Origin of the sequence: Providencia sp. wls1943, from assembly GCF_009706275.1 — a bacterium.
In the GTDB taxonomy this organism is placed as follows: domain Bacteria; phylum Pseudomonadota; class Gammaproteobacteria; order Enterobacterales; family Enterobacteriaceae; genus Providencia; species Providencia zhijiangensis.
In genome coordinates this window covers 173,015-230,685 of sequence record NZ_WLTU01000007.1, presented here as the reverse complement: position 1 = coordinate 230,685, position 57,671 = coordinate 173,015, and the positions used below count along the sequence as shown (strand labels likewise).

Sequence of the window (57,671 nt, the reverse complement as noted above, 5' to 3'; positions counted from 1 at the left end):
TCCAATGATCCCGCCGATAGCCGCGCCGCCTACTGTGCCCAGTGCGCTTCCATCCGTTAATATTGCGCCTCCAACAGCACCGACAGTCGCTCCAATCGCTGTGTTTTTATTCTGTTTTGACATATTTGAACAAGCACTGAGACCCAGTGCCACCGTTGCGATAATGACAAAAGAGAGGATGCGTTTCATGATGTTTACTCCAACTTATTTTTTATAATGATAATTACGTATCAGCATATAGCCAAAATAAAATATCATGAAAAAAGAATAGGCGGATCGGAATAATCAGAAAGAAATGTCAAGAAATGTTAGATGTTTAACATTAAATGCTAACCTATTAATTTCGAATGTATTTTGACCATAAAAAAAGACCATTACTAGAGAGTAGTGGTCTTTTGGATACGAAATTGTGAATGACTATGCTGCCGGGCGAGCCACGATATTACGGGTTTCCATACGCACTTCGGCTATATTGACATCAATAATATCGTTTAATTGATAGGCTTTTTCGCCTTTGATCAGTACACTGCCAGTCTCTTGGCTGCACTGAATTTCATCACGAACACTGTGCAGGAATGGGGCAGGAATAAAGGCAACGGCGCCGTTATCCACTAAACGTACACGCACACCGCCACGAGTAATATCGATAATTTCCGCAGGGAACTTAGTATCAGTGCCTTCAAACGGTTTCAGATAACGGGAATATAACCAGTCACCCACATCACGTTCAGCCATACGGTTAGCACGGCGGCGCTCTGCCAGCTTAAGGGATAATTCTTCGCTTGGTTTTTCTGGCGTTGGAGTACCCGCAATAATCGATTTCAGTAAACGGTGGTTGACGATATCGGTGTATTTACGAATTGGCGATGTCCATGTGGCATACGCATCAAAACCTAAACCAAAGTGAGGGCCTGGATCCGCTTTGACTTCTGCAAAGGTTTGGAAGCGGCGAATACGGCTGTCTAAGAATTGAGTTGGCTGTGAATCCAAGAGGCGGCGTAATTGACGGAAGCCTTCAAGGGTTAATAGCTCTTCGCCTTTTGCTTCGATGCCATTATCTTTCAAGGTCTGAACCACTTGCTCGATTTGCAGTGGTTCAAAGCCCATATGGACGTTAAACACACCGAAACCTAATTTATTTTTTAGTACGTTAGCCGCACATAAATTAGCAGTGATCATCGCTTCTTCAACAATGCGGTTTGCGGTACGACGGCTTTCTGAGACGATATCCACCACGTTGCCATTTTCGTCTAAAACAAAGCGGTAATCCGGTCTGTCTTTGAAGACTAAGGCATTATTATGGCGCCATTGTAAGCGCTTATCTGCCATCTCTTTTAATAGCAGGATTTGCTGAGTGTCGGCGTCAGACTGTGGTTTCCAAGAACCGGTTTCTTCTAACCAATCAGAAACTTCGTCATAAACCAGCTTAGTTTTGGACTCGACCCACGCACTAAAGAATTCAATATTGCTATCAATTGAGCCGTCTCGCAGGATTTGCGTAACGCAAACCAGAGCAGGGCGACGAGCATTTGGACGCAGTGAACATAAATCATCAGACAACTGGCGTGGCAACATTGGAATGTTGAAGCCTGGCAGGTAGTTAGTGAATGAACGGGCTAATGCTAGTTTATCTAACTCACTGCCTTCTTTGATATAACTGGTTGGGTCGGCAATCGCGATATACAGTTTCAGGTTGTCTTCAGCCGTTTTCTCGATATACAGCGCATCATCCATATCTTCAGTGCTTGCACTGTCGATGGTGACAAAGTGAAGGTCAGTTAAATCAATACGTTCTAAGCCTTCATCATCACGCTCACTTTCCACCATTGCAGGCTCAGCGCGATCTAATTGGTGACGGCGTAACGTTACCCACCACGGTGCGAAATGGTCATCACCGAAGGTAATATATTCTGTAATTTCTGCGTAGAAACCTTTGTCACCTTTTAATGGATGGCGACGCATTTCTGCGACAACCCAGTCACCTTGCTTAAATTCATGAGTGATACCATTGATTGGGCGACAAGAAATGGCATCTTTTAGCAGTGGATGATCGGGAATAACGAACAGGCGATTGTCGTTATCTTTCTTCTGAATTTTACCAACAAAACGGTTAAGGAATGGCTCGATAAGCTCTTCAGGCTCAGCAAATTCACGGTCTTTATCCGTATGAACAGCAGCAGAAATTCTATCCCCGTGCATCACTTTTTTCATTTGCGGAGGTGGAATGAAATAGCTTTTTTGTCCATCGACTTCTAAAAAGCCAAAGCCTTTTTCAGTGCTTTTCACCAGACCTTCGACGCGAGGTGTTTTGGCGTGCAACGTTTGTTTGAGTTGCGCTAATAATGGGTTGTCTTGAAACATACTTACCGTTTATTTGATGTTGAGTTTGGCTCTATTGTTGCGTAAGACAAAGTCTTAGAGCAAGAAAAAAATGCGAATGACTTTATAACTGTGTGGAAATTCGCATCTTGGGCTAAGTTGATTAATTTTCAGGGTAAATTTTATCTTTAAACTCGCAAAGATCTTCAATGATGCAAGATCCACAGCGTGGTTTGCGGGCGATACATGTATAACGACCATGGAGAATAAACCAGTGGTGGCAGTCTACTTTAAATTCAGCAGGAACCACTTTTAATAGTTTTTCCTCGACTTCCACAACATCTTTGCCGGGAGCAAACTTGGTGCGATTACACACGCGGAAGATATGGGTATCGACGGCAATGGTCGGCCAGCCAAATGCGGTATTGAGTACAACGTTTGCCGTTTTACGCCCAACACCCGGCAAGGCTTCTAATGCCTCGCGGTTTTCAGGGACTTGGCTATGATGCTTTTCAATCAGAATCTGACAGGTTTTATAGACGCTTTCGGCTTTAGTATTAAATAACCCAATGGTTTTAATATACTCTTTGATGCCATCAACACCGAGGGCGACCATCTGCTCTGGCGTATTGGCGACCGGATAAAGTTTTGCCGTCGCTTTGTTGACGCTGACATCGGTGGCTTGTGCAGACAGCAGCACCGAAATGAGTAATTCAAAAGGGGAGCTAAATTCTAGCTCCGTTGTAGGATGAGGATTGTTATCGCGCAGGCGAGTGAGAATTTCGATTCGTTTAGTTTTATTCATTGCTCACAAAGCTTCAAATTTAAGAAATATGAGTGCCACAACCTTGTTCTTTTTGGTATTCACGAGCTGGTTGCTGACCTGATTTTAGCGCTGCGCGCTTTTTCATTTTTTCATCGATAAGGTATTTACCGGCTAGCATTAAGGCTAAGCCAATAAACGCGCCCGGTGGCAGCATAGCGAGTAAAAAAGGTGAGTCAAGGTGTAAGACTTCCACACGTAACGATTTTGCCCATGAACCTAACAGTAGGTCCGCGCCATTGAACAAAGTGCCATTACCGAGAATTTCACGCATTGCACCCAGTACAAACAGTGCAGCTGTTGCTCCCAATCCCATCGCCAAACCATCGACGGCAGATAAAGGAACGGGGTTGCGAGAGGCATAAGCTTCAGCGCGGCCAATCACGATACAGTTTGTGACAATCAGCGGAATAAAGATCCCCAGCGATTCATACAAACCAAACGCATAGGCGTTGATCAGCATTTGTACGGCACTTACAACAGAGGCAATAATCATCACGTAAATAGGAATACGGATTTCAGCAGGAACCCAGCGACGAAATGCGGATACCGCGACGTTAGTGCAGACGAGAACGAGGGTCGTTGCTAGCCCCAGACCTAATGCGTTAGTCGCTGTAGATGATACTGCTAATAATGGGCATAAACCCAGTAGTTGTACCAATGCAGAGTTATTTTTCCATAACCCTTGTGAAAATAATTCTTTAGTTTCGCTACTCATTATTCATCCCCACAAATTGGGTAATTTGCTAATTCTTCAGGCACCGTTTGAATAAACGCAGCGGTACGTTTTGTGGCATTGACAACCGCACGAGGCGTAATCGTGGCGCCTGTAAATTGGTCAAAATCACCACCATCTTTTTTCACAGCCCAATGAGGGTCTTGCGCAGACTCTAACTTTTTGCCTGTAAAATGGGTGATCCAATCGGAAATACGAGTTTCGATTTTATCCCCAAGCCCCGGTGTTTCATGGTGTTCAGTGACTCGTACACCCAAAACATTGCCTTTAAAATCCGCACCGACTAACAAGTGGATCGCGCCGGAATAACCATCGGGAGCCGTGCTTTCTAAAGCGGCAGCAACAGGTTGACCATCCTTACGGGCAATATACAGGTGTCTAGGGAGTTTATTTCCCAGTATAGCTTCATTGGTGACCAAATAGCACTCTTTGGCGAGTTCATTGTCATATAAGGATTCAGGTACCACTTGGTCGAGCAATTTTTTCTGCACAATGGCGGCTTGTTCCGCAATGATATCTTTCGTTAGCGTATATACAGCGGCGCTCAGTGCAGTTGTTCCCGCAGCAAACAGAGCCAAGATTGTGCCATGACGGCGCATTGTATTTAACATGCTGGCTCCTTACTTATGCCCATACGCACGAGGCTGCGTATAGTGGTCGATTAACGGTACAGTGATATTGGCAAGCAAGACAGCAAAGGCCACGGCATCAGGATACCCGCCATAAACGCGGATCACCCACACTAAGAAGCCGATTAACACACCAAAAATAATTCGTCCTTTTGGCGTTGTTGATGCAGTGACTGGGTCGGTTGCAATAAAGAATGCACCCAACATTGTCGCACCGGACAATAGTTGGATTAATGGCGGAGAATAGCGGCTATCGTCAATTAACCAGCTAACCACAGCGAGCAGGGCTAAGGTACCAATAAATACTACGGGAATATGCCAGCTAATAATGCGACGACTTAACATAATTAATCCGCCTGCTAGATAGGCAAGGTTCACCCACTGCCAACCGATACCGGCTAAAGAGCCTTGCAGGATTGGTTGCTGTAGTACATCGGAAATGGAATGTGTGAGTAAACCCGTTTTAAAGCTATCTAACGGAGTCGCTTGGCTCATACCATCAATACCGGTACGTAATTGATCCAGAGTTATCCCTGTCGAGGTATGTCCGCTAAAGATCACCATCAAGCTATCAAAGCCAGAAATATGCAGCTGTTGCAATTCTTGAGGTGGCAACCAGTTAGTCATTTGCACTGGGAATGAAATCAGCAACACTACATAACCGACCATGGCAGGGTTAAATGGATTCTGCCCCAAGCCGCCGTAGCATTGCTTAGCAATAATAATGGCAAATACAGTGCCCAACACAATCAGCCACCAAGGTGATAGTGGCGGTAAGCTCACACCCAGTAATAACGCAGTCACAATTGCGGAATTATCTTTCAAAACAGGCAGCACAGGCTGCTGGCGTAAGCGGATGGAGATGGCTTCCGTTACTGCAGCCGTGACCATCGCAATGGCGATTTGGTATAAGGTTCCGACGCCAAAAAAATAGGTTTGTACTGCAATACCGGGGATTGCGGCAAGCAGAACCCAAAACATGACCTGACTGGTACTTTGGTTATCATGAGTAAATGGGGCGCTAGCAATTTTTAAACGGCGTGCTTTGCTATCAAGCGGTCTAAATTTCATCTGTTTATCACTTACTCTGTGGTGGTTTGTTCATTTGATTGCGGTTCTGTAGATCGCTGAGCAGCGGCTTTCTTTGCCTTAACTCGGGCAATTGCCGCAGCAACGGCAGCTTTACGCGGATCAACGTCTTCAGCAGTTTCAATCGGAGCTTCAATAACAGGCTCAGCGGATTGTTGTTCTGCAGCTTGCTGTGCAGCCGCTTTCTTGGCTTTTGCACGAGCAATGGCAGCGGCAACGGCCGCTTTGCGCGGATCAACGTCTTCAGCGGATTCAATCGGAGCTTCAATAACAGGCTCAGCGGATTGTTGTTCTGCAGCTTGCTGTGCAGCCGCTTTCTTGGCTTTTGCGCGGGCAATGGCCGCAGCAACGGCCGCTTTGCGTGGATCAACGTCTTCAGCGGATTCAATCGGAGCTTCAATAACAGGCTCAGTGGATTGTTGTTCTGTAGCGTGCTGTGCAGCCGCTTTCTTGGCTTTTGCGCGGGCAATGGCCGCAGCAACGGCCGCTTTGCGTGGATCAACGTCTTCAGCAGTTTCAATCGGAGCTTCAATAACAGGCTCAGTGGATTGTTGTTCTGTAGCTTGCTGTGCAGCCGCTTTCTTGGCTTTCGCGCGGGCAATGGCCGCAGCAACGGCCGCTTTGCGCGGATCAACGTCTTCAGCAGTTTCAATCGGAGCTTCAATAACAGGCTCTGAAGCCTGTTGCGCAGCCGCTTTTTTGGCTTTTGCGCGGGCAATCGCCGCAGCAACGGCCGCTTTGCGCGGGTCATCTCCCTCTGCGCCGCCTGCAATCACTGGGGTGTCAGATTGGGCTTGCTCTGCAACTTTTTGCGCCTGTTTAGCACGAGCTTGGGCTTTACGCGCTTCTCTTGCTGCAATAACGGCACTATTATCCGGCAATTCGCCCGAAATAATTTTTATTGGTTCAGAGGTTGATGCTTTCTTCGCTTTAACGCGAGCCAGCGCCGCATTAACCGCATCTTTATCCGCAGTATCCACTTGAACCGCTGCTTTTTTATGGCGCTCTTCACGGGCAAGTTTTTCGCGTTCCATTCGCTGCTGTTTGGCTTCAAAACGTAGTTTCGCTTCTGCTGAACGACGTTCTTCTTGGTCTATCTCGCGAATTTCAGCTTTTTCTTGGCGATAATATTGCACCAACGGGATATTACTTGGGCAAACATAAGCGCAAGCGCCACACTCAATGCAGTCGAAGAGGTTATGTTTTTGCGCTTTTTCGTGTTCGTTGCCTTTACTAAACCAATATAATTGCTGGGGCAGTAATCCCGCAGGGCAGGCATCAACACATAAACCGCAACGAATACAGGCTTCTTCGATGGGCTTTTCACCCATTTCTTCTTGGGTAGGAACCAATAAACAGTTACAGATTTTCACCACCGGCACATTCAGATCCGGCAGCGTAAAGCCCATCAATGGGCCTCCCATAATCACCATTTGCTCATTTTCCGGTTCAAAACCGGATTGTTGAAGCAGATGCTTAACTGGAGTGCCTAAACGCGCCCAGAAGTTACCGGGTTGTTTAATCGCTTCGCCCGTCACTGTCACGACCCGCTCAATCAGTGGTTGACCATCAATCACCGCGCGTTTGATAGCAACGACGGTACCGACGTTCTGCATTAGCACGCCAATTTGGGAAGAACGTGCGCCAGAAGGGACTTCTTTTCCGGTTAAGATTTTTGTGAGCTGTTTTGCGCCACCCGATGGATATTTTGTTGGGATCACGCGCACAAAAATCTGTGTATCTATAGGCGTCAGCGCACGTTTTAATGCCTTGATAGCTTCAGGTTTATTATCTTCAATACCAATCAGAACTTGGTCTGGATTGAGTAAATGTTGTAAAACGCGGCAACCTTCGATGACCTCTTGGGCATGCTCTTGCATTAAACGGTCATCTGCGGTGATGTATGGCTCGCACTCAGCAGCATTGATAATCAATGTCTTAATGGCATCTTTACCGCCTGCTAGTTTAGAGGCCGTTGGGAAACCTGCGCCGCCTAAACCTGCGATCCCTGATTGCTCAATCTTATTGAGTAAATCGGCGCGTGAAAGTTGTTGGAAATTAGGTTCGGGCTGCAAAGGTGCCCAAGTATCTAAACCATCAGATTTAATTTTGACACACAGCTCTTTTAACCCAGAAGGGTGAGCGGTAACCATCGGCTCAATGGCAACAATGGTTCCTGATGTTGAGGCGTGGACGGGGACTGTGCGACCCGTACCTTTGGTGAGCGGCTGCCCTTTAAGTACAGTATCACCAACTTTAACAATCAGTTCACCTTCAGGCCCTAAATGCTGTTGCAGCGGAATAATCAATTCATCAGGGAGGGAAGCGACTCGCATAGGCGTTTGGCTGGATTGCAATTTCATCTCTGGCGGGTGAATACCGCCATCAAAGTCCCAAACATTATCTTTTTTCAACCACTTAAATAAATTAAGCATGGGAACCCTCTTTAGCTGAAGAAAGAGGTGCATCCGTAATGTTTTTAACGGGGATGGTGTTTAAATCCCATTTCCAGTTAGCGGTTGTGGTTTTAACCGGTACCATTTCAATACAATCCGTAGGGCAAGGAGCTACACACAGGTCACAGCCTGTACACAAATCTTCAATCACGGTATGCATAGCGCGAGTGGCGCCCACAATGGCATCCACAGGGCAAGCTTGAATACATTTGGTGCAACCAATACAGTTTTCTTCATCGATGACCGCCACTTTACGAACGGGGTTTTGTGCGTCTTCATCACCATCAATAGGTTGAGGATCCACGTTCATCAATTCGGCTATTTTGAGCATGACTTGCTCGCCACCAGGGGCGCATTTGTTAATCATCTCACCGTTATTGGCAACGGCTTCTGCGTAGGGACGGCATCCCGGATAACTGCATTGACCACACTGGCTTTGCGGTAAAATCGCATCCAGTTTTTCAACAATCGGGTCTTCTTCAACTTTAAAACGTAATGAGGCATAGCCTAAGATCAGACCAAAAATCAGCCCGAAAACGGCTAATATGCCAATCGCAATCCACAAAGACATCATTAGAATTTCACCAAACCACTAAAGCCCATAAATGCAAGGGACATTAACCCTGCCGTGATCAGGCCAATTGACGAACCTTTAAAAGGCGCTGGGACATTTGCGACAGCCAAACGCTCGCGAATCGCAGCGAAAAGCACCATCACAAAAGAGAATCCGACGGCGGCGCTAAAGCCATAGACCGCAGATTGCAAGAAATTATGGGATTGGTTGATGTTTAATAAAGCCACTCCAAGAACTGCGCAGTTAGTGGTGATCAGCGGTAAAAAGATCCCTAATAAGCGGTATAACGTTGGGCTGGTTTTTCTCACAACCATTTCGGTAAATTGCACAACGACAGCAATCACAAGGATAAAGCTCAGTGTACGCAAATAGACTAAATCTAGTGGGATTAAGATCAACGTATCGATTAGCCACGAACAAATAGAGGCGAGGGTCATAACGAACGTCGTCGCAAACCCCATCCCAATGGCAGTTTCTAGTTTTTTTGATACGCCCATAAATGGGCATAATCCCAAGAATTTAACGAGGACAAAGTTGTTGACTAACACTGTCCCAATAAAAAGTAGAAGATAGTCGGTCATTTCATAGCCTGAAGAGAGAAAAAAGCCCAAAAACTGACCGCAGTCAGTTTAACGGAGGCTATGATATCAAAGCTATTTTTGTGATGCTTATCGATCTTGTGTGAAAGTCATTTTCACGCGTTTAGAAACTTTCATATACGGTACGAAAAATGCAGCGCCTAAGAGTGGCCATGCAAGGATTTGCAAGGCTGCCTGGTCATCAATCGGGGAAAAGGCGAAGGTTTTTAGCCCAATTAACATTAATATTAATAGCCAGATAGTAAAACGACGGGGGAAGTCGCGAGAACGTTTAAACATCAATTGCGCTACATGCACGCTAAATAGTGACATAGCTAGGCTGATAGCGAATGACAAATACCACTGAGGAGTAATGAAACTACTCCAGCTTTCAATGGTGGTTACAATCTCATAGAACTTAATGCAGTACATCACGGTCATGCTGCAAGCAGCAAATAATGTCAGCAGTAAATAGCTAGCAGGGACTAATAGCCAGCCAGTAATGCGGTCTGCGTTATAAACAGAAGTCATAAATAAGGGATCCGTTATCACTAAATAATACAGATAAATAATAATCCTATCATAGATTTATTTGCTAATTGATTCATTCTGATGGTACTTTTTTAAAATAGCAAAATATGCCACTCATGTGAGGTCAATATGTCCAAACCAATTAAAGTCGGGATTGTTGGATATGGTTATGCCAGCAAAACATTTCATGCCCCATTTTTAGCCATGTTAAAGGAGTTTGAATTAACCACAATCTCCAGTAGCGATGCGAGCAAAGTCCATGCCGACCATCCTAATGTTAAGGTAGTGGGCACACCAGAAGAGCTGTTCGCAGATGCTGAAATTGAACTGGTGGTGATCCCAACCCCGAATGACACTCACTACCCATTAGCCTGTAAAGCGCTAGCAGCGGGTAAACATGTGGTGGTCGATAAACCCTTTACACTCGATGTCAAAGAAGCCGAAGACCTTCAACAACGTGCTGAAAAAGCAGGTAAATTGTTGTCGGTTTACCATAATCGCCGCTGGGACTCGGGTTATCGCACCGTGAAAAAAATCCTGCAAGATGGTTGTTTAGGTGAGATTAAATATTATGAATCTCATTTTGACCGTTTTCGTCCTGTGGTTAGACAACGCTGGCGCGAAGCCAATATTCCAGGGGCAGGAATTTGGTACGATTTAGGACCGCACGTTATTGACCAAGTCCTGCAATATTTTGGCAAGCCAAAAGCGATTACGGTGGATCTCGGTATTATTCGTCCAGGTGCAGAAGCGGTAGATTATTTCCATGCAATGCTGGATTACGCAGATAAAAAAGTGGTTCTACATTCAACGACGGTTGCTGCTGCGCCAATGCCAATCTATACCATTCATGGAATGAAGGGTAGTTATGTGAAATATGGTCTAGATACTCAAGAAGACGCGTTAAAAAGTGGCGCTATTCCTCAAGGAGAGCATTGGGGGGAAGATCCGAATAATGGTATTGTGACCCTGTCACTAGGTGATGAAATGGTGACGAAGCCGTGGAACAATGAAAAAGGTAACTATGGCGGCTATTATGAAGCCATTTATGATGCTATCCGACTCGGTAAGCCAAATCCTGTGACGCCAAGTGAAGCCATCGATATTATGAAACTGATTGAAGCCGGTATCGAATCAGCGAAAGAAAAACGTACCATCGAAAATATTTTCTAAGGTTCAACGTTGAAGATAAAGCCAGTTAACACTGGCTTTTTATTTGTGGAAAATCGAATGAATTTATTAGCAAAACTTAAAATAGACTCTTTTCTGTTGATCATGATTGGCGTGGTTGTCATCGCCAGTATTTTCCCTTGTGAAGGGGAAGTTAAAACTGTTTTTCAGCACTTAACCACAGCGGCAATCGCGCTACTGTTTTTTATGCATGGCGCTAAATTATCCAGAGAATCTATCGTTGCAGGGATGGGGCACTGGCGGCTTCATTTACTGGTATTTGCCAGTACTTTTATTCTCTTTCCTATTATCGGTATCGCGTTACGTTTCATGGTGCCTCATTGGATGTCACCGACGGTATATATGGGATTCCTCTATTTATGTGCATTGCCAGCAACCGTGCAGTCAGCGATTGCATTTACCTCGGTAGCAGGGGGCAACGTTGCCGCCGCGATTTGTAGCGCTTCGGCATCCAGCATTTTAGGGGTTTTTCTCTCACCCGTTTTGGTGGGGGTATTAATGGATACCGACGGCAGCCAAGCTATGGACACCCTGAATGCGATTGGCTCAATTATGTTGCAATTAATGGTGCCATTTATTGTTGGGCATCTATGTCGTCCGTTAATCGCCAACTGGATTAATCGTCATAAAAGGTTGGTTAATACCACTGACCGCTCATCGATTCTTCTGGTGGTTTACGTGGCGTTTAGTGAAGCGGTTGTGGAGGGGATTTGGCAAACTATCGATGCTTATTCATTGTTTATCATCACATTAGTTTCTTGCGTTGTGTTAGTGGTGGTGATGGTGATTAACGTGATGTCAGCGCGCCTTCTTGGATTTAGCAAGGAAGATGAAATTACCATCTTGTTCTGTGGCTCGAAAAAGAGTTTAGCGAACGGTGTGCCGATGGCGAACGTTTTATTCCCAGCGGCAACAGTGGGGATTATTTTGCTGCCATTAATGATTTTCCATCAAATTCAATTAATGGTGTGTGCGGTGATAGCCCAGAAATATGCCAAGCGATTAGAAAAACAATAAGTAGCATGATGAGGCAGCGATAGCTGCCTTTATCAATATGTCAATTTAGTTACAACATACTAATGGGTTTGATACTATAAATGAATTAGCAACAGAGATTACTTGAAATATCGAAGGGTTAAATAGGGCAGAGAAACGTCACTGCCCTAGGATTGGTTATAGGCGGTTATAACGGGGATTATCGGCTGGCTGCTTTACGCATTAACGCAACTTTTTCGCTCTCAGAAAGGAATGCTATGGTTAAACCATTACGTTGAGCCTGCTCAATTTCAGACTGTGTTAGGCCCGCTTGCGGTGCAGCCACATTATATTCGTATGGCAGCTCAATACCTTGAACAGCAGGGTCATCGGTATTAATGGATGCTAATACACCGTGGGATAAAAATGCTTTCAATGGGTGCTGAGCGAGTGAAGGAACGGTGCTGGTTTGAATGTTTGAAGTTAAGCAGCTTTCAATCCCAATATTATTCTTGGCTAAAAACTCAATCAGTTCAGGATCTTCAATGGCTTTTACGCCATGACCAATACGCTGAGCGCCTAAATGCTTGATCGCATGCCAAATACTGGCTGCGCCCGCGGCTTCACCAGCATGAACGGTAATATTGAGTCCAGTATTACGCGCTTTGGTAAAATGCTCTTCAAATAGGGCGCCTGGGAATCCTAACTCATCACCCGCTAAATCGAGAGCGCACAGTTTATCTCGATGAGCGAGAAGGCCGTCTAATTCAATAGCACAAGCTTGCTGTCCAAATGTACGGCTTAAAATACCAATCAGATTGACTTGGATATCATATTGGCGACAACCAGCGGCAATACCATCAATCACTGCGTCAACAACACCTTCAACAGGAAGCTGGTGCTTCATGGCCATATAGTAAGGGGAAAAACGCAATTCAGCATAATCGATGCCTGCGTTGAACGCATCTTCCACGTTTTCAAATGCGACGCGCTTACAAGCATCTAAATCCGCGAGGACAGCAACACCCCAGTCCAGTTTAGTCAAAAAGCCCACTAAATCGGCTTCTTGTCCCATAATTTGAACGTGAGGGCGTAATGCTTCAATTTCATCGGCTGGAAGCTGAATATGATGTTGTTGTGCAAGGGAAAGAATGGTTTCAGGGCGAATATTGCCATCAAGGTGGCGATGTAAATCCGTGAGTGGGAGTTGTTTGTTTATCACAATAAATGATCCTTATAGATATATTGCCTCCATTTTGTCTGTGATTGAGTAAAAATCAATGAAAAAGAGGGTGATGAAAAGAAAAACGCCAGTCTGTGTGACTGGCGTTTACCTGATTTATCTTAAGGATAAATTATCTTAAGAATCAATTACTGTGCAGCTGGCGCTTCTGCTGGTTGTTCTGCTTCAATTGCAGGTTCTGCAACTTCTGCACCATCAGCAGGTTGAGCTTCTTCTTCGTAACCCATTTCATCTTCTGCGCCTGGCATCATTTTCATCTTAGTTAAGAATTCAGCTAAGGTATATTTGTCGTCGTTGAAGGTCAGGTCGTTACCAGAGAATTTAACAGTCATGGTTAAATCGTTTTCGCTGTCGATCATCCAAGGGTGTTTTTTCTCTTTTGCTTTTTCTGCGCGTTGTTCATCAGTCATGAACATTTCTTCGAACGGGTTAGAGAACATATCTGCAGTCAGCATTTGTTGAACGCCTGCGAACTCTTCAGAAACTTGTTCTTGAACCGCTTTCTTATCTTCTGCTGATACTGCTACGCCGCCATCTAAGATCATCGCTTGAGTCATTGACTCAATGATCATTGGCTTGTTCAGTTTCATGCTGAAGTCAAAAGAAGTGATCAGTTGCTTGAACGCTTCATCCACTTTGTTTTGCATCGCTAACGCAGTGATTTCGTCTTGATTCCACTTGTTGAATGTGATGCTCAGGTCGATAGAACTTTGACCAGCGTCGTTTTTCCAGTAGAACGGGCTCATAGTGAATACAGGCTTGCTTTTCATCAGCTCAGGCAGAGTGGTGGTCATCATCTGCATTGCGATTTTTTCGCTAACTTCACCTGGGTTGCCTGTTGCTAAGCCATCAGCCAGTGCTTGGTTGTATTGCTCAACAAATTTGCCTAATGCTTTCGCATCTAATTTTTCGATAGCAACAGTCAGCTCACCAGAACCTAAGTTTTGCTCTAACGCTTTTACATCGCTGATTTTGTAAGAAATGCTACCTTTAACATCATCACCGTTGATAGAAGTATCACTTGAAACGTCTAAGTTTTTGAACGAGAACTTAGTCTCAGGGATGCTAACATCGGTATCTGCGATCACGAAAGATTGAGTACCAGTATAGAAGCCGTGCTGAGATTTCGTTACGTTAGAAACCAGCTTCAGGCCTTTCATAGTGAGAGAGCCTTCTTCCTTGGTGCTGCTAATGACTAAGCTATCAGTCACTAAAGATGCATCAACGGTGCTTAAGTCAGAACCGGTTGCGATATCAAATTTAGCACCACTGAAAGAGAACTTACCGTCATCTTTTGTGTATTCGAGAGGGATCAGCTCAATGCTAGAATCCACGTTTTTGCTGTAACCGATAACCGCAGAACCATGCATGAATGGCTTGCCTTTAGTCGCTTCAAACAGCTCTTTAGTTACTTTAGTGTTCGCTAATTCAACATTTACTGCACCCAATTTTGGCATCAGGTTGAATTTAGCCACTTGAGATAATGGCAGCGGGCCGTGTGAGATATCCGCTTTAAAGACGATGTTTTCGTCAGCAGAAGTGGTTGAAGTAATGACGATGTCAGCTTGAGAAGAGAACACACCACGTTTGTAGTTCTCTAATTTAAAGACAACATCAGCACTTGGATCGTTAGCGGTGATAAACGCATTGGAATTCGTAATCACTTTATTCAGTTCAGCTTCGACTTTTGAACCTGTGTACCATGATGCGCCAGTCCATACTGCGCCCAGAGCAACGATAACACCTACCGCAACTAATGACTTTTTCATTATCAACATCCATCCTTTCAGTACGTACAAAACGTACTTATGTAAAAATAATATAAGTTTTTATTACCCGTTTGGCTGTGTATACCAACGGCTAAATACAGAATACGACCTAAAAATTAAATACTCGGGCTAATTGACCATTTCCTTTAATAGAAATGTTATCCTCATAAGCAGGTAAGAATACAGATTCACCAGAATTCATGTTTATTTCTTGATTACCTGCTCGCAATACTAACTTACCTTCAATACAAAACAAAATTGAAGCAACATGGTTAGTTATGGATAACCCCGAGCAGTCAATAGAATATATATTAAATGAAAAATCTTCTACTGGGATCTTATATTTCCAGACATTTCCAGATTTTTCGGGGATATTGAACAAATCCTCAGCTTTAATTGATTTAAAATCAATATTATCAACCAGTTCTTGAACATCGATATGTTTACTGGTTAATCCCGCTCGTAAGACGTTATCTGAATTAGCCATGACTTCTAACCCAACACCTTCTAAATAGGCGTGAGGGGTTCTAGCGGCTAAAAACATGGCGTCACCTGGTTGTAATTCAACGATATTTAGCATTAAAGGTGTAAATAAACCATTATCGTCTGGATATAAGTTCACCATTTGTTTAATTGAATTCCAAGGCTCTCCTTGTTTGCTATTCAGTGCGGCTTTTAATACCCCTATAGCAAGATCTTTTTGCTCGCCTGTTAGATTAAGAATTTGTGCAAATAGTTTTTTTAGTCGTTCTTCACTTGGTGTTTGGATAAATAGTTGGATTTCAGGGTGAGCGGCAGCAATAAAGCTGAATAATTCGACAATTTCATCTATAGGACGAAATGCATTCATTGCTTTAAAAGACGTTAAGGCATAAATCAGCTCTGGTTTATGATTATCATCTTTATAATTACGGATAGGGGAATCTAACGGGATCCCTTGTGCATTTTCTTTTGCAAATCCTATTTCTGCATCATGTTTATTGGGATGAACCTGAACAGATAGCGGCTGCGCAGCACACAGCACTTTAAATAAATAAGGCAGGCGGCCAAAGTGCTCGGCAATATGTTTACTCAGTATTTTCTCTGGGTTTTCGTTAATGAATGCGTTTAACGAGATCTTCTGATGTGTTAAGGGGGATATGATCTCAGAACTGGCTTTGGGGTGAGCGCCCATCCAAAGTTCAGCCATCGGTAAATTATCCGGATTAGGGTACCCATACAGTTCATTGAGGGCCGTTTTACTTCCCCAATCATAGTGTTGGATTTGGTTAATCATTTTTAGCATATCAAATCTCTCTTTTTGCAAAAATCAACTAATTTCCTTTTTACTACAGCACAATAAGCTCGACCAAGTCTCATAATTGAAATTCAATTTGTGGCATTATACTGCTCGGTTATTTGCTTACCTGCAAGCAGATGATTCTATAATTAATTATTCTGAATATGTACCTAAGGAGCTAGTAATGGCAGCCACTCGCATTGAAAAAGACTCAATGGGACCAATTGAAGTACCTGCTGACCACTTGTGGGGCGCGCAAACGCAGCGTTCTTTAGAACATTTCCGTATCTCTGTAGAGAAAATGCCTGTTGCTCTGATCCACGCATTAGCCGTCACGAAAAAAGCGGCTGCAAGCGTGAACATGGATTTAGGTTTACTGCCAAAAGATCGCGGTGATGCGATTATCGCTGCGGCAGACGAAGTCCTTGCTGGCAAGCATCCAACAGAATTCCCTCTCGCTATCTGGCAAACCGGTTCTGGTACTCAAAGTAACATGAACATGAATGAGGTACTTGCTAACCGTGGTAGCGAAATCCTCGGCGGACAGCGCGGTAACGACCGTCTGATCCACCCAAATGACGATGTTAACAAGAGCCAAAGCTCTAACGACGTCTTCCCAACAGCAATGCACGTAGCGGCCGTTGTCGCGATGCGTGAGCATTTGCTGCCAGAACTGAAAGTTCTGCATAAAACCCTCGATGCGAAAGCAAAAGAATTCAAAGACATTGTTAAGATCGGTCGTACGCATTTACAAGATGCAACGCCATTAACATTGGGCCAGGAAATTTCAGGCTGGGCGGCGATGTTAGCCCACAATGAAAAACATATTGAAAATGTAGTGCCACATGTTTGTGAGCTTGCATTAGGTGGTACGGCTGTTGGTACAGGGCTGAATACTCACCCTGAATATGCGGTTCGTGTTGCAAAAAAAATCGCTGAATTAACCGGCCAACCGTTTGTGACGTCACCGAACAAATTTGAAGCATTAGCAACCTGTGATGCATTAGTTCACGCACATGGTGCATTAAAAGGCTTAGCGGCATCTTTAATGAAGATTGCTAACGATGTTAGATGGTTAGCATCGGGTCCTCGTTGTGGTATCGGCGAAATTTCGATTCCTGAAAACGAACCAGGCAGCTCAATCATGCCAGGCAAAGTTAACCCAACGCAGTGCGAAGCATTAACCATGTTGTGTGCTCAAGTTATGGGTAACGATGTTGCAGTTAACATTGGTGGTGCTTCAGGTAACTTTGAATTGAACGTATTCCGTCCAATGGTTATCGATAATTTCTTACAATCTATCCGTTTATTAGCTGATGGTATGCGTAGTTTCAACGAACACTGTGCGGAAGGTATCGAGCCAAACCGTGAGCGTATCGAGAAATTACTGTACGAATCTCTGATGCTGGTGACTGCACTAAATACCCATATCGGCTACGACAAAGCAGCTGAAATCGCGAAAAAAGCGCACAAAGAAGGCCTGACTCTGAAAGAATCTGCTCTGAAATTGAACTACTTAACTGAAGCTCAATTTGATGAATGGGTTCGTCCAGAAGATATGGTTGGCAGCATGAAATCGTAATAATCTTTATCTAAGATAAGGTTTTCAGCCCCTGAACTAGAAATAGAGCAGGGGCTTTTTTATCGCTCTATATACAGATTTAAGCGTGGTATCAGTAATTCAACTGGCTTAGCTTTTGGGCGATTACGCAGTGCGATACTGTCTTGATGATAATCCGCCAGCTCCCCCAGTTTTATGTCACTCAATGCTTTATCAACAGCAAAAACCAATATCGGCGTGGCACAAGAATATTGAGTCTGTTTCTGCGTTTCTTTGTCCCAAACTCGGGCGATAGGTTGAACTTTTACCGGGCGCTGTGTTTTTAGAATGCAATCATGGGGAAGGGAGCGAACTAACTGGATCTCAGTTTCTAACTGTAACTGCCAATGTTCGCGCTGTAAATGAGCTGGTGTTCTTCCACTTTCTAAACTGGCTTGCAAACGGTTGAGCATTTCTTCTTGAGTCACTTTATTGATCACTTTCTTATTTGCCCACCCAAAACGAATGGTATCGGGGTCGACAACAGAGGTGAGGGTTCGATAGGTATTCAGCGTAAGTAGTCCATGCAAGCTTTCTCTTATAAATTCAAAACGATGAACCTCATCAACATGGGTCACTATCTGCTTTATGTCTATTTTTAATTGGTTGATATCAGAAATTAACTGCTGAAATTGTTTATATTCAGCATAAGAGGGAGCCAAACAAATCGCACCCGGTAAACGTATCGCGGTTTTATTGCTAACTAACTCTGATTTTTTATGAATAAATAATAGCTTAAATAGTTCTGTTGTTTGGGTGATTGCGTCGTGTCCCGTATGTTTATCCACAAAGATAGAATTGACATCATTGTTTTCATCCCCTTTAAGGGTTTCCGGTAAACTAAATACGGCCGCATTGATATCTTTTTGCGCCTGAAGCAATTGGCATAGCCGATTAATATTCGACTCTAATAGATTGAATGAGCTAATTAACTGTTGTTTGGACATTTTGAGTATTCAATCCTATATTTAGTTACAACATTCTTTTTGTTATAAAACAAAAGTAACATTAACATCTGTGTTTATCAACTGGCATAAACAGGAAATTAAGGGATAGCGAGGTAGGGTATTATACTATCCCATCATGGAATTTTCTTACTGTTATTTTTTGTAATCTACTTCTATATCAATGACTTGATAAAATGCATTGGCTGTATCATCTATGGTCCAAACACTTAAAACAACATGATAACCTTGATAATTTTGAGGGAGCCTGCAATTGTGTTGCACTAAACTCGCCGGCATCTCCACTTTTTCGTATTTGCAAAATGGTGTTAATTCAAATTGCGCTCGAGTTAATGGCTCACTTGGGTTCCAATCTTTTCGCGTAATAAAATATTCCCATTTAGTTGTTTTGTGGATAGCAGTTAAGCGCCAGAAAAAATCAAAATCGGGCGTTTCTATTAACATTCGAGCCCAACGAAAAGGTTGCTGAACATCGAGAGGCGAAAAAGCCGCAATACCTGCACTGGCAATTTTGCCGTCAATCGGCCCTTTTTGAGGAAAACCTTTCAATCCTTCAACCGATTGAGGTTCATACTGGACAGCGCCACAGTTTTTATTGGTTTGTAATTTACACAGGTAGGCTCGGCTTGCGGGATACTCGATATAGCCATGAGGCAGGGCAAAGTAGCTATAGCAGAGTAATAAAGGAAATAATAATAATTTTTTCATTGAAGATCCTCATCATTGATTAATTTATATATTTTCTATTAACCATGATGAGGATGTGAATTCTAACCTTTAGCAGCAGTTAACTTATTGGATTATTCGGTAATTTATAAGGCACTAACATTTTGTTTTTAACTTATATGCGATACCTACGCCGGCCAGTAGAAGCGCTGCAATAAATAATGCGACGCCATTCCAGCCATATGCCGACCAGAAAAAACCGCCCAATGTACCGGCTATACTGGAACCCGCATAGTAGCTAAACAAATAGAGGGACGATGCTTGTCCTCTTGCCCGTTTAGCGCGACGTCCCACCCAGCTACTTGCAACGGAATGCCCGGCGAAGAATCCGGTGGTCAATACTGTCATGCCTAATAAAATGACCCAAATATTACTGTGTAACGTCAAAATTACGCCGATTAACATCATCGCAATGGCAGCAATTAAAATTCGCCCAAAACCATGTTTCTGGGTCAAGCTCCCTGTTTTCGTCGCACTGTAAGTTCCTGTTAAATAAATAACAGATAAGAATCCCACAACAGATTGACTAAAATTATAAGGTGATTCAAGTAAGCGGTATCCAATGTAGTTATACATGGTGACGAAACCGCCCATCAAGATAAAGCCCTCAACAAATAACCAGGGCAAACCCGTATCACGTAGATGTAAATGTAAGTTAACCCAAAGGTTTTTAAGTTTGAGAGAGCTTGCACGAAAGTGTTGGGATGGTGGTAATAAACGCCAGAATCCAATCGCCGCCAACAACGCCAATGAGCCTAAAATCACAACCGCGACTCGCCATGAATAAAAGTCGGCAATTACCCCTGTCATTAAACGTCCGCTCATTCCCCCAATAGAGTTACCACTGATATATAAGCCCATCGACAGTGCGACATAGCTCGGATGAATTTCTTCGCTCAAATAGGTCATGGCGACGGCCGCTACACCGCTAAGCGATAACCCCACTAATGCGCGGGCGATCAAAATCCCTTGCCAGCTTTCCATTATTGAGCTCATTAACGTAAAAAGCGCAGCACAAGTCAAGGAAATGACCATCACGTTTTTACGACCAATTGCATCGGAAATAGGGCCGGTGATCAGTAACCCCAATGCCATTAATCCCGTACTTAAGGAGAGTGATAAACTGGCAGTCGCCGGAGAAATATTAAAGTCCGCGGACAACATTGGCAGAATAGGTTGCACAAAGTACAGCAACGCAAATGTTGCAAAACCCACAGTAAAAAATGACAGCGTTACACGCAGATACAGTGCATCATCCCGTTGAATATAGTGTTTTTTCGGGGCTGCATTGGTCAAGGTTTTGGTTTGTTTTCCTTGGAGAGATTGGCTCGTTGAGAGGCTATTTGACTGCTGTTCCATGTAAATTCCTTGACGACTAGACGGACTTGATTTCGATCAAAGAATAGAAACTTTCTATTTTTTTGTCTAATATATTAATAATACATAATGATACATTTAAAATATCAATCAGATGAACATCGAATTACGCCACCTACGTTATTTTATTGCTGTTGCCGAAGAGCTACATTTTGGACGTGCGGCTGAGCGCTTGCACATGTCTCAGCCACCATTAAGCCAGCAGATCCAAGCTCTTGAAGAAATGGTGAATGCCAAATTATTAGAGCGCAATAATCGCAATGTTGCCTTAACGCCAGCCGGTGCCATGTTTCTCAAAGAAGCCTACCAAATTTTAGGGCAGGTCGATGCGGCAGCGACCAAAGCGGCTCGGATGGAAAAAGGGGAACTTGGCGAACTGTCTATTGGCTTTACGTCCACAACGCCGTTTATGCACAAAGTCACCATGAGCCTGCGCCAATACCGAGAAGCATACCCTGATGTTTCCATTCATATGCATCAAATGAATACGAAGCAGCAAATCCCGCCTTTAGTGACCGGGCGCATAGACATTGGCATCATGCGCAATACAATATTGCCTGAACAATTGGACTATCAATTATTATTCAGGGAGCCTTTCATGGTTGCGGTTTATGAAGGGCATCCTTTACTGGCTTTCGAAGAAAGTGGTGTCGATATTAAGCAGCTTGCGGCTTACCCGTTAGTTTTCTTTGAGCGGGAAGTGGGTACGGCGCTGTATGATGAGATCAACCAATTATTAGCCTCTGAAGGGGTGGTTCCTACTATTTCCCAAGAAGCGGGGGAAGCCATGACCATTCTAGGCTTAGTGTCTGCTGGAATGGGAATTTCTATCATCACTGAATCCTTTACACGAATGAAGATTGACGGCGTGAGATATCTAAAACTCGCGAATATTCAAGCTACTTCAGAGGTCTGGTTAGTCTACAATACACGACGAACGCCACCTGCTGCAGCTAAAAAACTGACTGAGTTACTGCTGCACAATATTGTGGGTATATAAGGCGTAGAATTTGAAATGATTAACGAGAGTTTTATCACGTTTTATATGTAAATATAGCCGAGTTTTCATTTATATCAGGCATAATCAATCATAATTTATAACGATTTCTGAGTGTTAAGATGATAAACCAAACGGGGAATACCGACCAAATAAAGCAATTAAATACTGGGCTTGTGTACCGAATTATTGCACAGCATGGTCCTATTTCCCGTATTGCGTTATCAAAACAGTCTCAATTGGCCCCAGCGAGTATCACCAAAATTACCCGTGAACTGATGGATGCTCACTTGATACAGGAACGTGAATTTCCAGTATTAGGGTTAAGAGGACGTCCAGCTGTTGGGTTAGTCATTGAAAGTGAAGGCTGGCAATTTTTAGCCATTCGAATTGAACAACAACACGCCATCATTTCGTTAAAAGAAATTAATGCTAAAACCCTCACAGAAAAAAGCTATCCTTTTGATGTAAAAGGCAATCAACAATTTAGTGATCGGTTATCGGAACTGATTGGTCTGTTTTTCGAAGAAAACGCATCTCACTTAGAAAGAGTCACGGCGATCAGTATCTTATTAGATGGCCTCTTAGACTCTTATTTAGGGGTTATTCATAGGTTGCCTGACTACCATGTTCACCAACTGGGTATTGGTGAATTGCTAACAGAAAAAACAGGTCTGCCCGTCTATCTTCACCCAACTGTTAATGCCCTGGCTATCGGCGATCACCTCAAATATTCAGAGTCTCGGCCACAAAAAAATATTATTTATCTACAAATTCAAGATGTGGTTAATATCGCGGTGCTGAATCACGGTTATTCTTTGGATTCAATAACACATCAGCCTATATTATTTGCGCATACTCAAACTGATTCAGAAAGACCACAATCTTGCTATTGTGGAGGAAAGGGCTGCTTAGAAACTAAGATAGCTATTCCTGCAATTATTCAGCAAGCAAGGGAATTACTTGCAGATTATCCCGCATCCATCTTGCATAAAGTGAGCATCGATATTAATACAATTAGTCGAGGTGCAATAGAAAATGATCCATTATGTATTTTATTACTCGATATAACAGCCAAGCGCCTTGCTTACCCATTAGCAATGATGATTAATTTATTTGGAACTGAATTGATTTTAGTTAATTCCCCTTTAACTGATGAGCAAAATTACTGGCTTACTCGTCTACAATATTTTATCTCTTTATATGGGAACCCTCTTTACAGTAATAAATTAACGCTTGATAAATCAATAATTTCAATTAAAGAAAGTGAAACGGCATTAATTCAGAATGCACTTTATGATGGCTCACTGTTGTTGCAATTACTGCAAGGCTAATACAATTTGATAAACTTCTCACTATCTTACACAAAATTGAGCTAACGCAAACTTATCATTTCCCCATTCCCATAAACTGAATTCATATCATTTTTATAGCATTTTGCTGACCTTAGTCTGTCACTTCAGGATAGAACAACCATGAACAATCTATTTATTACCGGGACAGATACAGATGTCGGGAAGACGGTATCGACACTAGCAATATTACAAGCACTTAATAATCAAGGTATTAAAGCCGTAGGGTACAAACCTATTGCAGATCAATGTATCGATACACCTGAAGGGAAGCGCAATAAGGATGCACTTCTTATTCATCGTGTTTCGCAAGATCTTGTCTCGTATGATGAAGTTAACCCTGTCAGACTTGGCGATAATTACAGCCATGAAAACAGTATCGATTTTAATAAAATCAACAAAGGGTTAGATCACCTTCATGAGCAAAGCGACATAGTCGTTATCGAAGGTAATGGCGGATGGCGTTATCTTCTTGATGATAATACTTTTTATGCCGATTGGCTGAAAAAACAATCTGTTGGCGTGATCTTAGTCGTTGGAATTCAGCATGGGTGTGTCAATCATGCATTATTGACAGCTGAAGCTATTCGAGCGGATGGTTTACCGTTAGTCGGTTGGTTAGCCAATAGAATCAACCCTGGCTTGGCGCATTACGCTCAAATTATCCAGCGTATGCAACAACATATTAATGCGCCATTATTGGGTGAAATTCCTTATTTATTGCGTCCTGAAGAAAAAGAATTGGGACATTATTTAGATGGTGAAAAACTGCAAGAGTTTGTTTCGGTTCCTGCATTTTAATCTTTATATAAATTTTAATTTAATATCTAAGCAAAAGGGCGCAAATAGCGCCCTTTGTTTTACCGATACAGTCTATTTTCAACTATATAGTCTATTTTCAACTATGGATTGATAATTGGACGACCTGAGTTAACATCAAGGCAACGTTGAGTATTTGGCTCCCAATACGCATTAAGATTCAAACTTTTCTCACATTTATCTTTCGCATCAAATGCGGCATCAATCTTATCAAACTCTTTTTCGGTGCGGCGGTTAACTTTAGAACGCAGCATTTTAGTCTCATCCCACTGTTCTTTATCTTGTCGCGCCTGTTCTTTATTCAACGGGTCATTACTACCATTACCGACAGAAACACAAGTGCTACCCGCAGCGCATGATGTATTAGCTGCTTGCGCCGCATTAACCCACATCAAAGGGAGGCAAAAGCAGATTGCAGCCAGACCATTTTTGATAAATTTTTGTGACGTGCTCATGTAATTTCCTTTCATTTCAATACTCGCTCTATACCCAGAGTATAACTAATAAACAATAATGCCGTCTTTATAGAATAGTACGAAAATTTATTATTGTTTATGTACGGTTAAGCCAGCAAATGTTTGGCACACTGGCATTAATTCCAGTGTATTAACGTTCATATGAGCCGGAAGTGTTGCCACCCAATAAACTGTTTCTGCAATATCGTCAGCAGTAAGGGCATCCGCGCCTTTATAGGTATTTGTGACTTTTTCATCATCACCTTTGAAACGGACATTTGAAAACTCAGTTCCACCGACTAATCCTGGCTCAATATCGGTCACACGAATTTTTTTGCCCACTAAATCTGCACGTAATCCTAAGGAAAATTGTTTTACAAACGCCTTGGTTGCGCCGTAAACGTTGCCGCCTTTATATGGCCAAGATGCGGCTGTAGAGCCAATATTGATAATGTGCCCGTGATTCTTTTCCACCATACCTTGCAGCACTTCATAAGTCATATTGACTAAGCCTTTGGTATTTGTGTTGATCATGGTTTCCCAGTCATCCGGATTTGCATCAAATGCGGGCTCTAATCCTAAAGCAAGCCCCGCATTATTCACTAAAAGATCGATGTTTTTTAAGTGGGAGGGCAAATTGGCGACAGCGTGTTGAATGGCTTTTCGGTCTTGTACATCCAGAGTTAATGGATAAAATTTATCACCCAATTCTTGATGTAATGCATTTAATCTTTCAGTTCTGCGTCCTGTCCCAATCACAGTGAAGTTATGCTGAATAAATTTGCGAGCAATAGCTTCACCAAATCCTGATGTTGCGCCGGTTACTAGAATAATCATTAGGTACCTCAGGTTGTTATCGTTGTTTGTTTTGAATCATTCTAACCTTATTATTAAGGGGCTTCCAAGCCCCTATTTAGTTCTTTTACACCGATAAAATAATTAACTTATTTAGCGAGTTATAATCCATTAATCTGCTTATTTTTAGGGTATTTCAGCGTATAACTTAACGGTAACTCGACGGTTTCTTGAGGTTTAAGCGTTAAATCCCATTCAATCTTATTCTCTGTTTCATCCAATTTTCCGCCTTTATATTCAGGGTTGAGTATTTTAATATCAGTATCTCTGCTCGTTGGGAGCTGGTCGTAAACAGATAGTTTAATGTCATTTTTCCGCGTATTACGCACCTTAATTAAGAAACTTTCTTTTTGCTCAACTGTGGAGCCCATAAAGGACGGTTTTTTACGCATAGCCGCATTATTCACACGAGAAATTTGAATGTTATCATCCACGCCGAATGGAATATCGAGAGTCTCAGTTAATTGCCCTGAATTTACGTAAAAATCACCGACATAACTGTTCATAAAGTAAATATTTGCAGGGCCATTCAGTAAATTCAGTGTATCCCAGTCATCAATTTGTGCTTGCAAATAGACTTCTTCAGCCATTTTTGGTGTTGATGTATAACGATATTTTGCATCAATATCCGCTTGCTTAATGGTAATAGATTTTGCTTTAGGGGTAGAAGCTAAGCTAAAAGGCAATTCGATGTTGTAGCTAAGATTCACGCCATTGGTATTGGTTGACACATAGTTTGCCATACCCGGGCTGCGTTTTTTTACTGTCGAGAGTTCCGCTACTGGCGCAGGTGCTGCTACTTCCATGTCCATGGTCGCGGACATTTTTCCATTCATGTAGCCTTGATTATATTGATCGTAAACTGACAATATCCATGGTGCTAAAAATGGTGGGGTGATATTGCGTGTTGGATTGGCAGAGGAAAGGGTGAGTTTAACTTTATCCCAGTCCAAGCCTGTATTTTGAATGACGTCAGCTTTATAGGTAATATTGACTGGTTTATCAATATCTTTAGCGCGAATATCATAACTTGGAGACCAACCGGCATCGGGGGTAACATACGAGATCTGCATGTTGGCACTCAAATTTTTAGGCGTATCAACCGTCAACACAATTTGCGTCTGCTCACCCATATTATCGGGAAGAATTCCTTCAAATTTTGCCTGCAATAACGCTTGTTTCTCTGTCAATTCATCAATCTGCTGCTGATACCCTAAGTTCTCACTTAATATCGCAGACATTTGCTTGCGAATAAACTCCAATTTAGATGCAGACTGCTCAAGGGATAATGTCGTTGTTTCACCAAAAAAACGCTGATCTTTCAGTAAAGCGAGTTGGTCATCACCCACTTTTATTTTGATATTAAGCGCTGAAATTTGCTTAGTGACCTCGTCTATTTGTGCTTTTAAACTTGCCGCTTCACCTGTGTAAACGGGTTCTACCGCCACGGTTTGCACGTCAATTGAGCGAATCAAAACATCTTCATTATCTAAGCTAATAGAAAGGCTTTTTTGATCAAGGTGATCAGCAACATTGGTAAAAACCAGTTTACTTTCGCCTTGCGGTAAATTAACAGTGGCGCTATTCGTTAACTCAGCGCCGCGTAAAAAAATCGTGGCTTGATTGAGCTTAAGAGAGTGCAAAAGCGGCGCTGATTCAGCAAATGCTTGCCATGACGCTAATGCCGATACAAATAAAATTCCTTTGGTGAATTTGCTAGTGACAAACATATTGATACTCCATTAGCTGGATAAATTAGTTTTCTTGATAGTTTTTAATCATATTGAAATTTAATCAGTTGAGATAACAGAATAAGCTTAAAGTAAGATTCTATTCATAAAGAACAATCAGAATGGTTGGCTGATCTACCATAATTTATTCCGCCTAAATCCTGTTCCAGTGCATAGTCTGCAAAACTGCTCAGCAGATCGCGTCCGGTCGGACCTCGAAAGCCGACAGAATAGTTCATGGTATCTTCGAAGGTAAAACCATCGTGAGGGAATCCCGGCGGAATATACAGAATATCTCCCGGCGCCATTTCTACATCAATAATCGGCTCAAACGGATCGACATGCAATAATGCGGGATGTGCGCAAAATTGACGCATGGGAAGGGCGTCACCGACTCGCCAGCGGCGGCGTCCCATTCCTTGGATGATGAAAACATCATAGTTATCAATATGTGGCCCAACACCACCGCCAGGCACCGAATAGGAGATCATCAAGTCATCAAGACGCCATTCAGGCAGTACGCGGAACGGTTTCACCAGTTCAGCGGCAGGCATATGCCAATGGTTGACGGCTTGCACCAGCAGCGACCATCCTTTTTCGCCTAATTCGCTGTAGTCCTCAAATGGGCCATGGCTTGCTTCCCATTTGTTATCAATAAAACTGACTAGACGGCTGTCAACTTCCGGCTCCATCGCCAAACCAGCCAGTTCATCGGGAGTGATAGGGTCGACAAAATCAGGAAATGCATTTTTCAATACAACGGGTTTTTTCTGCCAGTATTTTTCTAAAAATTCAGGCCAGTTAAGGTTCAGTTTGTTAGCCATGTGACCACATCTATATGAGTAAGTAAGCCAGTCATTATAGAAGTAATGCAGCGGCATATTTTTGTTTGGCGTCAAACTTAGTATTTTGGATGTTCCATTTGCTATTAAATAAAGTATTAACATATTCATAATGCATTGAGGTGTTCTGTCATTTAAAAGCGCCGATGACAAAATGGGTAAGGAAGTTCAATCGTCAAAGTTAACAACGTCAAATTGATCCCCGAGCTCACATTAAATCTCACGGAACTTTAACTGACGGACATGAAGCAACGACTAAAAGCTTAACTGGTCATAGATAAAAGGCAGTTTAAGCGATAAACGAATCAACACGATTAACCAGCCAAAATGCTGGATTTCATTATTTCATACTTAGATTCGCATAATGCATATTATGTTAAATAAGATATATGAACTGATACTATCTCTCTCTACTGCTTATCGGGGTTCTTCCATTGAACCCCAACCTACAGATACTGGAAAATATTAGATAAATTAGCCCCTGCTGTAATACTCCCAGCTTTGTGGGTATTTACAAATAACCGTAAATCAACCATATCAAAACGCATAGTCGCTCCGAAAATGTTTATAACCCATACTTAAGGCTAAGTTTTAGCATCATAGCTCATCAGCAAGTCGTGATATCCGCGAATTAGCCTCATCGATGTGACCGCGTAACGTTTTTAAGCATAACGCAAAGTTTTCAGAAAAACAGTCACAATCATTGGCTAAAGCAAAAAACGTCTCAGCTAACTCCAACGCTTCCCGCCAAGTTTCTCCACCGATCCCCTCACGTAATGTTACTGGCCTAAGGGTATTAACGATGTTTGATTCAACCGATTGGCCGAAAAGGTTTAACTCGGTTGTATGCCCCTGAAGTTATTACTCATCTTTCCCTTATTATTCTTGCTAAACAGGCTCAATTTTCACTGGATGAAATAGCAAACATGCTAAAACGCCTGCCAGAAAATGGAATTGAACGCCCTATTTCACGCAACATAAAACACTATTTTCTGCAGATGTTCCGTAAGCGCGTACATATTCAAAACTCTACTCCCAGCCATTACTTATTTTAATCGTTTTCGTTAGCGCAATAAGCTATGCATTAGTAGTTTATATGGTTGGAGCATTTCCATTGGCAATGAAAGCTCAAGAATTTACATTCACTTCCATCGCCTTTGTTTTCCAATGCCATATTTTGGGTATGTTTGCCCCCTCCCTTTTTACTGGGAATTTAATCAGCCGTTTTGGGGTAAAGCCTTTCTTGTGGTTGGGAGTTGTTGCGACGTATACCTTAGATTTCGGCTTAACCCCTTCAATTGGTTATAACCAATCTAAAGGGAAAGATCTTGGCGAATATGGCAGCAAAGACTTAGTGAAATATGTGGCTGTTGGCGCAGCTTATGAGTTCAACAACAACATGTCCGCTGTCGTTGATTACAAAATTAACTTATTGAATAAAAATGAGTTCACTCGTGCTCACAATATCAATACGGATAATGTCTTAGGTCTGGGCTTAGTCTACCAGTTCTAGTCTATATCTCGAAAGTGGCGCTATCTTCAGTATTCAAGATAGCGCCATTTCTTTGCTTTTATTCTTATTTTTACTGACTTTGCTTCAGATAGTCATCGTCTTCAAGCACCCAAAGCGGTTCTATATCGCTGTCCTTCTTAATGACTAAAGAAGGATCAGAACGTAAACATGCGCCGCCATAATGCCCACCCACCGTAAATGTACAGACCTGAATATAACGTTCTGCCACTTTCGGTAAACACCATAATTGCTGATAAACATTCTCTTGATGGGCAAATTGCCCACAAGTTTCATCCAGAATATCGTCTTGATGATCAACCAGCCCAATGTTATTACCACAACGCCCTGCGATAGGCTTCACGGCATACCCTGTTTGGCGTAGCTCATCATTAATCTCAAAATCCGTATCCAATAAATATGGATGATGCGGAAATAGTGACCATAGAATAGGTAGGATTGATTTATTCCCAGGGATCACCGTCCATAACGGTTCAAAAACACGAATTTCTGGACGCAACAGCACATCAATCAGCCGGACATCATTATGATGTGGGTGACCGGTTAAAATAGGTAGACCAGAAAGGTCACTTTCGCTCTCTTGGCGTAACTGCTCCAGAGCGGTTTCCCATGCCCATGTTTTCCATACACATTGAAGTACTCGCCCTTCACCATCCACCACTTGACCCGTTTCATTCCAAACCAACTCATCCAAACCATGGATGATTTTGCATTCAAAACCTGCTGCCGTGATGGATTGAGCCATAAATAGCGCGTGATAATCCTCTTCACTATCTTTATCTTGCATGATGTGAATAAACGGTTTTGCAGTGGTGTGTTTCCATGTATCCGTAAGTAACTCTTGCAGTCGTTCACCTGGATTCCAGCCCGCGGTGATATCGCCTACTTTTGACCATTTATTAATAATTAACCCGGTTTCAGTATGACAAGAAGCTGAATCTGCATTGTATTCATAAACTTTCAATCCACGATGGTCCATGCAAAAATCAAGGCGACCCGTCACCATATCATGACGGCGGTTTTGCCATGATAAACGCAAACGTGGCCAGAGAATTTCGGGGATATTGAAAAGTTTCAGTAAGTTGTCGTCTTTAAGGACTTTTTCAGTCGCATGCAAATACATCAAGTGAACTTCATTTGTTGCCTGCATTAGCTGATTTTCAGCCGTGCTGGAAATCGTGAAATATTCGTGAGGGTTGGCATTCAGTTTATGCCCATGGTTAGCCTTTATATAAGCTAATTCAATCGGGTTAGATTCATCTAACCAGCTTTGATTGAAGTTGATTTGGCTACCCAACTGAGCCGCGTGCAGCTCCATTAATTGTGGATTAATTTCAGGTTCTTTATAAGCATACTGGTTATTATCCGTTTGTATCATCCAACCGAGGATCGTCGTATCGGTGAATGTATCAGACAATGTATAACTTCCATTATCGACGCTTAGAGGGAGTTCTCGGGTCCACTGCTGTCCGGCAGGGAGTTTATGGTGTAAAACATTTTGCTCAACAATTCGTACTTTATTATCAATAACTTGAGTAATAATCGCTACATGCCCTGTATGCTCAAATTCACCGCCTTCCGCCCAAATCAGTAAACTTCCTGCAGTGGGTTTCATTTGGCTGCCATTTTGATACGCACGCAATGGCAATATGCCGTCATCCACCACATGACGTAAGAAACGTAATGCAAAAATCTCATATGCCATGCCAACATCGGTGAATACCACACCATAATTGAGATAGAGAAAACGACGAGCGAATTCAACGCATTGCCATTTATATCCCATATATTCATTATTGATATAACTGCGAAACGAGATATCGTCCCGCTCACCCAAATCGGGAATGGAACTGTAATCGGAAGAGTAAATTGCAACACCACCGGGGGCGTAGCCAAGTAAAGTGCCAAACGGTTCGTGTTCTTCTGTCATGACCAGACTCCTATTACAGCTCACTGATATTATTTAAATCGCAATTATAAGGATGCTAATAATCAGTATACGCCTGTCATAATCAAAACACTGCGTTTTTTCATGGCATAAAAAAAGCACCTACTTAATAGGTGCTCAGACTGCTGACAAACCGGCTAGGTTTGGTGGCAGGTTGAATAGGTTTTGAAAATAATTAGGAAAATCAATTCATTGATTTTCGGCTGATAACACAAAGCAGGAAAAACGACGCTTTTATCCTGCTTTGTCAACAACCTCAGCACCTACTTAATAGGTGCTTTGTGGTGTTGATGTTGAATTTACGACAAAAAACTTGTTAGCGATAACCGCGAGTATGGTTATTAGATGACCAGTTGTAGGTCGCATTGCTTCCAGTTACGCGCTCTTTTTTCTTCTGGGTTCTTAAGGCTTTGGCTTCTTTTTCAACTTCAGCCGAGATTTCGGTAATGATCAATTTTTTGACTTTGCTTTCTTCTGAATTGGTCAACTCGCGCCCTAAACTTTTACGCTCTTGAGCCAGTCGTTGCCTCACCCGCATTCTTTGCGTTTCAGTCATCTCTTGCAGTGTTAGGGTTTTCATGTCATTACTCCTTCGAAAGTTGAAAGACGACTTCCAATATAGCACTTCGTTCTCTTTTCGTCCTAGATAAGGTGCCATCATCCCTATTTAGGAGTATAGTAGCCTTTATCGAAATCCGAATTGATATGAATCATTTTATTTATTATGGAATTAGCGCTCTCCACACCCGAAATTCGCCAGATCCTTGCTTCTGACACCCCAATCATCGATGTTCGCGCCCCCGTTGAATTTCAACAAGGTGCCATGCCATCGGCACTCAATTTACCCTTAATGAATGACGATGAACGCACCGCCGTCGGGATCTGTTATAAACAAAAAGGCTCCGACAAAGCGGTCGAGTTGGGTCATCAATTAGTCTCTGGTGAATTACGTGAAAATCGAATTAATGCGTGGAAAACGGCGTGTCAACAACACCCTGAAGGTTATCTCTGCTGCGCTCGTGGCGGAATGCGCTCCCATATTGCGCAGCAATGGTTAAAAGAAGCCGGTATTGAATACCCACTTATCAATGGTGGCTATAAAAACTTACGCCAAACGACTATTGATGCAATCGACGAATTAGCTCAGCGTCCAGTCATATTAATTGGTGGTTGTACTGGAAATGGCAAAACGCTATTAGTTCAAGGGCTTGAAGATAGTATTGACCTAGAAGGTATTGCCCATCATCGAGGCTCTTCCTTTGGTCGTACTTTAGAAGCCCAATTTTCACAGGCTACGTTTGAAAACCATTTAGCGGTTTCTATGTTAAAAAAAGCCCCCAATCACAACCGGTGGGTACTTGAAGATGAAGGACGAGCCATTGGGGTGAACAGCCTTCCTGATTCACTACGCCAAGCAATGGAAGCAGCAACAATTGCAGTGGTTGAAGACCCTATTGAGCGTCGAATGGAAAGGTTAAAAGAGGAATATTTTGACCGAATGACCCACGATTTTCTTGCCGCATTTGGTGAAGAACAAGGTTGGAATGCCTACAGTGAATACCTACACCATGGTCTACATGCCATCCGTAAACGTTTAGGTTCCCAGCGAGCGATTGAGCTAACTAAACTACTTGATGATGCGCTGATTGCTCAACGTAAAACAGAAAAAACAGACGTTCATTTCTCATGGCTTACACCACTACTTCATGAATATTATGATCCGATGTACCGCTATCAGTTGAGCAAAAAACAGGATCGAATTGTTTTCAAAGGGACATTTGAAGAAGTCACTGAGTGGGTAAAATCCACCGCTCAGTAATGCTACACATATTCTTCAATATCAAAGTAAGGTGACACTGTCACCTTACTGACCACTTCAAGCCTGTTTAACGTACTCCTGTTTAGCGTAACAGTGCACCCACTAAAAACAGTGAACCTAATATCAAACAGAAGCCCGAACTGACATACCAAAATAGGTCGCTATTACCTTTAAAGCGGCTTTTGATCAGTGGAAATATTGCCGCTCTAATTAAAAATACAGCAGCAATGGCAATGAGAATGGGTTGAGTAAAGGGTAAAGAAAAAGAACCTTGAGCTGCACTGAATGCGTACACCCCCCAAATGGTTAATACCGTTCCGACAAAAATCGCTGTAAATGGTGGGTACCAGTGCCCTTCTTGAGATTGTTTAACGATCCGTTCCCCTGCTCCGAGCCATTTAAATCCAGCTGCGCCCCAAACCAGACACGCAAAATGCAATAGTGCAACAATCCATGTCAACACAGCAGCTAAATACAATGCAGTTATTCCCATTTATAACCCTTTCAGTGAAGCTTATTTTTTAAAGGCAATCTCAGTAATACCTTGGTAAATTAATTTAGAAGCTAACCCGCCTAAAATCAATCCGACCACTTTGCCTATCACTTTATGGATACGGGAATACGTTCGTCTTACAGAAGAGAGTGAAAATGTCTGGCATAAGATAATACGCCAAATTAAAGAAGCCACCACAATTCCTAACCAAATCACAAGCTTAGTCCACAATGGTGTCGAAGGTGAAATCGTAGTAGAGAAAATACTCATGAAAAATAGAACGGTTTGAGGGTTAGATAAATCAGCAATTAACCCTCGACGAAAATAAACGCCCGTTGGAAAATTTTCTGTATTTTTTTCGGTAGCAAGAGACAGTTGCGTTTTATTTCGAAAGACACTGATCGCGTAATATAATAAATATAATCCACCCAAAATCTTAATCAGAGAAAATAACGACTCAAACTGCGTCATTAATGCCACCAGCCCAAATAGCCCTAATCCTGAATAAATCGCATCCCCCAGAACAACCCCATAACCACAAGTTAATCCGGCTTTTTACCTGAACTTAATGTCGTTTGAACTACCGTAAATAAGTTGGCACCAGGGTTAAAAAAGGTCAAAACAAACAAAAACAAGGTGATCAGAATACTGTGTAGTGGATCCATCATGGTGTCTCACATTAGCGGGGGATTTTTTATTATAGACAGGGATAACCCTTCGGGATGCAACCTACGTCAGGTTATTGAAAATCCACCGTATGTGAACGAACGAAAAAACTATCCCAACGATTTTCGACGTTGCAGCAACCACTTGTCTAACTCATTAGCAAATTGCTGGCGATCTCGTTGGTTTAAGCTAGCGGGTCCACCGGTTTGCACACCGCTAGCACGCATCGTATCCATAAAGTCTCTAATGGTCAGACGTTCACGGATCGTGGCTTCACTGTAACGTTCACCTCGGGGGTTCAACGCCACTGCGCCCTTTTCCATCACTTCCGCCGCCAATGGAATATCAGCTGTAATCACTAAATCACCAGCCTGTACACGTAAAACAATTTCATTATCTGCGACATCAAACCCTGCTGGAACTTGCAGTGTCTTTAAAAATAAAGAAGGAGGAACCGACAAACGCTGGTTCGCCACAAATGTAATTTGCACTTTTTCTCTATCGGCCGCGCGATATAACACTTCTTTAATCACTTTCGGACACGCATCCGCATCCACCCAAATCACCATATTGACGTTAACCTATCGATTTTATTTCTAGGAATGAATTGCTGCACATCATAGCATGTCATCAATCCCTTAGGAGGAACAAACTGCCGTTTCTTGGCGGTTGTCGAACAAATAGATGCTGAAATGAACCAACGTTTACAGACAATCACGGACCACAGTGATGACCTGTGGTCAAGCTTTCAACGACGCTGTCATGCCTATTTAGAAATGGCGCTCGAGCCTGAATATCAGCAAGTGATTTTACGGGATGCTAAAGCGGTGTTAGGGGAAGCCATCGCAAAATCTAACTTACAGTGCGCGGATGCCATTGAAAAGATCATCACCAAACTGGTGGAGGATAAAATCATTGCCAACGTAGAGCCTCGCGCCCTCGCAGCATTACTCAATGGAGGCTTGTCCGAAGCAGCGTATTGGATAGCACAAGATAAGAGTGAAACGCGGCTAAAACAGAGTATTGCCAGTATCGATATACTACTGAACGGATTAAAAAAACCAGCAGAATAATAACAAAAGTAAGCCCGCTATATGGGCTTACCCGTTATTGACTCAAGATTAACGCAGTGATTTAAATACGCGAATAAATTTCTCGACATCCTCTTCGCTTGTGGACCATGACGTACACAAACGCACGCAGGTTTTACCCGCTTCTGGTGCTGGCATACTGCTTAAAATATAATGTTCCAGCAATTTCTTCGCTAAATCATCCGGTAGCACCACAAACACTTGGTTTGATTCAACTGGCGCTAAGAACTCAAAACCTTGTTGAGTAAAGAATGCCGCTAAGTGCATCGCCATCTCATTGAGATGCTTACCCAGTTTGAAATAAAGGTCATCTTTAAACAGCGCGTTAAATTGAGCCGCTAATAACCAACCTTTCGCCTGCAATCCCCCTTTTTGCTTGATACTAAAGCGGAAATCAGATTTCAAGCTTGGGTTTAAAATCACTAGGATTTCACCGGTCAGTGCACCAATCTTAGTACCACCGATATAAAAAACATCCGTCAATTGAGCGATATCTTCAATCGTCACGTCGCTCGCATGGGACATTAAGCCGGAGGCTAAACGTGCGCCATCCATAAACAGCCATAAACCATGCTCATCACACACTTTACGCAGCGCAACCAGCTCATCTTTACGGTACACAGTACCAATTTCTGTGGAGTTACTGATATACACCAATTTTGGCTGTACACAATGCTCATCGGTATGATGTGCCAAAACTTGCTCAACCAGCGCTGGGGTTAACTTACCCGATGCTGAAGGAACAGTGAAAACTTTATGCCCTGTGGCTTCAATTGCCCCCGTCTCATGCACCGCAATATGCCCTGAATCTACCGCGATAGCCGCCTGATGAGGTCTTAATACATGGGAGATGGTAGTTAAATTGGTGATCGTGCCACCATTAAAGAAATGGATATCTGCATCTGGGCGCCCAATGCGCTGTTTCACTTGCTCAGCTACACTGGCACATAACGTGTCGGTACCATACCCTTCAAAACGCTTCCCCGCTAAGTTATTAAGTTCTTCCATCACTGCTGGGTGCGCTATTTCATTATAATCATTAATAAAGCTGTACATTGGCAACCTACCGTTAACTCATGTTCTATTAAAAATAAGCCAACAGTTATATGCGTATATCATTCAATGTTCAATGATATTTTTTAGATGATTACCCTCGCATTATATTACTGGTTGCGAGCGACGAAATGTCAGATTAAAGCGGTAAGCCCCAAGTTGAGGATGAACGCCTGATTTGATTTGGCGTACCCCGTGATAATTGAGCCGTGATCGTCCGCCCCACACTAAAACATCCCCATGCTCTAATGGGATAGCTTGACGCGGATGTTCTCGCGTCTCTCCACCAAAATCAAAGATAGTGGGCAACCCTAATGAAAAAGAGACTATCGGCTGGGAAAAATCCGCTTCATCCTTATCTTGATGCAGTGACATTTTAGCCCCCACACCATAGCGGTTAACTAGGCAGGCATCTGGAGCAAAATGAGAAAAGCCGACTTTTTCAGCGGCATTTATCGCCAACTGTTTAAATAATGCGGGCATCATGGGCCATGGCTGCTGAGTTATCGGATCGGCAAAGGAATATCGGTAGCCTTTATTATCCGTAACCCAGCCCCAATCACCGCAATTGGTCATTGCCACAGACATGGCGTACCCGCCAGGGGTTTCCATATGACGCAAAGGTGCTTGAGCAATCACTTCATTCAATGCAGCTAATAACGGCTCTCCTCGCCCAAGCAAAAAACCTTTAAGGAGATAAGCATCGGGCGCAATCTCAATCGTATTCTCTTCATCAGGAAATAACATAGTCACCACACATATAGTCACCACTCAGTAAAATGGGTGTCTACCTATATAAATAAGACACCTTGACCATTTAAGCGGCTTGTTGCTGCCTTTTCAAGGCCAATTTACGCTCTGCTTTTTGGCTACCCCAGACGCTGAATAAAATCACCAACATGCCGAGAAACTGTAATGGGCTTAATTGTTTATTGAACGCAGCCGCCCTTGCTGAATAGCGGTTCCCATTAAGAAAGCCCCTAATTGGCAAATCCCCTCACCTTCAATACTGGCATCCAAAATTGCCTGTGTGTCATTCAATGTCAGGCGCATATATATTCTTTCCAATGAGTGTAAGGATGGCATGGTCCACTATGGTGCTTTGGGGAATTGCTTATGGTGGCGTATCTGTCACTTTAATGACTTGGATGATGCGTTACAGCGCCCATAATATTGAAGCCACAAGCTCCCTGTATATTGCCTTTTTTAATAGCGGAATCGCCTTAGGCTCTGCGCTTGGCGGTGTTTTCGTCTCACTGTATGGGTTAATTGGCAATTTACATGTCGCGGTATTGTCATTTGTGGCTGCGCTTACGCTGTTAGGGATCAATTATTACCAGAAAAAAGCTCGCTAAGTTCTCTAACAAAGTCGATTTATTATTAATAACTAAAGTAAATGGCGTTTAAATTAGTAACGATTGTTTTTTTTAGCGCTAGCCTTTCTTGCTGAGTTATTGCATAAATAGCTATCACCAAAAATAGGGAAATAAAATGACAAAAACAGCACCATTAACACTGTATTACGATACCTTTGGTCAGCCAGAACACCCAGCAGTCGTACTTATTGCAGGGTTAGGTGGGCATAACATTAGTTGGACATCAGAATTTTGCCAACAAATTGCCGATGCAGGTTTTTATATTATTCGTCCCGATAACCGTGATGTGGGTTTATCGCCACATTTAGATAATTACCCGCCACTAAATATTGGGGAAATGGCTGAGCGCTTACAAAACGGCGAGCATGTCGATGTTCCCTACACCTTATTTGAAATGGCCGATGATATTATCGCCTTGCTAGATAGCTTATCCATTGAGAAAGCCCATATTGTAGGGCGTTCAATGGGGGGCATGATAGCGCAAGTGGTTGCATCAAAAGTTCCGAACCGCACTCTTTCACTTTGCCCAATTATGTCATCAACGGGCAATCCTCAATTGCCGCAAAGCGAGCCGGATGTCATGAAAATGCTAATGTCTCCTAGCGTAGATCCTAAACAAGATTTTGACGGCTATGTTGCTGGGCAACTCGCATTTTACCGTCGTATTGGTTCAACGTGCGTGCCGTTCGATGAAGAAAATTGCCGTGACTATATTACACAAGCATTCCAGCGTAATTACTCCCCTGAAGGAACTAAACGTCAGTTAGCTGCCGTTGCAGTAACGGGTGATTTAAGACCTCTCCTCGGTGCCATCACTGCCCCAACGCTGGTGATCCACGGTTCTATTGACCCATTATTCCCCGTCACTTCAGGTCAAGATATTTTTGATAATATTGAAACGGCAAAATTAGAAGTAATTGAAGGTATGGGGCACGATACGCCAGCCGCATTAAACCCTCAAATTGCTGAAATGATTATTGAGAATATGCGAGAAAGTGAAGTGAATTAATAACGTTAAGTTTGTAAATAAGCGCCTGAATAAAGGCGCTTATTTTATACATTAAATTGTGTATTTATAACCAGCCTTGCTGCTTATGTTGTGCGCAAATTGGGCACAGAGTTTCTTCCGCAGTCCATGCCGAAAAAGGTAATTGGCATTTTTGGCATGCCCCATCGAAATAATGGAAATGCTGTGGTTCGCTATTTTTTGCAACATGAGGATGAACTTGAATTGATTTTGGGAAACAGACCACTTGGCAACTCATACAGCCAGTACAACGCTTATCGTCTAAACTAAATTGATGGTCTTCAAGCTCTATCGCCTGCTCATCGCACACTTTCGCGCACGCGCCACATAAAATGCAGCTCCCCGTATCTAATGCAATATGGAACCAGCTATCTTCAGGATAAAACTGTTTTCTGGCATTCAATCCCGTTTTGACCTTGCCACTGTCTAATGGCTGACTATCTAATTTTTGACGAAAAAGCATTCTACGACGCCCACTGTCCACTTCAGCAGGTTTGGTGATGGTCAAACTCCAAATAGGCTCTTGTAATGCTTCCAATTTTAAATTTAATGCAGCTAAGGCAGGCAACCATTTGTCGACCAGCGGTTCAGGAATTTGCATACCTCGAATGGCATATTGACGATGCCAAACAATCAGTTCTTCAGGGCTGGCGAGAGGTTCATCATGGCTGATAACCAAAAAACCATTTTGGTAGGTTCGTTCATGGGGGGCAATATTCTCAATCGCATCGACTGGACAGGTAAACAGGCAGTTACCGCATTGATAACACAGTTCATTATCAATTTTCGCATCCATAAAACCAAAAGAAATCGCGCCCACTGGACAACTGCTCGCACAGTTGTCACAAACACTATTTTTCAAGCGCTTATGGACACACTTTTCATTAATAACAGGTTCTGGAGGAAGATCTAGTTGAATGAACCGCCGCATAATTTATTCGTTTACCTTTAATGTCTACCCTTGATAATTAAGCTTAATCGCTTTCTATCATCTTAATGCAACGGCTTAAAATTAACATGACATAAATTAAAAATTAACGAGATATGATGGCATTACACGCAAAGATACTCACTTGCTCTAGGATTTTATCCAATAAATCTTTATCAATATTTTTTTGATTCAAGCGTTTTAAGAGTGATTTTTTCGCAATCACAAATCCCAAAATTTGCCCAATTAAAGCATGTGCTGAAATAATCGCCGTCGCCTGATCTTCATTCGTAATAAATTGGATAAGTGACGTTAATCGAGAATGAAAAGGCTCAATAAACTCTTTAAAAATAATCTCGGTGTTTTCGGTAGGCTCCAACTGCTCTCTTAGGATTAATATGGAATAATATTCATGCCCCGGCGACAACAACGCTAATCCCAGCCCTTTTATTAATAACCGGAGTAATGATTCAACCTCGGCTACCTCATGGTTTGCCCGTGATTTTAACTGCTCAAACTGCACATCAAATACGCTCACATTGCTCATTTGGGCAAGATCTGCCGCAATTTTATGGATAACAGCTGCATAGACCCCCATCTTTCCACCCATATGATAAGGGATGGCAGATTGGTTAACTCCCGCACTTTCAGCCAGTTGACGAGTTCTTACGCCATTAATACCATAAAGAGCAAACTGTTTGATGCCTTCATTGATTAATTTTTCTTTCGTCAACTCTGAAGAGAGTGTGTTCTTATTTATTTCTGTCATATGCAGCTGAAACCCTAATTACATTAAATGAGACATATTATACGTCGGCACGCATTAAATGCGTCGAATTATTATTTAATTCTATCCTCTTGTCTTTCCCCACAATCACGGTACCGCCTAAATTACATAAATGATAATCAAAGGCACAATTAGGTTCAAACGCAAATGTCATTCCTGCTTTTAAGGCTAATTCACGCCCAGGATTCGGTAACCGGCTTATATACCCATATTTTTGTGCTAATGGTAATATTTCAATTCCGGGAGCCATACCAAAGCCAATTGGTCCATAAGGATTAATGCTATGAATAAGCGGATGAACATGCCAACCTTTTGCCTTTAATAATGGTTGTTCCATCTTGTCCACCAACTCCCCAAAGGTAATGCCTTCTTTGAGATTCTCTACACCTATCTCATAACATTCTCGCGAAACTTGTGCTGCTCGCTCAATATTAGGGTGTATTTGGCGAGCCAAATTCCATCGTCTATCGCGCTCTTGTAAGGTAAATGCAGCGGGTATCATTGAATTCATCATAATTTCCTCGTTTATATTATATTTAATTCATTCGAATGAATTAAATATTGATCGCAATGATACTGAAATCAAATTAATCATGAGCATTAAGTGCTATCTATTGAAAATTACTTGCCAGAAAACGGATAACGAGTTGAAAATACAGCGATATATAAACCAAGTTCCAATCAAACTTTTTGATCATCATTTGAATAGTTTCGAGTGTATACTAGTGCAATCTCAACGTTTTTAACCCTAACCGATGCCAAATGACATCCCCTACCATTCCCAACCAAAGGTTTGTATATGAATAATTTTGAGTTTTACAACCCAACGCGCATTGTTTTTGGTGAAGGTAAAATCAGTGAATTGGACCGATTGGTTCCCACGAATGCAAAAGTCCTTGTGCTATTTGGCGGTGAAAGTGCTCGCAAGAATGGCACCCTCGATGAAGTTGCTAGCGCATTGAAAAATCGCCAAATTGGCTATTTTGGTGGGATTGAAGCTAACCCTCGCTATGAAACTTTAATCAAAGCTGTCGCGCAGATTGAACGCGAAGGTTATGATTTTTTACTGGCCGTTGGCGGTGGATCCGTCATTGATGGCACTAAATTTATCGCTGCAGCAGTCAATTACGCTGGCGATAAATGGGAAGTAGTGACCAGCGGTGGCGCCACTATTGCACACGCATTACCTTTTGGTACAGTGTTGACCCTCCCTGCAACTGGCTCTGAAATGAACAAAGGCTCTGTGATCACCCGTGAGGAATTACATGCAAAATTAGCCTTTATGAGTGACAAAGTTTTCCCACAATTTTCTATTTTAGACCCCGTTAAAACCTACACATTACCGCCTCGCCAAATCAGTAATGGGGTTGTGGATGCGTTTGTACACGTTATCGAGCAGTATCTCACCTACCCTGTGAATGCCAATGTTCAAGATGCATTTGCTGAAGGTTTACTGAGAACCTTGATCGATATTGGTCCGAAAGCCTTAGAAAATCCAACCAATTACGATGTTCGCGCCAATTTAATGTGGACAGCAACATTAGCGTTAAATGGTTTAATTGGTGTTGGCGTACCGCAAGACTGGGCTACCCACATGTTAGGTCATGAAATCACCGTTCTCTACGGTTTAGATCATGCCCAAACCTTAGCCATCATCCTACCGTCCTTAATGGAAGAAAAACTGCCTCAGAAACAAGCGAAAATGGCACAGTATGCGGAACGTGTCTGGGATATCCGTGACGGTAGCGAAAAAGAAAAAGCACTCAAAGCCATTGAATTAACAAGAGACTTTTTCGAATCAATGCAAGTGAAAACACGCTTTAAAGATTATCAGCTCAACCAAGAAATCGTAGAGCCTTTAGTCGAAAGCCTTGTGGCGCATAGCATGGTGACTCTCGGAGAGCATCGTGATATTACCCCTGAAGTGAGCCGCCGAATTTATCTCGCTTCATTATAATGACCGCATTTTATTGAAAGGTTGAAGGTTCGAAAGAGCGCATTCCCTTGCGCTCTTTTTTTAATGATTCAACAAGGTTTAAAGTTCGCTTTCGTAACCAACCATTTCAGCAACAACGCAGCACATATCGCCATTACCACATTGAAACCCAAGCTTAAACATGTTGCTTGACGTAAAGTTTCCAGAGAATTTCCATCTTCGAAATGAATCAATCCATACTGTAAGATCACCGAAGCGACCGTCGCACCAACGGCTGCGCCTACTTGCTGTAATGTAGCCGTCAAACCTGATGCCATTCCCGTTTCCCTGTGAGACACTTTGGAAAGAACCAAATTAAGCATCGGTGTCATGATCATGCCTTGAGTAAAGCCAATCGTACATAAAATGGGGGATAACGCCCAAACTCCGGTACCAAGTTGGCCACCACTTAACGCGACGATTAACAAAAGATAGCTTGCCCCATACAGGATAGCTCCCCATAACAGGGTGTTATCTCCCCAACGGTAAACCCATTTGGGTGTCAAAAAAGACGATACAACGAATCCAATGCTGGAAGGAACAAACACCAATCCGGCAATAAGTGGCGTTAAGCCAAACCCATTTTGCAGCAGAATAGAGAGTAACAAAGGAAATGCTGATGATGTTGCATACACGCTCATGACGACCATTAGCCCAATAATAAAAGGTATATTGAGCAAAATTCGCATACTGAATAAAGGTGTTAATTGGCGTTTTTCTCGCTCAATTTCGTAATAAACAAAGCCGCCTAAAACCAAACAACCCACAGCGAATAACCCGCTACTCATCATATTCCAGCCCCATACTGGCAACATTAAAAACGGCAATAATCCACAACCAATGCCAACACTGGATAACAGCACACCTAACCAATCAAGATTAACTTGCAGTTTATCCCCTTCGAGTAAATAACGGGAAAACTCTAATGCAATAACGCCAATCGGTAAGTTAACCAGAAAAATAGTTCGCCATCCTAGCCCAAAAAGATCAAGCGTAATTAACCAACCACCCAATGCCTGCCCCGCAATTGCAGCTAAACCTAATGTCATGCCTAAATAACCAAACGCTTTTTTAGCTTGGTATTCTGTAAAGTTAATCCGAATGCTGGAATACACCTGCGGGAAAAGTAGCGCGGCAGATAATCCTTGAATAAGACGAGCGACAACGAGCAATGTGGCAGTCGGTGCAAGCGCACATAATAATGATGAAAATACAAACCAAAACATTCCAACCCGATATAGCGTTCGCTTACCAAAAACATCTCCCAGTCGTCCCCCTGTGATCAGCAATAAACCGAAAGCTAGCTCATAACCGACAATAATTAGCGTTAATTCTGTCAAATTAGCATTTAACGATTTCTCGATACTCACGATGGCGACATTCACCACAAACAGGTCAAATATGGTGACAAACCCGGCCAATAATAAAACACCTAATGCCGCTTTTTGTTGTTGATTCATAGTACACTCATTAACCAATACAGATGAATAAATGAGGACTATAATCAACCTATTATCCTGTTACAATTTAACCATTTATACTATTACTAAAAGTATTAGGCTATGAAAAATAGACAACGAACTCGCCCTGAACTTGCCAATTTTTTAAAAAACAAACGTGAAAGCGTATCGCCAGAACAGGTAGGTTTGCCCTGCTCCACGCGCCGCCGTACTCCAGGATTACGCCGAGAAGAAGTCGCTGCATTAGCGGGAGTTGGGCTAACTTGGTATACGTGGCTAGAACAAGGGCGTGAAATTGGCGTTTCTAATCAATTTTTAGACAGCCTTTCTCAGGCATTACGTTTGAATAGCGCAGAACGCCAGCATTTGTATCTGCTTACTCAAAACCGTGAACCAAGAGCTTCAGCGAATACTGAGCATACGGTTCCTTCTGCAATTTCACGATTAATTGCAGATTTTCCGAGTCACTATTTATGCTATGTGCTCAATCTGCACTGGGATGTATTGGCCTATAACTCACAAGCAGACGAACATTTCCATTTCTCAGAAGCCGAACCTTACTACCGTAATTTTTTGTATTTATTGTTTATGGATCCGCGTTATCAAGAGCGATTTGCAAACTGGTCACAGGTCGCACAGCAACTATTAGCCAGTTTCCGCCGAGATTATGCACGCACCAAACACGATCCTAATATTAAAAAACTCATTGAAACGTTAAGTACAGAATCATCGACATTCTATGATTTATGGCATCGCCATGAGATTTACCAGCCGTGTACTGGAGTCCGAGATATTATTTATCAAGGTCGCGCTCAGCAATATGATTACACCTCGCTGACTTTTGATATTGAGAAAGGCAACCGACTCTTGGTTTATATGCCAATTAAATCGGATGATGAGTCAATAATTAATTGATTTTTTATGCAGTTAAGCTGATAGCAGATAACTCTACTATCTGTTCCGTCGCTATCTTTAGCCAGATAATTGGTTGGCAATGGCACAATAGCATGATCAAAATATTGTTTTGATTTCCCTCCCTAATAACCCGTTTCTTGGTGCCGTAATTTTATGTATTTTATATAACAAAATTACATAAAACATTTTTATAACAATCGTTTTTATAGCTATCGTTTTTATAACAACCATTTTTATAACAACAATGTACTCCTAGGTCGTGAGCCATGTTTTCTAAGTCCAATATCTCGAATACTGCCCTGCTCGCGTCTTCGCTGCTATTAACCATCGGGCGCGGTGCCACATTACCATTTATGGCGATCTATCTGACACGCCAATACCATATGGCGATCGATATCGTCGGTGTTGCTATGACTATCGCCTTAACGGTCGGTGTGTTATTCAGTATGGGATTTGGCATGTTGGCGGATAAAGTCGACAAAAAACGCTGCATGCTTATTGCCGTGATCGCCTTCATTTGTGGATTTATCGCAATTCCGCTCATGAACAATGCACTATTGGTGATTATATTTTTCTCACTAATTAACTGCTCTTATTCGGTTTTTTCGACTGTTTTAAAAGGCTATTTTGCAGATACGTTGTCATTATCCTTAAAGACTAAAGTATTTTCGCTCAATTACACCTTTATTAATATCGGTTGGACGGTCGGGCCACCAATGGGCACATGGTTATTAATGTACAGCATTAATTTACCTTTTTGGCTAGCAGCAGTTTCCGCCGCCGCCCCAATCTTTTTTATCCAGCGGTTTGTTCAAAGCACCAAACCTGCTAGCCATGTTGATGGTCAACCTCGAGTGTGGAACCCCAAAGCAATGCTCCACGACCGTGCATTGGCTTGGTTTATTCTCTCCACTTTTCTTGGTTCACTTGTATTTGGCTCTTTTACCACGTGGATCTCCCAATATGTGATCACTGTAGCTAACAGTGATTTTGCACAAGCGGTGATTGGCGTGATTTTACCCGTCAACACCGTCGTCGTTGTCACATTGCAATACACGGTTGGCAAACGCATTACGCAGGATAATTTAAGACGCTTAATGACCATTGGTAGCATATTCTTTTTAGGGGGATTAGCGGTCTTTATGGGATCTGGAGATAACCTCTACTTATGGGCGCTAGGCTCATTTATCTTCACTTTGGGTGAACTGATTTACGCGCCAGGCGAATATATGTTAATTGACAGCATTGCCCCAGAAGGCATGAAATCCAGCTATTTTTCTGCTCAAGCGTTGGGGTTACTTGGCGGGGCATTTAACCCAATGATGACGGGTTTCGTTCTGACTGAACTTCCTCCGTATTTTATCTTTATTATCTTAATGGTGGTGACAGTGCTGGCATGGTTAAGTATGCTTAACGGCATGCGAATTAAAAATAAACAAACTCTCGCATTATAAATAATCATTGCGATAAACGTGACCTGCAGTCCAAGTGATCTTCCTTATGTTTAATTGCCCGCTAATGCCTAACATTAGCGGGTTTCTTTTTTTTATTTCCGCCCTATTTCAGCATGCTCATTTTTAAAGTTTCCCCGAGAATTTTTATCGCGTTGCGCCGTCTTGGGATCAGTTCTAAAGCATAGTTAATACGCAGATGGTTTGGGTAACAATCGCCTGTAGCAAAGTGGGCACCCGTCAATACCGTCACTTTATTGCGATGCAAAATCTCCATCAATTTCGACGTATCTGTGGCAGGATGCTCGACCCATAATGAAAATCCACCTTGAGGGCGAGAAATTCGAGTATTAGCAGGAAAATGTGTTTCAACTAATTCGCGATATTGGCACTGTAATTCACGATATTGCTGACGCATTCGGCGTAAATGCAAAAAATAGTGCCCTTCTTTTAAGAAATTACTCATCACTTGCTGCATAAAAACTTCGCCAGAACAATGCGATAAGTATTTTAAGTGCATAACTTTCTCTTTGTATTTACCGGGGATGATCCACCCCGTCCGTGTTCCCGGTGCAACGGTTTTAGAAAATGAACTGCACAGAATCACATGACCTTCGGTATCCAGAGATTGGATCGTTGACGGTCGCGGATAGGCATAAGCAAGAGGTGCTAGGCAATCATTCTCGATAACTGTACCTTGATATCGATTAGTCATCTCGAGCAACCTTTGCTTATTCTTTTCCGGCATAATACTGCCCATCGGGTTATTGCACGTCGGCGTGACCACCACCGCTTTGACCTGCCAACATTGGAAAGCTTCTTCTAACCTATCCAAGTTAATCCCTGTTTGGGGATCAACGGGAATTTCGATGATTTTACGGCCCAGCCCATAAAGCGTTTGCAATAATCCAGGAAACGTCGGTGATTCAACAGCAACCACATCATTAGCTTGTGTACATGCTTGAATTGCAATAGAAAGTGATTGATGGGCACTGGTAGTTGTCACGATATCATCGGGGGTAAATGACTGACGATAATCGGACACATGATAGATTTGCTCCCTGAGTGCTGCTAACCCTTGTAAGCTATCATACTCAAGTGTTAGCGGATTACGACGTCGTGCCACCATGTTCATTTCTTGCCATAGCGGTTCTAAGGTTTTATCTGCAATATTAGGTACTGCACACGATAATGATGTGACTCCTGCACGCTCTTCAACACGCAGGAAGTCCATCGTCGGGTTCCATTTATCAATATGAACAGGCTTTTGAATATAGTTAGCCACTTTAGGCAATGGTGCTGTGGCCTTTTCAGGGATCACAAAATAACCCGATTTCGGTACTGCATAAATGAGCTGACACCGTTCCAGTTCACGATAAGCCAGTTGAGCCGTGGTGATGCTCACATCATGGCAGCGACTAATATCACGTACCGACGGCATTTTCTCCCCACCAAGAAATTCCCCTCGATGGATTTTGCTCTGCAGCATTTGGGCTATTTGTTTATAGAGCATCGCACTCATTTCCTTAAGATCGAATCCCGTATCTGTAATGTAATACAGATTTCGCCGAGATGATCTGTATTTTACAAAAAAGTCAATCTGTCACTTTTTTAAGTCAATTACTCATGCGAAGCTAAATAAACAAAATACAGCAATAGGATTTTATTTATGGAATATGAAAAAAACATAAAGGGCAAACCATACCCGAAATTTATATTAGTTCAACCCATCACCTTCATATTTCGGTGGATAACATCATTATTTATAAGGAAAAAATATGAAAGATATAAAAACCAAAAAATCTAAGGGTATATTTAAAAAAACCAAAACGATTTTAATTAAATTAATTTTTGAAGGATATAAAACAGAAACTGCACACTATAATAAATAGCAAAAGATAATTTCACTTCAAAATAAACTATCTAATTAGAGAATATATATGCTTTTTATATTAAAAATTGCTGCGACAATAGCAATCTTGGCGCAGCTTTATTCTTTTTCAAAACAGGCTTTATTATTTTTTCGCTGATTCTTTTAGCAATAATGCGCGCTTGCGATCGATCCCCCAGCGATATCCCGATAATCCACCATCCGTTCTCACCACTCGATGGCATGGGATTGCCACCGCTAGCATATTCGCACCACATGCATTCGCCACAGCTCTAAACGATTTAGGTGCCCCCATCTTTTCTGCAATTTCACGATAGCTCACCGTTTTCCCTGCAGGAATGTTTCTTAACACTTGCCACACTCGTTGCTGAAATGCAGTTCCTCGAATATCCAAAGGAAGGTCAAAACCTATTTCCGGAGCTTCAATAAACCCAATGACTTTAGAAACCACTTGATCGAATGCTTTATTTCCACCAATTAACTGAGCATGGGGAAATTTATCTTGTAAGTTATTTAGTAATTGCTCAGGGTCATCGCCGAATAAAATTGCACAAATGCCTATCGGACTTTGTGCAACAAGTACATTTCCAAGCGAACAGACCGCCAGCGCAAAATAGATTTGGCTCCCTTCACCACCGGATTTCCATGCCGTCGGCGTCATGCCCAATCGCGAATTTGCCGTTTCATAAAAACGACTGTTCGAATGAAAACCCGCATCATAAATGGCATCAGTGATCCGCTCATTTTCCTGTAATTGTGCTTTTACTTTCTGATGAAGATAAGCATCACGATAGGCTTTAGGCGTTAACCCAGTTTGTAATTTAAATAATCGATGAAAATGAAACGGGCTTATTCCGACATAATCAGCTAACTCAGCCAATGTATATTTCTGGGTGTTTTGCTCAATATACCGACAAGCAAGCTCAATTTTTTCTTGATAAAACTGAGCTTGCTGTGACATTTCATGACGACGACGTTTTCCCGAATGAAACCCCTGTTTTATCGCTTGCTCTTCATTATCAAAAAACAGCACATTATCTCTCTTCGGTAATCGTCCCGCAGCGGATGGATGGTTATAAAGTTTCGATGTTTTCACACCATACACAAAATAACCATCTGCGGCTTTATCTCGTAGTTTCAGCGCATTCCAGCGCTGCTCATCTGTGACCCATTGATTTTTCGTCGACATATATTTAACCCTTTACTGATTTCACCGTGATCAGTATCTCTGGTTATTATATGCCGAACACTCTAAACCTTGCTTTTTAATTCGCGTTACAAACCATTTCCTGCGTTTGTGTTTCACTGTTTTTTCGACGTACGATCAGTAGAATTACCATAAACCCGATTATCGCCAATAATGCCCCCATAAAACTCATCGTCGTGTAGCTGTAACCATGAGATAAAATCGCCGCACCGACAGCCGCCCCAATGGCATTTCCCAAATTAAATGCGCCAATATTCACAGAAGATGCTAGCGCTTGTGCGCCAACGGCCGCATTCATCACTAAAATTTGAATGGGTGGAACAAGTGCAAAACTAACAATACTCCAGAATAATAAACCCACGGTAGCCCCAGCGATATTTGTCGCAATGATCGGGAACATCACCATGCTTATTGCCGATAATACAAACAAAGTTAATAAAGTTGGATATAAGTTTTTATCCGCAAAATAACCACCAAGATAATTACCGATACTAAAACCAACACCAATGACCATTAACATCATTGTAATTGTCTGGTCTGATGCCTGAATGAAACTCATCAACATTGGTGTTATAAACGTATATAAGGTAAACATTGCACTTGCTCCGAGTACCGTCGATAACATACCTAACATCACTAATGGGCGTCTTAAAATACGCAATTCATTTTTAACGTTAACCTGGCTACCTTGTAAATGTGCAGGAATAGCAAAAATTAAACTGGCGATCGTGAGCAAGCCAATACCCGAAATTAAATAGAATGCCTCACGCCAGCCGATTAATTGCGTTATTTTAGTGACTAATGGCACTCCACCAATACCCGCAATGGTCAACCCCATAAACATCGCTGCAATCGCACTCGCTTGTTTACCTGCTGGAACTACGCTGGCCGCCACAATGGCACCTAAACCAAAAAATGCACCGTGGTTTAGGCTAGTCATCAACCTTGAAAGTGACAGCGTCACCAAGTTAGGCGCTAAACCCGATAATAAATTCCCCACGGTGAAAATAGCCATTAAAAAAACCAACGCAACCTTTGGACGCTTACTCACTAATAATAACGTCATGATCGGTGCTCCAATCATCACCCCCAGCGCATAAATCACGACAATCGCGCCAACAGAAGGAATACTTTCGTTAAGATTTTCAGCGATATAGGGAAGCATTCCCATCGGAGAAAACTCAGTAATACCAATGGCGAATGCCCCAACAGATAACGCGAGCAATGCAGTATTTATTCTCATTTTTATACCTTATAAACCAATCTCAATTGACCGGCGGCAATTCTTCCATATTGAAAGAGGTTGAAAAACCCATTATGGTGAGAATAACTTTTGCGAGAAATGCAATAATGAAAATTACACTAGAAGAGCTCCAGACATTTATCAGCGTGGTCGATTACGGCTCCATTACAGCGGCAGCCGACCAGCAATGTATGACGATATCCACCGTTAGTCGTGCATTATTGCGTTTAGAAGAGAAAGTGAAAACCACACTACTTTACCGAACCACTCGCGCCATCAAACTCAGTGATGAAGGTGCTGCATTTTTGCAAAAAGCGCGAGAAATAGTTCGACTAGCTCAAGAGGCCGAGGATTTGCTATCCGCTCGCCAATCGATTCCATCAGGTAAGCTACGCATCGATGCATCTACCCCATTTTTAACCCATGTTATCGCTCCGCTGATCCCACTATTTTATGAACGGTACCCCCAAGTTGAGTTAGAAATAAATAACTATGAAGGTGTGACAAACCTATTAGAGAAAAAAACGGATGTGGCGTTTAGAATTGGCACATTAAAGGATTCTTCACTCAGTGCAACACTATTGGGTTATACCCAGAAAAGGCTAGTTGCTAGCCCCGCTTACTTAGAAAAATATGGAATACCGGAAACGATAGAAGATCTCCATAAGCATTGCTTACTCGGTTTCACAACACCTGAGTCATTAAATTATTGGCCACTCGAAAACGCCGATGGCAGTTTACTCAAAATTACCCCCCATATCGCCTGTACCAGCGGCGAAGTCCTGCATCATTTAGCGCTACAAGGAACGGGTATTCTCTCTTCTTCCGATTTTGTAAGCTTAGATGCTTTTGCCAATGGCGGGCTTGTGAAGGTGCTAGAACAAAAAACGATAACAATGAAACAGCCGATTAATGCTGTCTATTATCGTAACCAAGCCGTTTCACCAAGGCTTCGCTGTTTTATTGATTTTATTAAAAAACATTCGACAAAAATCGATCCGAGTTAATTCTTATTTACTCGTTTTCTAAACTCACTTAATGTCGCGCCAGTATGCCGCTTAAAATAGCGGCATAAATACGAGGTATCTTCAAAATTTAATTCATCAGCAATCCCCTGAATGGTGAACGTCCCTCTCTCTAACAGAGCTTTAATTTCTAAAACCACTTGCCTATCGATCAGCGCCTTGGGCGGGTCATTGAAAAAATCCTTCACAATTTGCGATAAATAAAACGGTGTAATCGCAAGTTGATTCGCATAGAACTTAACCTCTCTTTGCTGTTTACAATGTTGGGTTATTAACGCCCAAAATTGCCAACATAATTGTGATTTACGGCTACGCTCATCTACAGCATGAGATTCGGCATAATCGACCTGATTTGCAATTTCTAAAAAGAGATTTTGTAAATGTTGGCGTAATTGTAATTTTCCATACTCCGCACGTTCTTGTTGGTAATACAAAAATAACTGATACCAATGTGAAAATAGTGTGGATTGTGCCAATGACATCGATAAGCGAGGTTGAAAATTAAAATAGGCAAACAATGAATTAGGTAAAACAAATGCGATATCGGTGGCAAACGTCTTATCAATATGGATGTAATCAATAATAAAATTCCGAGAACGCTTTTGTAGCATAACAAAAGTGTCGTCATACAAAACAAAGAGCTCATTTCTGCGTAAGGCATAGCGCTTAAAATTAATATTGAAAATCCCAACCCCTTGCCTACAAATACATAGCGTCACATAGTCTGGAGACAATACTGTATTTTGCCATCCTTCCAGTGTCGTCGAGCCAATGCTGACTACCCCTTCCCATACAGATTGATGCTGCTGTAGCTCTTTCATGTTTAATACCTTCACATTTCACCCACGCATTAGCTTTATTGCACTATTCTACACAGTTTCTCTCAAAAATTAGTTTTCAAAAGTACCCAAAATACCGAAATTTAGTCATTATAAAAAGCAAATAAATACCTAAAATAAGAGGCATGACTATTAAGGTAAGGCAATTAAGAGAAAACAATATGATTCTATATACACAAAGGCTGATTTTACGCCCTTGGAATATTACTGACGCGGCAGACCTTTATCATTATGCAAAAGACGAACGCATCGGCCCTATTGCAGGCTGGCCGCCTCACCAAAGTGTCGAAGAAAGTGCGGAAATTATTCAATCCATTTTCATGCGTGATGGTGTATTTGCCGTTGCATTAAAAGAAGACAATAAAGCTATTGGCTTGATTGGTTTATCTATCGGAAAAGAGAGTAATTTTCCAATTGGAGACAACGATGCAGAAATGAGTTATTGGATAGGTGTACCATTTTGGGGAAAAGGTTTCATTCCTGAAGCAATCAGAGAAATCATGCGACATGGATTTAAAAATCTCAAACTGGATAATTTATGGTGCGGTTATTTCCAAGGCAATCAACAATCTAAAATTGCTCAAGAAAAATGTGGCTTTCAATATTATGCGACATTAGGCCCACAATTTATTGAGCTTATTGGCGAGACAAAGACAGAAGAAATTAGTCGTATCACTTATCAGCAGTGGCAATCTCAAGTTTAATTTCTCTTATTACGCTATCTCCCAAAGATAGCGTACCCTTCAATACCATAATCTTGCAGATTATCTGACTTTAAGCATGGATTTTGTAACAATCTACTGCAATATAATGAAAATATCCGACAGCCCACTTCCATCAATGCTATGATTTCCTGATACTTACAAACTACACGTCATACAATAAAAATATCCAAGGTAAACACATGCACGACTATGGTATTTGGACAATTATTACGCCAATTGTCACTATCCTTTTGGCTATTCTCACTCGACAGGTGATGCTTTCATTAATGCTCGGTATTTTAGTCGGTTTTACCGTCATTAATGACCACAATGTATTACTCGGTATTCGCGGAACGGTGGATGGCATCATCGATACATTTTCTTCTGCTGGCAATACTCGCACCATCGTCTTTATGGTTATGATTGGTGGGATCATGCGCCTAGTGGTCGTCACAGGTGGCGTTCGAGCATTAGTTCAGTTACTGACAAATAAAACAAAATTAATTAAGAATAGAACGGCGACACAATTACTTGCCATTGTCATCACTGCCTTAATTTTTATTGAAAGTTCCATTAACCAACTAGTCGCGGGAGCATCCACTAAGAATTTAGCCAGACAATATGGCGTCGCCCCAGAAAAGATGTCCTATCTTATTCAAACAGCCTGTGTTTCCGTTTGTTCATCCGCCATTATAAATGGTTGGGGTGCGGTGATTATGGGCCTCATTGGTGTGCAAATTTCCCAAGGTCTTATTTCAGGTGAACCCTTCGATATTTTGATTAAATCTATCGGCTACAACTTAATGGCATGGCTATCATTGGCCACCATTTTATTCTATGTGTTCACCAATATTTCGTGGGGACCAATGAAAAAAGCCGAAATGAAATATCAAGAAAATTTCATGGCAGGAAAATTAGCCGAGTCTTCGCTTAAAAATGAAGAAGAAGAGATTATTGAACATCCAAATGCCCATTCAGCCTTGAACTTTTTCATCCCTATTCTTTCGACTGTTTTAATGGTTCCTGTTGCCTTATATATCACAGGTGATGGTGATTTCAGCAAAGGGAGCGGCTCAACATCCGTTTATTGGGGCGTTATGTTCGGTACCACAGTTTCTTTTTGTTGGTTTATCGGAAGAAAGCTATTAAATATTGATAGCTTCTTTAAAGAGCTATTTATTGGCTATGCCAGCATGTTAAAAATCAGCTCAATTATGATTTTAGCTTTCCTCATGGGAAATGTATCTTCTGAACTGAATACTGGCGCCTATATTGCTGAGGTTACCCAAGGTATTATGGCACCCGGTTTTTCTATCGGTTTTATCTTTATCATTAGCGCCATTATGTCGCTGGCTACGGGCACCTCATGGGGAACCTTTGCCATTATGATCCCGATTGGTGTCCAATTAGGGTTATCCGTCGGTATGCCAATTGAATATATGATTGGCGCAGCCATTTCAGGATCTATTTTCGGTGACATGACCTCACCTATTTCTGCAGATGCCATTGTTGCTTCTATGGCCACTGATTGTGATCATATTGAACATATCCGTACTCAAATGCCTTATGCATTAGTAACAGCAAGCTTCGTACTTGCCATTTATCTCTATTTAGGCTTTACCAATTAATACAGGGGAATTTAGATGTCTCTTCAACAAAAATTAACTCAATTCGCAAAAGTTGACTTGCTTAAAGCATCGACCCCATTGAATCGACTCGATAATTTATCGCGTTTGTATGGACGAGAAATCTACATTAAACGCGATGATATGACACCGTTGGCAATGGGCGGAAATAAGCTGCGTAAACTCGAGTTTTTAATGGCGGATGCCCTAGCCCAAAATGCAAAGATTATTGTAACTGCGGGTGCAATTCAATCTAACCATGTTCGCCAAACTGCTGCTGTTGCTGCCATGTATGGGCTAAAATGTGTCGCTCTATTAGAAAATCCCATTCAAAGTGAAGACAGTAATTTCCTGCATAATGGAAATAAATTACTGACCGACTTATTTGGCACTCAATGCGTCATGTGTGACGAATTAACCGATCCACAAGCACAAATGGCAGAGTTAATTAAATCGTTAGACTTGCAAGATGCTTATATTGTCCCTGTCGGCGGCTCCAACGGTTTGGGCGCGCTAGGTTATGTTCAATGCGCGATTGAAATTGCCCAACAAAAACCTACCAATATTGAATTTGATAAAGTGATTGTAGCTTCCGGTAGCGCGGGAACTCACGCAGGTTTAGCAATTGGCTTACAAGAATTACTCCCTGCTTCACAACTCATTGGTGTCACCGTTTCTCGTAAACAACAAGATCAAGCGCCAAAAGTTGAAAAACTGCAAAATGAGTTAGCAGAATTACTGCAAATTAAAAAAACACCTGAAATTACACTTTGGGATGATTTCTTCGCACCAATGTATGGCATGCCAAATCGTGGTGGTTTAGATGCAATAGCGTTATTAGCTCAAAAAGAAGGGATCCTTCTTGACCCCGTTTATACGGGAAAAGCAATGGCGGGTTTAATTGATTATTTAGACAACTCCACTGAAAAAACACCGGTATTATTTGTCCATACTGGCGGAGCTCAAGCCCTGTTCGCTTATTCAGAAATCAACAAAACTATTAAATAATGAATATCGCTCTATGGAGTCAGCTATTTCCATAGAGCGCCTATTTTATACTCGAGGTTTATTGGTTAGCCATAACCCGAAGATAATCACAACTCCACCTAATAGCGCAGAGAATGTAATTTCTTCATTTAAAAACAACGTTCCTATTATTACCGCCGTCAACGGATTAAGTGCAATAAATGAACCAGCCCCAGCTGCACCTAACAGGTCAACACCTTGGTAATACCAAATATAAGCTAATGCAGAGCCTAATACACCAAGGTATAACAGGCTCATAACATCGATATTTGTTAAATGTGTCATCGCGCTAAGTGTTAATTGCCCCGTGATACTTGACGCGATAACCAATAATACGGTTCCTAATAGCACAGCATAAGCGACCGTATGTATAGCTCCAATTTCACGGATCACATTTTTACCCGCCACAGTATAAATACCCCAACTCACCACGCAGCCCAATATGGCAAGATCCCCTTGGTTTATTAAAAAGCCACTCGCATCTGAATTCTTCCCTGAGAGTAATATAATGGCGCCTAATACACAGCAACTAATCCCCACGCCTTTAATTTTCGTGATTTTTTCGCGCCATAATAGGTATGAAATTAACGCAATCATTGCGGGGTTTATTGCAACTAATAATGCTGCTCGTGATGCCGGAATAAGCTGTAATCCATAGAAGAAAAATACCTGATAGACAAATACGCCACTACATCCCAATATTAGAATTTGAAAAAACTGACGCGAATTCACTCTAACCCAACCAATGCGAGTACAACTCAGCAAAATGACCAATGATACACTCACAAAAATAAAGCGAACCGTCGCGGAAAATAATGGTGATATATCGGTTTGTAACACCCTACCAGCAATGAACGTTCCTCCCCATAAAATCGAGACACAAATCATTTTCAGAACAACAATATTGACTGACTTTTGTTGAACTTGCCTTTTTGTTATTTTTAATTCCATCGCGATATTCCCCATCCAGATCAGATATTGTGCACTTTATTGACTCAATCATTCGATACAGATAAGGTATTTGTTATCGAAGATCATAATCAAATGAGTATTCACTCATGACACTAAGCCAACTGGAAATATTTACCCGTGTTGCTGAGCTAAAAAGTTTTACCTTGGCGGCAATGTCTTTGAGTATTTCCCAATCTGCGGTTTCACATGCCATTAAATCTCTCGAAAAAGATTTCAATGTCAGTCTATTTACGCGGGAACAAAATCAAGTCACTCTGACCGAAATTGGTAATACGCTGTTAAACCGCGCCCAACATATACTGAGTCTTCAAGAAGCAATGCGGCAAGAAGCGCTAGCATCCAATGGATTAAAGAAAGGTGTTTTACGGATAGGATCTTTCGGCCCCGGCTCTTCAACAGGTATTCTACCCCCATTATTAAAGGTCTTTCGTCAGCAATACCCAAGCATTGAAATTATTGTTGATGAGGGCGACGATGAGAGCGTGGCTCAATGGTTACAAGAAAAGCGCATAGATATTGGTGTTGTGGTCTTGCCAGATGAACGATTTGATACTTTTCCCATAAAGCACGACCAATATGTGGCTATTTTGCCGCTAAACCATCCATTGACTCAGTACAACGGGGTTACACTAAAACAATTGTGTGAGTACCCTTTCAACTTAACTCAAGCCGGCTCAGGTAAAATTATGATGGGACTATTTTCTGCACA

The 57,671-nt window shown here is 42.1% G+C and carries 53 protein-coding genes and 4 pseudogenes (2 of these 57 running past the window's edge); 20 read left to right on the top strand and 37 right to left on the bottom strand.

The window, feature by feature from the left end:
* From osmB to GKR48_RS03145, 10 genes are all read right to left on the bottom strand, one after another.
* Positions 1-189, bottom strand: partial view of an osmotically-inducible lipoprotein OsmB gene (osmB, locus tag GKR48_RS03190; RefSeq protein ID WP_006659769.1) — the 5' portion only. It extends 18 nt beyond the left edge of the window; 189 of the gene's 207 nt are visible here — the first part of the coding sequence; it begins with the start codon at positions 187-189; its stop codon lies off the left edge, out of view.
* A 228-nt stretch (positions 190-417) separates the two neighbouring features.
* A complete protein-coding gene (locus tag GKR48_RS03185; protein WP_154626955.1) occupies positions 418-2,361 on the bottom strand; it encodes an exoribonuclease II in 1,944 nt (647 codons plus the stop codon).
* A 121-nt stretch (positions 2,362-2,482) separates the two neighbouring features.
* Positions 2,483-3,124, bottom strand: a complete 642-nt coding sequence (gene nth, locus GKR48_RS03180) for an endonuclease III (RefSeq protein ID WP_036956562.1) — start codon at positions 3,122-3,124, stop codon at positions 2,483-2,485.
* 19 nt (positions 3,125-3,143) lie between these two features.
* On the bottom strand, positions 3,144-3,860 hold the full coding sequence (locus GKR48_RS03175; protein WP_154626953.1) for an electron transport complex subunit E: 717 nt from the start codon (positions 3,858-3,860) through the stop codon (positions 3,144-3,146).
* Positions 3,860-4,489 (bottom strand): electron transport complex subunit RsxG, encoded by a 630-nt coding sequence (gene rsxG, locus GKR48_RS03170; protein ID WP_036956566.1) that lies wholly within the window; start codon positions 4,487-4,489, stop codon positions 3,860-3,862. Before rsxG ends, GKR48_RS03175 begins: the two co-directional genes overlap by 1 nt.
* 9 nt (positions 4,490-4,498) lie before the next feature.
* On the bottom strand, positions 4,499-5,578 hold the full coding sequence (rsxD, locus tag GKR48_RS03165; protein WP_154626951.1) for an electron transport complex subunit RsxD: 1,080 nt from the start codon (positions 5,576-5,578) through the stop codon (positions 4,499-4,501).
* Between the two features lie 11 nt (positions 5,579-5,589).
* Entirely contained in the window at positions 5,590-8,031 is a 2,442-nt protein-coding gene (gene rsxC / locus GKR48_RS03160; protein WP_154626949.1) for an electron transport complex subunit RsxC, read from the bottom strand.
* Complete coding sequence (gene rsxB, locus GKR48_RS03155; protein ID WP_154626947.1) at positions 8,024-8,626, bottom strand: electron transport complex subunit RsxB; 603 nt, start codon at positions 8,624-8,626, stop codon at positions 8,024-8,026. The genes rsxC and rsxB overlap by 8 nt, the downstream gene beginning before the upstream one ends.
* On the bottom strand, positions 8,626-9,207 hold the full coding sequence (rsxA, locus tag GKR48_RS03150; protein WP_154603759.1) for an electron transport complex subunit RsxA: 582 nt from the start codon (positions 9,205-9,207) through the stop codon (positions 8,626-8,628). The genes rsxB and rsxA overlap by 1 nt, the downstream gene beginning before the upstream one ends.
* A gap of 87 nt (positions 9,208-9,294) precedes the next feature.
* Entirely contained in the window at positions 9,295-9,735 is a 441-nt protein-coding gene (locus GKR48_RS03145) for a DUF2569 domain-containing protein (protein ID WP_154626945.1), read from the bottom strand.
* Between the two features lie 129 nt (positions 9,736-9,864).
* On the opposite strand from GKR48_RS03145, the gene GKR48_RS03140 reads away from it, so the two are divergent.
* On the top strand, positions 9,865-10,908 hold the full coding sequence (locus GKR48_RS03140) for an oxidoreductase (RefSeq protein ID WP_154626943.1): 1,044 nt from the start codon (positions 9,865-9,867) through the stop codon (positions 10,906-10,908).
* Positions 10,909-10,965: 57 nt separating this feature from the next.
* The gene (locus GKR48_RS03135) at positions 10,966-11,943 is read left to right on the top strand and encodes a bile acid:sodium symporter family protein (RefSeq protein WP_154599237.1); all 978 of its coding nucleotides are present in this window, start codon (positions 10,966-10,968) and stop codon (positions 11,941-11,943) included.
* A 178-nt stretch (positions 11,944-12,121) separates the two neighbouring features.
* Here the strand turns inward: GKR48_RS03135 and add are convergent, their stop codons facing one another.
* From add to manA, 3 genes are all read right to left on the bottom strand, one after another.
* Positions 12,122-13,123 (bottom strand): adenosine deaminase, encoded by a 1,002-nt coding sequence (gene add, locus GKR48_RS03130; protein WP_336431108.1) that lies wholly within the window; start codon positions 13,121-13,123, stop codon positions 12,122-12,124.
* 149 nt (positions 13,124-13,272) lie between these two features.
* Positions 13,273-14,913, bottom strand: a complete 1,641-nt coding sequence (locus GKR48_RS03125) for a YdgA family protein (RefSeq protein WP_154626941.1) — start codon at positions 14,911-14,913, stop codon at positions 13,273-13,275.
* A gap of 109 nt (positions 14,914-15,022) precedes the next feature.
* Complete coding sequence (gene manA, locus GKR48_RS03120) at positions 15,023-16,198, bottom strand: mannose-6-phosphate isomerase (protein ID WP_154627193.1); 1,176 nt, start codon at positions 16,196-16,198, stop codon at positions 15,023-15,025.
* 178 nt (positions 16,199-16,376) lie between these two features.
* Between manA and fumC the strand changes: the two genes are divergently transcribed.
* Entirely contained in the window at positions 16,377-17,774 is a 1,398-nt protein-coding gene (gene fumC / locus GKR48_RS03115; RefSeq protein WP_154626938.1) for a class II fumarate hydratase, read from the top strand.
* Between the two features lie 59 nt (positions 17,775-17,833).
* On the opposite strand, the gene tus is transcribed toward fumC, so the two are convergent.
* The 3 genes from tus to GKR48_RS03100 all read right to left on the bottom strand — a co-directional run bounded on the left by tus (position 17,834) and on the right by GKR48_RS03100 (position 20,842).
* Positions 17,834-18,739, bottom strand: a complete 906-nt coding sequence (gene tus, locus GKR48_RS03110) for a DNA replication terminus site-binding protein (protein WP_154626936.1) — start codon at positions 18,737-18,739, stop codon at positions 17,834-17,836.
* 153 nt (positions 18,740-18,892) lie between these two features.
* Positions 18,893-19,465 carry a lytic polysaccharide monooxygenase gene (locus tag GKR48_RS03105; RefSeq protein ID WP_154626934.1) on the bottom strand — a complete coding sequence of 191 codons (573 nt, stop codon included), beginning with the start codon at positions 19,463-19,465 and terminating at the stop codon, positions 18,893-18,895.
* A 114-nt stretch (positions 19,466-19,579) separates the two neighbouring features.
* Positions 19,580-20,842, bottom strand: a complete 1,263-nt coding sequence (locus GKR48_RS03100) for an MFS transporter (RefSeq protein WP_154626932.1) — start codon at positions 20,840-20,842, stop codon at positions 19,580-19,582.
* Between the two features lie 112 nt (positions 20,843-20,954).
* Between GKR48_RS03100 and GKR48_RS03095 the strand changes: the two genes are divergently transcribed.
* From GKR48_RS03095 to bioD, 3 genes are all read left to right on the top strand, one after another.
* Positions 20,955-21,860, top strand: coding sequence for a LysR family transcriptional regulator (locus tag GKR48_RS03095; protein ID WP_036947913.1), 906 nt, complete (start codon positions 20,955-20,957; stop codon positions 21,858-21,860).
* 119 nt (positions 21,861-21,979) lie between these two features.
* A complete protein-coding gene (locus tag GKR48_RS03090) occupies positions 21,980-23,191 on the top strand; it encodes an ROK family protein (protein WP_154626930.1) in 1,212 nt (403 codons plus the stop codon).
* Between the two features lie 141 nt (positions 23,192-23,332).
* Positions 23,333-24,010: a dethiobiotin synthase gene (bioD, locus tag GKR48_RS03085; RefSeq protein WP_036947919.1), complete on the top strand. Its 678-nt coding sequence runs from the start codon at positions 23,333-23,335 to the stop codon at positions 24,008-24,010.
* A 101-nt stretch (positions 24,011-24,111) separates the two neighbouring features.
* Here bioD and GKR48_RS03080 read toward each other — a convergent pair whose 3' ends face one another.
* The 4 genes and pseudogenes from GKR48_RS03080 to GKR48_RS03065 all read right to left on the bottom strand — a co-directional run.
* Complete coding sequence (locus GKR48_RS03080) at positions 24,112-24,483, bottom strand: DUF1283 family protein (RefSeq protein ID WP_006659792.1); 372 nt, start codon at positions 24,481-24,483, stop codon at positions 24,112-24,114.
* Positions 24,484-24,573: 90 nt separating this feature from the next.
* Positions 24,574-25,320 carry a bifunctional NADP-dependent 3-hydroxy acid dehydrogenase/3-hydroxypropionate dehydrogenase YdfG gene (gene ydfG, locus GKR48_RS03075; protein ID WP_154626928.1) on the bottom strand — a complete coding sequence of 249 codons (747 nt, stop codon included), beginning with the start codon at positions 25,318-25,320 and terminating at the stop codon, positions 24,574-24,576.
* A 119-nt stretch (positions 25,321-25,439) separates the two neighbouring features.
* Positions 25,440-27,068: a DUF4139 domain-containing protein gene (locus tag GKR48_RS03070; protein WP_154626926.1), complete on the bottom strand. Its 1,629-nt coding sequence runs from the start codon at positions 27,066-27,068 to the stop codon at positions 25,440-25,442.
* A 140-nt stretch (positions 27,069-27,208) separates the two neighbouring features.
* Positions 27,209-27,892: pseudogene (locus GKR48_RS03065) on the bottom strand (cupin domain-containing protein); the annotation flags it as partial.
* An 824-nt stretch (positions 27,893-28,716) separates the two neighbouring features.
* On the opposite strand from GKR48_RS03065, the gene GKR48_RS03060 reads away from it, so the two are divergent.
* Complete coding sequence (locus GKR48_RS03060) at positions 28,717-28,965, top strand: hypothetical protein (RefSeq protein WP_230088577.1); 249 nt, start codon at positions 28,717-28,719, stop codon at positions 28,963-28,965.
* Between the two features lie 194 nt (positions 28,966-29,159).
* Positions 29,160-29,423 (top strand): annotated as a pseudogene (locus GKR48_RS03055) (porin); the annotation flags it as partial.
* Between the two features lie 70 nt (positions 29,424-29,493).
* On the opposite strand, the gene gss reads toward GKR48_RS03055, so the two are convergent.
* Both gss and GKR48_RS03045 read right to left on the bottom strand, forming a co-directional pair.
* A complete protein-coding gene (gss, locus tag GKR48_RS03050) occupies positions 29,494-31,371 on the bottom strand; it encodes a bifunctional glutathionylspermidine amidase/synthase (protein WP_154626924.1) in 1,878 nt (625 codons plus the stop codon).
* A 334-nt stretch (positions 31,372-31,705) separates the two neighbouring features.
* A complete protein-coding gene (locus tag GKR48_RS03045) occupies positions 31,706-31,969 on the bottom strand; it encodes a DUF3811 domain-containing protein (RefSeq protein WP_132495964.1) in 264 nt (87 codons plus the stop codon).
* Positions 31,970-32,113: 144 nt separating this feature from the next.
* Here GKR48_RS03045 and mnmH point away from each other — a divergent pair, with 144 nt between their 5' ends.
* Positions 32,114-33,208 carry a tRNA 2-selenouridine(34) synthase MnmH gene (gene mnmH / locus GKR48_RS03040; protein ID WP_154626922.1) on the top strand — a complete coding sequence of 365 codons (1,095 nt, stop codon included), beginning with the start codon at positions 32,114-32,116 and terminating at the stop codon, positions 33,206-33,208.
* Between the two features lie 82 nt (positions 33,209-33,290).
* Here the strand turns inward: mnmH and GKR48_RS03035 are convergent, their stop codons facing one another.
* The 3 genes and pseudogenes from GKR48_RS03035 to GKR48_RS03025 form a co-directional block, all read right to left on the bottom strand.
* Positions 33,291-33,701 carry a hypothetical protein gene (locus tag GKR48_RS03035; protein ID WP_154626920.1) on the bottom strand — a complete coding sequence of 137 codons (411 nt, stop codon included), beginning with the start codon at positions 33,699-33,701 and terminating at the stop codon, positions 33,291-33,293.
* Positions 33,702-33,722: 21 nt separating this feature from the next.
* Positions 33,723-34,366, bottom strand: a pseudogene (locus tag GKR48_RS03030) (homoserine/threonine efflux transporter).
* Between the two features lie 111 nt (positions 34,367-34,477).
* On the bottom strand, positions 34,478-34,936 hold the full coding sequence (locus tag GKR48_RS03025) for a YaiI/YqxD family protein (RefSeq protein WP_154626918.1): 459 nt from the start codon (positions 34,934-34,936) through the stop codon (positions 34,478-34,480).
* Between the two features lie 123 nt (positions 34,937-35,059).
* Here GKR48_RS03025 and GKR48_RS03020 point away from each other — a divergent pair, with 123 nt between their 5' ends.
* On the top strand, positions 35,060-35,440 hold the full coding sequence (locus GKR48_RS03020; protein WP_154626916.1) for a hypothetical protein: 381 nt from the start codon (positions 35,060-35,062) through the stop codon (positions 35,438-35,440).
* A 48-nt stretch (positions 35,441-35,488) separates the two neighbouring features.
* Here GKR48_RS03020 and GKR48_RS03015 read toward each other — a convergent pair whose 3' ends face one another.
* The 3 genes from GKR48_RS03015 to GKR48_RS17990 all read right to left on the bottom strand — a co-directional run bounded on the left by GKR48_RS03015 (position 35,489) and on the right by GKR48_RS17990 (position 37,564).
* The gene (locus GKR48_RS03015; RefSeq protein WP_154626914.1) at positions 35,489-36,514 is read right to left on the bottom strand and encodes a threonine aldolase family protein; all 1,026 of its coding nucleotides are present in this window, start codon (positions 36,512-36,514) and stop codon (positions 35,489-35,491) included.
* A gap of 102 nt (positions 36,515-36,616) precedes the next feature.
* Positions 36,617-37,258 (bottom strand): DNA oxidative demethylase AlkB, encoded by a 642-nt coding sequence (alkB, locus tag GKR48_RS03010; protein WP_154627192.1) that lies wholly within the window; start codon positions 37,256-37,258, stop codon positions 36,617-36,619.
* Between the two features lie 174 nt (positions 37,259-37,432).
* A complete protein-coding gene (locus tag GKR48_RS17990; protein ID WP_255425012.1) occupies positions 37,433-37,564 on the bottom strand; it encodes a hypothetical protein in 132 nt (43 codons plus the stop codon).
* 26 nt (positions 37,565-37,590) lie between these two features.
* Between GKR48_RS17990 and GKR48_RS03005 the strand changes: the two genes are divergently transcribed.
* Entirely contained in the window at positions 37,591-37,866 is a 276-nt protein-coding gene (locus GKR48_RS03005) for an MFS transporter (RefSeq protein ID WP_154626912.1), read from the top strand.
* A 136-nt stretch (positions 37,867-38,002) separates the two neighbouring features.
* Positions 38,003-38,896 carry an alpha/beta fold hydrolase gene (locus tag GKR48_RS03000; RefSeq protein WP_154626910.1) on the top strand — a complete coding sequence of 298 codons (894 nt, stop codon included), beginning with the start codon at positions 38,003-38,005 and terminating at the stop codon, positions 38,894-38,896.
* Positions 38,897-38,960: 64 nt separating this feature from the next.
* Here GKR48_RS03000 and GKR48_RS02995 read toward each other — a convergent pair whose 3' ends face one another.
* The 3 genes and pseudogenes from GKR48_RS02995 to GKR48_RS02985 form a co-directional block, all read right to left on the bottom strand.
* Entirely contained in the window at positions 38,961-39,845 is an 885-nt protein-coding gene (locus GKR48_RS02995; protein WP_154626908.1) for a 4Fe-4S binding protein, read from the bottom strand.
* A 103-nt stretch (positions 39,846-39,948) separates the two neighbouring features.
* Positions 39,949-40,611, bottom strand: coding sequence for a CerR family C-terminal domain-containing protein (locus tag GKR48_RS02990; RefSeq protein WP_154626906.1), 663 nt, complete (start codon positions 40,609-40,611; stop codon positions 39,949-39,951).
* A gap of 37 nt (positions 40,612-40,648) precedes the next feature.
* Positions 40,649-41,074, bottom strand: a pseudogene (locus tag GKR48_RS02985) (M24 family metallopeptidase); the annotation flags it as partial.
* A gap of 354 nt (positions 41,075-41,428) precedes the next feature.
* Between GKR48_RS02985 and GKR48_RS02980 the strand changes: the two are divergent.
* Complete coding sequence (locus GKR48_RS02980; protein ID WP_154626904.1) at positions 41,429-42,586, top strand: iron-containing alcohol dehydrogenase; 1,158 nt, start codon at positions 41,429-41,431, stop codon at positions 42,584-42,586.
* A 68-nt stretch (positions 42,587-42,654) separates the two neighbouring features.
* Here the strand turns inward: GKR48_RS02980 and GKR48_RS02975 are convergent, their stop codons facing one another.
* Entirely contained in the window at positions 42,655-44,064 is a 1,410-nt protein-coding gene (locus GKR48_RS02975; RefSeq protein WP_154626902.1) for an MFS transporter, read from the bottom strand.
* Between the two features lie 102 nt (positions 44,065-44,166).
* Here GKR48_RS02975 and GKR48_RS02970 point away from each other — a divergent pair, with 102 nt between their 5' ends.
* Both GKR48_RS02970 and ydeE read left to right on the top strand, forming a co-directional pair.
* Entirely contained in the window at positions 44,167-44,979 is an 813-nt protein-coding gene (locus GKR48_RS02970; protein WP_154626900.1) for a helix-turn-helix transcriptional regulator, read from the top strand.
* A gap of 266 nt (positions 44,980-45,245) precedes the next feature.
* The gene (ydeE, locus tag GKR48_RS02965; protein WP_154626898.1) at positions 45,246-46,433 is read left to right on the top strand and encodes an efflux MFS transporter YdeE; all 1,188 of its coding nucleotides are present in this window, start codon (positions 45,246-45,248) and stop codon (positions 46,431-46,433) included.
* A 103-nt stretch (positions 46,434-46,536) separates the two neighbouring features.
* Here the strand turns inward: ydeE and GKR48_RS02960 are convergent, their stop codons facing one another.
* From GKR48_RS02960 to GKR48_RS02950, 3 genes are all read right to left on the bottom strand, one after another.
* Positions 46,537-47,943, bottom strand: coding sequence for an aminotransferase-like domain-containing protein (locus GKR48_RS02960; protein WP_230086646.1), 1,407 nt, complete (start codon positions 47,941-47,943; stop codon positions 46,537-46,539).
* Between the two features lie 502 nt (positions 47,944-48,445).
* Positions 48,446-49,510, bottom strand: a complete 1,065-nt coding sequence (ada, locus tag GKR48_RS02955; RefSeq protein ID WP_154626894.1) for a bifunctional DNA-binding transcriptional regulator/O6-methylguanine-DNA methyltransferase Ada — start codon at positions 49,508-49,510, stop codon at positions 48,446-48,448.
* A 76-nt stretch (positions 49,511-49,586) separates the two neighbouring features.
* A complete protein-coding gene (locus GKR48_RS02950; protein ID WP_154626892.1) occupies positions 49,587-50,771 on the bottom strand; it encodes an MFS transporter in 1,185 nt (394 codons plus the stop codon).
* Positions 50,772-50,878: 107 nt separating this feature from the next.
* Between GKR48_RS02950 and GKR48_RS02945 the strand changes: the two genes are divergently transcribed.
* The gene (locus tag GKR48_RS02945; protein ID WP_195848218.1) at positions 50,879-51,778 is read left to right on the top strand and encodes a LysR family transcriptional regulator; all 900 of its coding nucleotides are present in this window, start codon (positions 50,879-50,881) and stop codon (positions 51,776-51,778) included.
* Here GKR48_RS02945 and GKR48_RS02940 read toward each other — a convergent pair.
* Positions 51,775-52,617 carry an AraC family transcriptional regulator gene (locus tag GKR48_RS02940; protein WP_154626888.1) on the bottom strand — a complete coding sequence of 281 codons (843 nt, stop codon included), beginning with the start codon at positions 52,615-52,617 and terminating at the stop codon, positions 51,775-51,777. The two genes, GKR48_RS02945 and GKR48_RS02940, sit on opposite strands and share 4 nt — an antisense overlap.
* A gap of 179 nt (positions 52,618-52,796) precedes the next feature.
* Between GKR48_RS02940 and GKR48_RS02935 the strand changes: the two genes are divergently transcribed.
* The 3 genes from GKR48_RS02935 (at position 52,797) to GKR48_RS02925 (ending at position 55,972) form a co-directional block, all read left to right on the top strand.
* Positions 52,797-53,339, top strand: coding sequence for a GNAT family N-acetyltransferase (locus tag GKR48_RS02935; RefSeq protein WP_154627191.1), 543 nt, complete (start codon positions 52,797-52,799; stop codon positions 53,337-53,339).
* A gap of 200 nt (positions 53,340-53,539) precedes the next feature.
* Positions 53,540-54,967 (top strand): Na+/H+ antiporter NhaC family protein, encoded by a 1,428-nt coding sequence (locus tag GKR48_RS02930; protein WP_154626886.1) that lies wholly within the window; start codon positions 53,540-53,542, stop codon positions 54,965-54,967.
* Between the two features lie 15 nt (positions 54,968-54,982).
* On the top strand, positions 54,983-55,972 hold the full coding sequence (locus GKR48_RS02925; RefSeq protein WP_154626884.1) for a D-cysteine desulfhydrase: 990 nt from the start codon (positions 54,983-54,985) through the stop codon (positions 55,970-55,972).
* A 45-nt stretch (positions 55,973-56,017) separates the two neighbouring features.
* On the opposite strand, the gene GKR48_RS02920 is transcribed toward GKR48_RS02925, so the two are convergent.
* A complete protein-coding gene (locus tag GKR48_RS02920; protein WP_154626882.1) occupies positions 56,018-56,941 on the bottom strand; it encodes a DMT family transporter in 924 nt (307 codons plus the stop codon).
* 107 nt (positions 56,942-57,048) lie between these two features.
* Between GKR48_RS02920 and GKR48_RS02915 the strand changes: the two genes are divergently transcribed.
* Positions 57,049-57,671 carry the 5' portion of a LysR family transcriptional regulator gene (locus tag GKR48_RS02915; RefSeq protein ID WP_154626880.1) on the top strand. 244 nt of this gene lie beyond the right edge of the window, so 623 of the gene's 867 nt are visible here — the first part of the coding sequence; the start codon lies at positions 57,049-57,051; the stop codon falls past the right edge of the window.

Coding starts and splice junctions, on each gene's coding strand:
- GKR48_RS03185 (WP_154626955.1), bottom strand. CDS start 2,361: ATGTTTCAAGACAACCCATTATTAGCGCAACTCAAACAAACGTTGCAC.
- nth (WP_036956562.1), bottom strand. CDS start 3,124: ATGAATAAAACTAAACGAATCGAAATTCTCACTCGCCTGCGCGATAAC.
- GKR48_RS03175 (WP_154626953.1), bottom strand. CDS start 3,860: ATGAGTAGCGAAACTAAAGAATTATTTTCACAAGGGTTATGGAAAAAT.
- rsxG (WP_036956566.1), bottom strand. CDS start 4,489: ATGTTAAATACAATGCGCCGTCATGGCACAATCTTGGCTCTGTTTGCT.
- rsxD (WP_154626951.1), bottom strand. CDS start 5,578: ATGAAATTTAGACCGCTTGATAGCAAAGCACGCCGTTTAAAAATTGCT.
- rsxC (WP_154626949.1), bottom strand. CDS start 8,031: ATGCTTAATTTATTTAAGTGGTTGAAAAAAGATAATGTTTGGGACTTT.
- rsxB (WP_154626947.1), bottom strand. CDS start 8,626: ATGATGTCTTTGTGGATTGCGATTGGCATATTAGCCGTTTTCGGGCTG.
- rsxA (WP_154603759.1), bottom strand. CDS start 9,207: ATGACCGACTATCTTCTACTTTTTATTGGGACAGTGTTAGTCAACAAC.
- GKR48_RS03145 (WP_154626945.1), bottom strand. CDS start 9,735: ATGACTTCTGTTTATAACGCAGACCGCATTACTGGCTGGCTATTAGTC.
- GKR48_RS03140 (WP_154626943.1), top strand. CDS start 9,865: ATGTCCAAACCAATTAAAGTCGGGATTGTTGGATATGGTTATGCCAGC.
- GKR48_RS03135 (WP_154599237.1), top strand. CDS start 10,966: ATGAATTTATTAGCAAAACTTAAAATAGACTCTTTTCTGTTGATCATG.
- GKR48_RS03125 (WP_154626941.1), bottom strand. CDS start 14,913: ATGAAAAAGTCATTAGTTGCGGTAGGTGTTATCGTTGCTCTGGGCGCA.
- manA (WP_154627193.1), bottom strand. CDS start 16,198: ATGCTAAAAATGATTAACCAAATCCAACACTATGATTGGGGAAGTAAA.
- fumC (WP_154626938.1), top strand. CDS start 16,377: ATGGCAGCCACTCGCATTGAAAAAGACTCAATGGGACCAATTGAAGTA.
- tus (WP_154626936.1), bottom strand. CDS start 18,739: ATGTCCAAACAACAGTTAATTAGCTCATTCAATCTATTAGAGTCGAAT.
- GKR48_RS03105 (WP_154626934.1), bottom strand. CDS start 19,465: ATGAAAAAATTATTATTATTTCCTTTATTACTCTGCTATAGCTACTTT.
- GKR48_RS03100 (WP_154626932.1), bottom strand. CDS start 20,842: ATGGAACAGCAGTCAAATAGCCTCTCAACGAGCCAATCTCTCCAAGGA.
- GKR48_RS03095 (WP_036947913.1), top strand. CDS start 20,955: ATGAACATCGAATTACGCCACCTACGTTATTTTATTGCTGTTGCCGAA.
- GKR48_RS03090 (WP_154626930.1), top strand. CDS start 21,980: ATGATAAACCAAACGGGGAATACCGACCAAATAAAGCAATTAAATACT.
- bioD (WP_036947919.1), top strand. CDS start 23,333: ATGAACAATCTATTTATTACCGGGACAGATACAGATGTCGGGAAGACG.
- GKR48_RS03080 (WP_006659792.1), bottom strand. CDS start 24,483: ATGAGCACGTCACAAAAATTTATCAAAAATGGTCTGGCTGCAATCTGC.
- ydfG (WP_154626928.1), bottom strand. CDS start 25,320: ATGATTATTCTAGTAACCGGCGCAACATCAGGATTTGGTGAAGCTATT.
- GKR48_RS03070 (WP_154626926.1), bottom strand. CDS start 27,068: ATGTTTGTCACTAGCAAATTCACCAAAGGAATTTTATTTGTATCGGCA.
- gss (WP_154626924.1), bottom strand. CDS start 31,371: ATGACAGAAGAACACGAACCGTTTGGCACTTTACTTGGCTACGCCCCC.
- GKR48_RS03045 (WP_132495964.1), bottom strand. CDS start 31,969: ATGAAAACCCTAACACTGCAAGAGATGACTGAAACGCAAAGAATGCGG.
- mnmH (WP_154626922.1), top strand. CDS start 32,114: ATGGAATTAGCGCTCTCCACACCCGAAATTCGCCAGATCCTTGCTTCT.
- GKR48_RS03035 (WP_154626920.1), bottom strand. CDS start 33,701: ATGGGAATAACTGCATTGTATTTAGCTGCTGTGTTGACATGGATTGTT.
- GKR48_RS03025 (WP_154626918.1), bottom strand. CDS start 34,936: ATGGTGATTTGGGTGGATGCGGATGCGTGTCCGAAAGTGATTAAAGAA.
- GKR48_RS03020 (WP_154626916.1), top strand. CDS start 35,060: ATGAACCAACGTTTACAGACAATCACGGACCACAGTGATGACCTGTGG.
- GKR48_RS03015 (WP_154626914.1), bottom strand. CDS start 36,514: ATGTACAGCTTTATTAATGATTATAATGAAATAGCGCACCCAGCAGTG.
- alkB (WP_154627192.1), bottom strand. CDS start 37,258: ATGTTATTTCCTGATGAAGAGAATACGATTGAGATTGCGCCCGATGCT.
- GKR48_RS17990 (WP_255425012.1), bottom strand. CDS start 37,564: ATGCGCCTGACATTGAATGACACACAGGCAATTTTGGATGCCAGTATT.
- GKR48_RS03005 (WP_154626912.1), top strand. CDS start 37,591: ATGGCATGGTCCACTATGGTGCTTTGGGGAATTGCTTATGGTGGCGTA.
- GKR48_RS03000 (WP_154626910.1), top strand. CDS start 38,003: ATGACAAAAACAGCACCATTAACACTGTATTACGATACCTTTGGTCAG.
- GKR48_RS02995 (WP_154626908.1), bottom strand. CDS start 39,845: ATGCGGCGGTTCATTCAACTAGATCTTCCTCCAGAACCTGTTATTAAT.
- GKR48_RS02990 (WP_154626906.1), bottom strand. CDS start 40,611: ATGACAGAAATAAATAAGAACACACTCTCTTCAGAGTTGACGAAAGAA.
- GKR48_RS02980 (WP_154626904.1), top strand. CDS start 41,429: ATGAATAATTTTGAGTTTTACAACCCAACGCGCATTGTTTTTGGTGAA.
- GKR48_RS02975 (WP_154626902.1), bottom strand. CDS start 44,064: ATGAATCAACAACAAAAAGCGGCATTAGGTGTTTTATTATTGGCCGGG.
- GKR48_RS02970 (WP_154626900.1), top strand. CDS start 44,167: ATGAAAAATAGACAACGAACTCGCCCTGAACTTGCCAATTTTTTAAAA.
- ydeE (WP_154626898.1), top strand. CDS start 45,246: ATGTTTTCTAAGTCCAATATCTCGAATACTGCCCTGCTCGCGTCTTCG.
- GKR48_RS02960 (WP_230086646.1), bottom strand. CDS start 47,943: ATGCTCTATAAACAAATAGCCCAAATGCTGCAGAGCAAAATCCATCGA.
- ada (WP_154626894.1), bottom strand. CDS start 49,510: ATGTCGACGAAAAATCAATGGGTCACAGATGAGCAGCGCTGGAATGCG.
- GKR48_RS02950 (WP_154626892.1), bottom strand. CDS start 50,771: ATGAGAATAAATACTGCATTGCTCGCGTTATCTGTTGGGGCATTCGCC.
- GKR48_RS02945 (WP_195848218.1), top strand. CDS start 50,879: ATGAAAATTACACTAGAAGAGCTCCAGACATTTATCAGCGTGGTCGAT.
- GKR48_RS02940 (WP_154626888.1), bottom strand. CDS start 52,617: ATGAAAGAGCTACAGCAGCATCAATCTGTATGGGAAGGGGTAGTCAGC.
- GKR48_RS02935 (WP_154627191.1), top strand. CDS start 52,797: ATGATTCTATATACACAAAGGCTGATTTTACGCCCTTGGAATATTACT.
- GKR48_RS02930 (WP_154626886.1), top strand. CDS start 53,540: ATGCACGACTATGGTATTTGGACAATTATTACGCCAATTGTCACTATC.
- GKR48_RS02925 (WP_154626884.1), top strand. CDS start 54,983: ATGTCTCTTCAACAAAAATTAACTCAATTCGCAAAAGTTGACTTGCTT.
- GKR48_RS02920 (WP_154626882.1), bottom strand. CDS start 56,941: ATGGAATTAAAAATAACAAAAAGGCAAGTTCAACAAAAGTCAGTCAAT.